The following is a 56,218-nucleotide window of genomic DNA, read 5'->3' on the forward strand; positions in this document are numbered from 1 at the left end:
CACCTTCGCCGTCACCAAGCTCGGCGGCAAATCCGTCGTCGCCCGCCTGCGCGCCGATGCCGGCATCGCTCCGGGACAGACAACTCGCCTTGCCTTCAATCTCGACAAGGCCGTGTTCTTCGATCCGAACAGCCAGGTGCGGATTATATGACGGCCAGGCGCTGATATGAACAGTTCACCAGACATCGTCATCATCGGTTCAGGCGTCGGCGGCTCCACCGTCGCCGCCGGCCTGGCTGCGACCGGCGCGCGGATATTGATCCTCGAAGCCGGCGATCACATCGCCGATCTTCCTGTCAATCGCGACCAGCGCGCCATCTTCCAGCGGGGACATTTCCGGCCGAAGGAAACCTGGTACGAGGCAAACGGCAAAGGCTTCAATCCCGGCAACTATTACAATGTCGGTGGCAATTCGAAATTCTATGGCGCCGTTTTGTCGCGCTATCGCAAAGAGGATTTCGGCGTGATCGAGCATCGGGAAGGCGTGTCGCCGGCCTGGCCGTTTGCTTATGAGGAGTTGGAGCCGTGGTACGCTAAGGCGGAAAGGATGTACCAGGTTCGCGGCAACCTCGGCGAAGACCCTACCGAGCCTTATCACTCGACTGCCTACGGCTACCCACCCGTGCCGGACGAGGCGCCGATCGCCGATGTCAGGGCGCGCCTCAAGGAAAAGGGCCTGCACCCGTTTTCCCTGCCGCTCGGCCTGGACCTCGACGCCTGGCTTTCCAAGGCACGCACGCCCTGGGATGCGCATCCGAATGCACGGGACGGCAAGATGGATGCCGAGACAGCAGCGCTTGCGGTAGCGTTAAGCCATGAGAACGTGCGGCTCGAAATCAATGCGCGCGTGACGAGGCTCGATACCGCAGCGGGGAGCCGGATCGACCGGGTCACCTATGTCAGGAACGGCGAGACGCTGACGGTTTCGCCGAAGATCCTGATCCTTTCGGCCGGTGCGGTTCAGTCGTCGGTGCTTCTGCTTCGCTCGAAAAACGACCGCTTCCCAGGAGGCCTGGCGAACTCCTCCGACCAGGTGGGGCGCAATTTCATGAACCACAACGCCTCCGCCGTCATCGGCGTCTCGCCACGGTTCCGGAACACCTCCGTCTACCAGAAGACCTTTGCCTTCAACGACTTCTATCTCTCGGACGGGAAGGGTGGACCGCCGCTCGGCAACGTGCAGCTCCTCGGCCGGATCTCCGAAAAGGTTCTGAAGGGTTCGCTGCCAAGGGCGCCGGAATGGGTCCTGCGTTTCATCACCAGCCATGCCATCGATTTCTACGCGATGAGCGAGGACGTTCCCAATCCCGAAAGTCGCGTCATGGTCGATGGAGATCGGATCATTCTCCAGTGGCAACGAACCAACTGGGATGCGCATCTGGCACTTGTCGCCAGGCTGAAGGCGATCCTGAAGTCGATCGGATTTCCGATCGTGCTGTCGAGACCCTTCGACAAGCGCACGCCTTCCCATCAGTGCGGAACGGTCCGCATCGGAAACGATCCCGCGACGGCGCCGCTGGATCCTTACTGCCGTTCTTATGATCACGAAAACCTCTTCGTCGTCGACGCCGGTTTCCTGCCGACGTCGGCTGCCGTCAATCCCGCGCTCACCGTCGCCAGCCAGGCGCTGAGAGTTGCAGATCACATCGCATCGACGGACTTGCAGGCATGAGCAGATCCATTGGCGTCAGCCGGGTTCAAACAGGACAGTAAAAATGGGATTCGACTACATCATCACCGGTGCCGGTCCTGCAGGATGCGTGCTTGCGAGCCGGCTGAGCGAAGATCCGGATATCAGCGTCCTCCTGCTCGAAGCGGGGGGAGGCGACTGGAATCCTCTTTTTCACATGCCGGCCGGCTTCGCCAAGATGACCAAAGGTGTGGCCAGCTGGGGCTGGGAAACCGTTCCTCAGAAACACATGAAGGGCCGGGTGCTACGCTATACGCAGGCAAAGGTCATCGGTGGCGGCTCATCGATCAACGCACAGCTCTATACGCGCGGAAACGCTGCAGATTATGATCTTTGGGCGAGTGAAGACGGCTGCGAGGGCTGGGACTATCGCTCGATCCTTCCCTATTTCAAACGTGCGGAGGACAATCAGCGCTTCGCCGACGACTACCACGCCTATGGCGGTCCGCTTGGTGTTTCGATGCCGGCGGCGCCGTTGCCGATCTGCGACGCCTATATTCGCGCCGGGCAGGAGCTCGGTATTCCCTATAATTATGACTTCAACGGCCGCCAGCAGGCGGGCGTCGGATTTTACCAACTCACCCAGCGCGATCGCCGCCGGTCCTCCGCTTCGCTTGCTTACCTCTCGCCGATCAAGGATCGGAAGAACCTGACGGTTCGGACGGGCGCCCGCGTCGCGCGGATTATCGTCGAGGGAGCGCGTGCGACAGGCGTCGAGATCGCCACCGCGCGCGGCTCGGAAATCGTCCGCGCCGAGCGTGAAGTGCTGATCTCCTCCGGCGCGATCGGATCGCCGAAGCTGCTTTTGCAGTCCGGCATAGGACCGGCCGATCACCTAAGGTCTGCGGGCGTCAAGGTGCTCCACGATCTGCCCGGCGTCGGCGGCAATCTTCAGGATCACCTTGACCTTTTCGTCATCGCCGAGTGCACCGGCGATCATACCTATGACGGCGTCGCAAAGCTTCACCGCACGCTTTGGGCCGGTCTTCAATATGCCCTGTTCCGCAGCGGTCCGGTTGCCTCGTCGCTCTTCGAGACCGGCGGCTTCTGGTATGCCGATCCCGACGCTCGGTCTCCTGATATCCAGTTCCACCTCGGTTTGGGTTCGGGTATCGAAGCGGGCGTCGAGCGGCTCAAGAACGCCGGCGTGACGCTCAATTCCGCCTATCTGCATCCGCGCTCGCGCGGGACGGTGCGTCTGTCATCCTCCGATCCGGCTGCTGCTCCCCTGATCGATCCCAACTACTGGTCCGATCCTCACGACAGGGCGATGTCCCTGGAGGGGCTCAAGCTCGCCCGAGAGATCATGCAGCAGGCGGCGCTGAAGCCCTTTGTCATGGCCGAAAGGCTTCCCGGGCCGAAAGTCATGACCGACGAGCAGCTCTTCGACTACGGCTGCGCCAACGCCAAGACCGACCATCATCCCGTGGGCACCTGCAAGATGGGAACGGGGCCGGATGCGGTCGTCGGGCTCGATCTCAAGGTCCATGGTCTTGAAGGTCTCCGCGTCTGCGATTCCTCGGTCATGCCGCGCGTGCCGTCCTGCAATACCAATGCACCGACAATCATGGTCGGGGAAAAAGGATCGGACCTCATCCGGGGCCTGTCAGCGCTGCCGTCGGCGATCTTCGCCTACGAACGCAACGACACTAGACCTCGGGCCCGCGCCGAAATCCGCTAAGGAGTAATGACAATGGTCGAAGTGAGAGTTGCAGTGCTTGGCGCCTCGGGCTGGATGGGAAAGATCCACACGATGGCCTATCAGACCTTTGCGCATTTCTTCGGCGTCTCGGACGGGACGGCGCGGATCGTGGCGCTTGTCGATCGCAATCCTGACGCAGTCGAGGATCTCGGCAGCAGGGCGCCGGGTGCGCGGATCTATCAAGACTGGAAACTGGCGATCGCCGATCCTGAAGTCGATCTGATCGATATCTGCCTGCCTGACCACCTTCATTATCCTGTGGCCAAGGCGGCCCTGCTGGCCGGCAAGCATGTCTACTGCGAAAAGCCACTGGCAAACACCGCCGACGAGGCTCGGGAACTGGCAGACATCGCCAGGGAGAAGGGTGTCATTACCCGTGTCGGGCACGCCTTTCCCAGAAACCCCGTCCATGATCTGGCGAAAGACATCATTCAATCCGGCGAAATCGGCGAGATCAAGCTGTTCCGCGGCTGCCAGCACGTCGACATGTTTGGCGATCCGAACGCCCCCTTCATGTGGCGCGCCGATGGAAAGCTGGCGCCAACCGGGATCGTCGGCGACACCGGCTCGCACATTTTCAGCTTCATGGATTTCCTGGTCGGCCGCGTCAGTTCCCTGATCGCTGACAATTTCATCGTGACGCCGCGCCGGCCCGTCGTCGAGGACCTTGCCTACGGCGAGCAGGTGAAGCTCATCGGCAACGAGGCCTGGGCTGATATTACCAACCCCGACGCGACCAACCTGCTGTGCCGGTTTGCCAACGGCGCCGGCGGGATCGTCGATTTCAGCCGTGTCGCGACCGGCCGCAAGTTCATGCAGACCTACGAGGTCTACGGAACGAAAGGCAGCATCGCCTATACCTATGACGAGATAAACCGGCTGCGCTTCTATTCCAACGACGACCGGACGGCGCGGCGCGGCTTCCGGGAGATCGACGTCGGGCCGGAAAATCCCACCTTCAAGGCTTTCCTTCCTCTGCCGAATTTCGGCATCGGCTACAATGAAAGCAAGATCATCGAGGTGGCCGAGGTCATCCGTTCGATCGTTGCAAACAAGCCGATGTGGCCGACATTCGATACGGGCCACCACATCTGCCAGATCGTCGATGCATGCATGGAGTCCTCCCGGCAGAAGCGCTGGGTCGACATCCCGTTGGGCTGAATGCCAATGACCAGAGCTGTTCCGCAGGAAATTCTTGACGCACTGACCGATGTCGACATGCCGCGCCTTCCACCCGAGGCTTCCTCATCGGAAGCGGTCCTGCTCGCCGGCGTCGAGCTGCCGGTCTACCGAGCCGGCTGCGTCGTCGTCGGATCCGGTGCTGCAGGTCTGCGCGCCGCGGTGGAAATGAAGCGGCGCGGCGATGACGTCGTCATCGTCAGCCAGAGCGCCTGGGGCGGAACCTCGGCCTGTTCGGGATCGGACAAGCAGACCCTTCACACGGCAAACACGGCGGATCAGGGCGACAATTACAAGGCGATGGCCCGTGCCGTCCGCAGCGGCGGCGCAATGGACGAGGATACGGCCTATGTCGAGGCTGTCGGCTCATCCCGGATGATGGCGTCGCTGCAGTTCCTCGGCCTGCCGCTGCCGCAGGATCCGCTCGGCGGAACTTTGAGATACCAGACTGACCACGACGACGTCGGCCGCGCCACCAGCTGCGGTCCGCGCACCTCGCGCTTGATGGTCAAGGTGCTGGCTGAAGAGGCGATCCGGCTCGACGTGCCGTTCTATAACCAGACCACCGCCGTCAAAATCCTCACCGAAGGCGAAGGGGCGGACCGCCACGTCGTCGGCATACTGGCCATGCGCGCCAGTGACCGCACAGGGCAGAACCCGCTCGGCATTGCGTTGTTCGTCAGTGGAGTGATCGTGCTGGCGGCTGGCGGGCCTGGAGAACTCTATCGCGACAGCGTTTATCCCAACGGCTGTTTCGGTTCCCTCGGACTGGCGCTCGAGGCAGGTGTCGAACTCGTCAACCTCACAGAGAGCCAGTTCGGCATCGGAACGCGCCGGGAAGGTTTTCCGTGGAATCTGTCGGGCAGTTACGTCCAGGCGATCCCGCATATCTACTCGGTCGATGCGGAAGGCACCGAGCACCACTTCCTGGCGCAATATTACCGCACGACGCAAGAGCTGGCGTCGAATGTCTTCCGCAAGGGCTACCAGTGGCCATTTCATGCGACGCGCATGCTGGACTTCGGCTCGAGCCTGGTGGATCTCGCGATATCAAGCGAAACCGCCGCCGGGCGGCGTGTCTTCATGGACTTCAATCGCAATCCCCTGCCGGTACCAGGCGACCTGCCGTTCAGCCTCGAAAGGCTGGACGACGACGTCCGCCTCTATCTCGGCAAGGCCGGCGCTGGCCAAGACGTGCCGATCGATCGCTTGAAGCACATGAACCCGCTCGCAATCGAGCTCTACCGCCGCTACAAGATCGACATCGCCGCCGAGCCGCTGGAATTTGCCGTCAACAACCAGCACATGAACGGCGGCATCATGGTCGACACCTGGGGCCGCAGCAATCTTGCCGGCTGTTATGCTGTCGGAGAAGCGGCGGGCACCCACGGGGTGACGAGGCCGGGAGGAGCGGCGCTCAATGCCGGGCAAGTCTTCGGCACCCGGGTGGCCGAGCACATCGGCGCGAGCGGTAGAGCGAAGCGGCCCGCCACAGGGGATAAATCAGGTATCGCCGAGGCAGGTGTTGCCGATCTGCTTTCCGCCCTTCGGACTGAAAGCCCGCTCACCGTCAAATCGATTCGCTCAGCAGTGCAGTCGCGAATGAGCGAGAAGGCCGGCATCATCTGCGATGAGCAGAGCGTCGGCAAGGCCTTGATCGAGGCTCGGAAGCTGAGTGCTGAAATTCGCGCTGATGGCGTCGCCTACGGTCGCGCAGCCGAGGCGGTCCGAGGCGTGCAATGGCGGCATATGGCGCTCGCCTCCGAAGCGGTGCTCAGCGCGCTTGATTTCTTCATCCGAAGGGGAGGCGGCAGCCGCGGCGCGCGAGCGATATGTGATCCGCAAGGCGAATCCATTCCGCATGCGAGCGCAGGTCTGTTAGAACAATATCGCTTCCGTAGGGAACGCGAAGCGCATCGGGATGAGCAGATCGTCGTTCGGCTCGAGGGCGATGAGATCAAGCTTTCGACGCGCCCGAACCGCGCTGTGGATGAAAACGCCAAGTCCTTCTTCGAGCGAGACTGGCCAGCCTGGCTGACTGGCCGCATTTATGATCTGGGCGCGAATGAATGAGTTGACGATGATCGGAACCGCCTCCCGGCGGGCGATCAATCGGGATTGGCGACCGGGGGCGGAACCCGCACGCGCCCGGTGTCGTCAGAGCCTTCGGCGACCGCTTCCTCGCTTTTGCGCACGTGCCTTGGCGGATCCTTTCCTTCGATCGGCTTCGGCGACAGCTGGTCGTCAGCCTGGATCTCGTCGGAGTTCAGGTAATTCTTGCTTTCTGCCATAGCAGTCACTTCCGATTGGAGAACTGCGGGGCAGGGATGCGATCCTTCGGACTAGCGCGGCCTGTCTCTGGGTCGGCGTCGGTGACACCGTCGCCCGCCTCGCGGCTGCTGCCTATATTGATGGGAGGCTTTCGCTGTTCGTCGATATTGGTTTCCGGCAGTTCGTCCTGGGTATCCTCGTTCAACGGCTTCGGCGGAAGCTTTGCGGAATTGGGGATGGAATTCGTGGGCATAGGTCAATCTCCTTTGCGAGCTAACTCCAGCCGGCATCGTAGGTTCCTTGCTGCGCCTGCGATCGACGGCATCTCGGCTCACACGGCTTCGGCGGCGGGAACAACGAGCTCGATCATGACGGGTGCGTGATCGCTGGTATGCTCCCAGCCTCGCGGGTTTTTCCGGACGGTCGCCGATCGCAGCCATGGCGCGACGGCCGGGCTGAGCAGGAAGTGGTCGATCCGCAGCCCCGCATCGCGTTCGAAGCTGTTCCGCCAGTATTTCCAGAAGGTGTAGATGCGCTCTTCCGGATGCAGATGCCGGACGGCGTCGGTCCAGCCCTGGGCGACGAGATTGGCATAGGCCTTGCGGACTTCGGGCCTGAATAGGGCGTCGTCCAGCCAGCGTTCGGGTTTGTAGACGTCGATCTCCGTCGGCATGACGTTGAAGTCGCCGGCGAGGATCGAAGGCACTTCGAGTTCGAGGAGTTCGGCGGCGTATTCGCGCAGGCGGCGGAACCAGCGGAGTTTATAATCGAACTTGACGCTGGGGAAGGGATTGCCGTTCGGCAGATACAGGCATCCGATCACGACGCCGTCGATGACGGCTTCGATATAGCGGCTGTGTGTGTCATCGGGGTCGCCGGGAAGTCCGCGCCGGGTCAGGATCGGTGTCTTGCCCTTCGCCAGGATGGCAACGCCGTTCCAGGATTTTTGTCCGTGCCAGACGGCGCCGTAGCCGGATCGTTCGATTTCCTTTCGCGGAAACCTGGCGTCGTCTGTCTTAAGCTCCTGGAGGCAGACGACATCAGGGGCGTCCTCCTTCAGCCAGCGCAACAGGATCGGCAGCCGTCCATTGATTCCGTTGACATTGTAGGTTGCGATTTTCACAAGACTTCCGGGAAGCTAATGCATGTCGCCCAGAAGGGCGCAGCGGTTCCGGGATAACGACATGCATAAAAACAAAGGACTAAAGCGCGCCGCATGAATCAAATTTGATGCGACGCGCTTTAGGCTGGCTCCTCAACGCGTCGCACCGAAGACGAAGGCTATGCCGGCGACGATCGCCACTGCGGTCAGCGGCTGCCGGCGTATCCGATTCTCGATCTCGTGGACGAAGCTGCTCGCTTCCGCCTTCGCCAGGCGCGCTGTTCCTGAAGCCAGTTCCGAAGCGGTTTCCGCCACTCGACTTGCGTCTTTCTGAAGCGTCCGCATTTCCCCTCGATCGGCATCGACGCCTGCGGAAGAGCCGCCGGTTTCGCCGGTCGAGCGCAGGGCCTGATCGACGAACGGAAATGCCTCGTCGAGCCTGGTGGGATCGGGCTCTCGTTTCACCCGCTCAGCCGCCTCGACGTCGCTGCGGCCGGCAGGAATTGAGGTATGGGTAGCAGACACTGGGTCGGAGGCCGGAAAGGTGCCCTCGATACCTCTGTCGAGCTCGCCTTTTTGGGCCTGCTTCCGCTGCTCTGCCTGTTCTTTTCGCATGGACTGGACTGCGGGGGATTCGTTCGGGTTTGCCATCACTGTTTCCTCTGTTGCTCTTCGACAATCAAATCGGCGGCGCGGAAAGAAGTTCCAGAAAAATGCATTCTCCCTCATGCGGCAATACATCAACGAGGCGGCGAAGGTCACGAATGGCGCGCGGCGCAGTCTATCTCTCGCAATGATCGTTCGGAATTCCTTGCTCGTGGACTTGGCTATGGGTAAGCCGGACTAAAGTCCTGCTCTTTCTAGTACCTTAGGTCCGGTTGCATTTGATCTTCGGAACAGCGAAAATTGTCATGCGCCTATTCCGCGTAGGAAACGGCGGAGAACGGACGAACGAGGCTATATAGGATGACTCTCTCGAAACGCGATTTTCTGAGGTGGGGCGGCAGCACGGCCGCAGCCCTCGTCGCTGTTGCATCGCCGGTGACATTGAACCTTGGCGGCTCCCTTCCCGTTCTGGCGGTCGAAAGCGCGCAGGCTAAGGACGGCAACAACGGGAATGGCGGCGGCAATGGCAACGGCAACGGGGGAGGGAATGGCAACGGGGGAGGAAACGGTAACGGCGGCGGCAACGGGAACGGCAACGGGGGAGGGAGCGGCAACGGGAACGGGAACGGCGGTTCCGGGAATAGTGCCGGTGGAAGCTCCAGCAATAGTGCCGGATCCTCTTCCTCTGCCAAAGGGACCTCACAAGAATCGGGGGCGAGAGCGATCGAAGCTTCCGATGGTTCGATCGACGTCCGCCATGCAAACGGCATTACCGAAACCCTGCGGCGTGGCCGTTACGTCATGAAGGACGGAAAAGGCAGAACGATCATAAGCCGGCAAGCGACTGCAAATGATGCCAGCCGGTTAGGCCGCTACCTTCGCTAAGGAGCCGCAAAGTGGGTGGTGCGGGCAGCGCCTGTTCTGTTGCTGAGTCAGGACATGAGGTCGTCGGAAAACCCGCTCACCCTTTTCGGCAGCATGCTCTAGCGCCGTTCGCGCCATTGGAGAGCCGCTTCAGTCCTGTTCGTGACGCCGAGCTTGCTCAGAATCTGTGTCATATGGTGCTTCACCGTCTTTTCCTGAAGGTTGAGACGCAAGCCGATATGTTTGTTTGACAGGCCTTGAGAGACCAGATCCATCACCTCGCGTTCTCGTGGCGTCAGACTGTTCTTATCGGGTGCGCTGCCATGCAGCGAATTCTCCATGACCTTCGTCGACATTGTCGGCGAGATATACCGTGAGCCACTCAGCACCGTCTGGATGGCTTCGACGAGACCACGCGATCCGACACCTTTGAGAACATAGCCCATCGCGCCCTGTTGAAGGGCTGCCAGCAGCGTGTCCACCTCCTCCGATACCGTCAGCATCAGCACTTTCGTTGTCGGGCTACGCGTCAGCACATCGCCGATCGCCGACAGTCCGCCACCGGGCATCGAGACATCGAGAAGCATGATGTCGGGATGGCTGGTGGCAGCGATCATCACTGCATCATTGCTGCTGGCACCTTCGCCAACGACGGCAAAGTTGCTGATCTCCGAGAGGCTGCGCGTAACGCCCTCGCGAAAAAGCGGATGGTCGTCCACGACGCCGATAGTGATTGATGTCATCCCTAGTCTCCCATTTCCATAGGCTCGAAGGTCATGGTCACCGTCGTGCCTCCTTCGCCTGTCTTGACGTCGAAGGATCCTCCGAGGCTGTCGATGCGTTCGCGAAGTCCGACAAGGCCGAGGCTCGTAGGCCTCACCTCGGTCGGATCGAAGCCATCGCCGCGGTCGCTGACCTCGACGTGAACATCACCATTGCGCGAGACGGCTCTTACGGCCTGCTGTACGCCGCCGCCATGGCGATACGCATTGTTCAACGCTTCCTGAACGAAGCGATAGATGCAGATCTTTACGGCAGGAGCGGGTTCGGGTCCATTGTCGTCGATGATTGTTTCGACATGGGTTTCGGTCTTGCGCTGGTGTGCTTCGACCACCCGCGCGACGATCTCGGCGATCGAGGATTTCTCGATTTGCGGTAGCACCAGGCCGCTGCAAATATTGCGGATCTCGGTCATCGCCTCTGCAAGGCTCGAGCGTATCCAGGCGAGTTCCTTTTCACGCGTTTCGGGCTGGGTCGACGCATTGATCAACAGATCGCTGTCCAGCCGCAGTGAGGCATAAGCAATGTGCTGGGCCGGCCCGTCGTGCAGATCGGCACCGATGCTGCGTAGATAGGTTTCGTTGAGCGCCGCCGCCCGCTGGGAGGCGCGCTGCAGCCGCCGCTGGAGCCCGCGATTCTCCTCCAAAAGTGCCGACAGTTCATTGACCCGTTCTTTGAGATCCTTGCGTTGCGCCTCTATCGTGCGGCTGCCCCGAAAGACCAGAACGGAGAGAACAAGGAAAAAGACTGCTGTCAGGGCGGCGACGGCGCCCCAACTGCGGAGCCTGGCATGCGCCAGACTGTCGCCTAATCCTTCTGCCGTCTCGTAGAACTCGATGACGGCGACCGCCTGTCCGGACCATGGCTGGAGCACAGGATTGTAGATTTCCATGAGCGGCCTGCCGAGCGCGCGCTCCTTGTCGCTTTCCGGATCGCTTGCGACCTCGTAGCGGGCGACGAGAGACCCTGCGAACGCGTTTCGAAGCTTGCCGTTTACCGCAAACTTCTTGCCCACCAGCTCCTTCTCATTCGAATAGAGGATAGTTCCGTCGCTTCGCCACAGCTTGAACGAAACAAGACGCCTGCCGAGCGCGCCCTGACCAAGCGTCTCGTCCAGAGCCTGAGCGCTGCCTTCGTCGAGCGGTATTGCTTTTTGCATGTCGGGAAGCAGCGGCGCGACCACGCTGTCCACGTAGAGCGCCGTCGCAGCACCGGAGTTGTGGATGACCGCCTCCTCTATGAGGTGGGTGACGAGAATGCCAACCAGGAACATGGCGGCGATCGATATGAGCCCACCCGCGATGAAGAACTGGGAGGCGAGTGAGCGGGCATTCCAGCGGCGAAGCCAAATCATTTTGATACCGGTAAGAGACTTGCCGACTAACCTATCGCTTCCTCAAAATTTTTCCAGACAGCGTCAGGGTAGATCCCTGGTATCGAAGATTTCGGCGCCCCTTATGCTTTTGGTCAACTGGAGCGAGTCTCCAGACATGGCGGCGCCAAAGACGTAGAGAAGCGCAGCGAGAACGACGACAAGGGCGATGACGGACACATTGCAGGCGTCATTGACGCGGGATCTGTTACTCTGGGCCATATCTGGATCTCCTTCACCTCTTCGAAACGGCGCGGTCCTGTCCGCGTTCCACCCCCGGGACTTCGGTCTGACAGACCTGGGACCTAGGTCCTGCCCCCGTGGACGTCAGTAGATTCAGTCATATTTCAGCACTGAATGGTCCGGGTTTTGGAGATCTGCGAGTGACAATTTCTGCCGACATCGAAAACGGCGCCCGCGCCGCATTTGCCAGTTCTCCCGCACCATTCGATGAAGGTGTGGCCGAGCTTTACCAGACCCTCCTTGTGCCGATTCTTTTCGAGCCCTATGCGGCGGAGATGGCGATCGCCGCCGACCGGTCGAAACCTGGCAGCGTTCTCGAGCTCGCGGCGGGGACGGGCGCCTTGACACGCGCGCTGCGCATGACGCTTGATCCGCCAACGGAAATCGTTGCCACCGACCTCAACCAGGCAATGATGGACATCGGCGCACCATCGGTGACGATGTCGCGGACCCACTGGATGCACGCCGATGCCCAAAACCTCCCCTTCGCGCCCGAGATGTTCGATCTCGTCATCTGCCAGTTCGGCGCGATGTTCTTTCCCGATAAGGTGAAGGCCTATGGCGAGGCGGAAAGAGTGTTGCGCAGCAAAGGCCGTTTTCTGTTCTCGACGTGGGATGCACTTTCGGCCAACGACTTCGCCAGATCCGTGGATGAATGCCTGGCAAGCCTATTCCCATCCGATCCGCCGGATTTTCTCAGGCGCTTGCCATACTCCTACTTCGACCCCGGCTCTATCAAGGCGCAGATGTCCTCCGCCGGCTTTGAGGCGATTACCTGCGATCGGCTCGAATTGACATCCGTCGCGGCCAGCGCGCACGACGTCGCAGCCGCCTTCTGCCAGGGCACGCTGCTCCGGGGAGAGATTGAATGGCGGGCGCCGGAGCGGATATCCGAGATCGTCGACGAGGTGGCTGAGCGAGTGGAAGCACGGCACGGAGCCTGTCCTAGCGGCGGCATGAGCGCGTTGGTCGTCGCCGGCCGCGCTCGGTAGCGCCCTCGGCCCAGGCTGGCGCGCCAATCACCCGGATCGTCCAAGCGGGACCGCCAAACGCCTTCGAGCTATGACGGCTCTCCGGCCTTCTGCGCGGTCGTATAGGGAGCTTCGTGCATGGCGCTGATGACGTGGCGCTCAATCTCGACGCAGACCTCATCATACTCCCGCACTCGGTGGGAGTTGAACCCTCGTCTGCGAACGGCATCGCGCGCTTCGACAGCCATCTGGTAGGCCTCGAAGAGTTCGAGCTGCAGCGGGTCGCGGGCTTCCATGATCAGCTTCCGCATCTCCGGCAGGCGCATTGCCAGGCGCCTGCGTCCCGCCTCCCTGCGGTTGGATCGTGCCATCTCCTTCAGTCTCCTGCCTATGCCCGGAAATACGGGGCCCTTCGATCTGCAAGTAGCGCCGGCAACGGACATTGACATGGATTTGGGACCAAAGGCCGGGATCGATCAGACTGAGGTCCGGGGTGGGGAACGACCCCGCCTCCAGCTAGTTGGTTTGGCAGCGGTCATTAAGATCGCTTCAAAACAGAAGGAGGAAAATATGCTCTCCAAGCTTATCGTCTGTGCGGCAACTGCCGCGACCCTCATGTCCGGCGTCGCATTCGCCCAGTCCTCGACCGTCAATGGTGCGGCCGGCGGCGCAGTCACCGGAGCGATTGTCGGTGGTCCCGTTGGCGCTGCTGTCGGCGGTGTTACCGGCGCCATCGTTGGCACCGCGATCGATCCGCCGCCGCAAAAGGTCGTCACCTACGTTCGCGAGGCTCCGGCACCGTCGGCGCGCGTAGTCGTAAAGGAGAAGGTTGTCGTCGGACAGCCGCTGCCGGAAACGGTCGTCGTGACGCCTATTCCGGATGATCCGACCTATGCCTACGCCGTGGTCAATGATGAACGTGTCATCGTCGAACCGTCCTCCCGCAAGGTGATCCAGGTCATCAAGTGACCTGATCCTCCACGCGGCCGCTACCGCGTCTTAACTTCGGAAATCATCGTTTAGATCAGCCGCACGGTCGACGGCAGCGTCGTCGTGCGGCCGAAAAAGCAAAGAGAATTATTATGAAGAGCAAGACACTCGCCGTCCTGATGACGGCACTCGCGATCGGCGTTTCGCCGGTTGGCATCATTTCCGCCTCGGCGCAGGATGCGCCGATTCTTCCCAAGAAGGGTGCGACCCAAAACGGCCAGTCCAGCGACGGTGCGACCAAGCGGCCGGATGCGGGCGGTGCCGCCTCTGGTGGCGCAGGTGGTTCCACTGGCCAAGGCACGCAGCAGCCTTCGGGCTCCGACGGAAGCTCATCGGGGGCATCCTCGGGAACCACCACCGATGGATCCTCCGGCCAGACGGCAACCGAGCCCGGCACCAAGACGCAGTCCGGAAGCTCCGATAGCTCGACGACGCCCAAGTCGGGACAGTCTTCGACCGAAAGCCAGAAGCCGGCCGGCAGCCAAGATACCGGGACATCGACCGGCACCTCGACCGGCTCCGGCGAAACTCAAAAACCCGGCGATGCCGCGAAGTCTTCCGGCGGTTCGGCCGAGACCCAGTCCAACAGCAAGATGAACGTCGGCAACAACAACACGTCGGTCGACAGCAACACCAAAAACACCACCAAGATCGAGACGAACAACACGACCAACGTCAACATCTCGGTCGAGCAGCAGACGGAAATCCGTACTGTTGTGAAGGAAGTTCATGTCGAGCCGGTTCGTGAGACGGATTTCACGGTCTCGGTCGGTACGACCATCCCGAAGAAGATCAGGCTCGAGCCGCTGCCGCCGCGCATAATCGAGATCGTGCCGCAGTATAAGGCCTACCGTTTCTTCCTCCTCGCCGATGGCCGGATCGTCATCGTCGACCCTTCTGCATTCACGATCGTCTACATCATCTCGACATAGAGCGCCGCGCGTCTAATAGCACGCGCTAAGGACGCTCTATCACTTTCAATCTGCGCATAGTCCTTTCCGAAAATCGGTTCCGATTGCGGGGTTGTGCGTGACAGCCGGTGCCCGGCGGCGAGCGCCGCCGCCGGGCCGAGGAGAGGAACATGATCTATTCCGAAGAGAAATCCGCAGGTCTGGCCCTGCCGCTGATAGCGATCCTGCTGGCGATCGCCGGCATCCTCGCCATGCTTGTCGTCACCGGCGGACGACATGGCAGCACTGCCGGCCGCGTCTGGGTTCCGCAGGCGCAACAGCAGGGGGTGGGCCAATGAACGCGCTGGCATCTGTCGCCTTTGGAATCGTCAGCTCCGTCGGGGCCTGCATAGCCGCCGCATCCGTTGCCTCCCACGTCGTGGCGGATTCCGAGCCTCATGCCTTCCAGGATCTTGCGGCGCCCGATCTCTGGACGACGCAACCGGTGAAAGTGGACCCTCGACTGCAGCGTTATGAACGGATTGCGCCTCTCTATTCCAGCTATGTCACCGAGGCGCCGGCCATCATGACGGCAACGACGAAGCCGGAATCCGCTGGCCCGTCAACTGAGCGCCTGGCACAGCTGCCAAAATTTTCGGCCGAGCACCTCGCCTGGTGCGCGCAACGTTACCGCTCCTTCGATCCTGCGACCAACACCTATCGATCCTATAGCGGTGAGATCCGCGCCTGCTCTTCGTCGTACCAGCCTGATATCGCCGAGGCCGATCAAGGTGCGGGCACCAAAGTGAATGCGAAGACGGCTTGGTGCTCCGCTCGCTACAGGTCGTATCGACCGGAAGACAATACATATCAACCATGGGACGGCCCGCGGCGCACCTGCGACGCGCCGGTCCTCGTGGCGACGAGTAATTGATCATCACGGTGTCGAGCCGCAGTAGGACCAAAGTCCGTGTTGCAAACGCTACGGTTGTGATATCGGTTGTGTTGAGGGTCGGGGAGCAGGGGATGGCGACGACGCTGATAACGGAAATTCAGAGGGCGCAGATAAGGCTGCGGTCCTTGAGCAGGGCGGACCGGGGAGCCCTTATCATCCGCATTCTGCGGGAGCTGAAGACGCATCGGCAGGAGGTTCTCGGCAACGTGCCGGCCGACCGTTGCGTCTGGATCGACACGCTCATCGCCTCGGTTTCGTCGACCATATCGGAAATCACGGGCATGCCGGACGGCGAGTTCAATCGTGTCTTGAGCGAGTTCGAAAAGCTTATGGCAACGCTGCATGATATTTCGCATGCGGACCAGCGATTGAAGACAATTCACTGAGGGGGAATTGCCCGCGTCCGTGTCGAGCAGTCGTCGTTCTTGTTGATTGAAAATTGAGGGGTTGGTGTCGCCCCCGGGAAACCGATCCCTTGGCGCAAACGTTCTCCTTCCATGACCGAAACGAAATCCCCGGCTGATCGTGACGACGCGCCGTCCGGCGATGACGACCCCAAGCCCGGCGCTGACGTTTCCTTTCCTTACGACAGGATGACCGTCGAGCAATTTCGACGACGCTTCCCCCGTGCCCGCTGGAGCGACGCCCGCAAGGCCTGGTTCGTTCCCGGCCGGACTGCCTCCCGTCGCATCGGACGATGGCTTGCCGAGCAGGAGGCCGAAGCCGACGCCCATGCGGATGCGAAGGGACGCGATGCCTTCGCCTTCGATCCGATCGATAGTCCATACCTCGAGCTTGGCAAGGCAGGCTTTCGAATCCGCACGCCATACTCGAAGACCGCCGTCGACGAGTTGCGCGAAGTGCCCTTCTCCCGGTGGGACGGCGATCTCAAGATATGGCACGTTCCCTGCCGATCCTATGAGGAACTCAGGCGCAGATGGCCGGATATCGAAGCGGCGGCCCGAAGAAACGAGCCGGAGGAGAGACGACGTCGAGCCGAGGAGCGGAAGGGGACCGCGCTGGATCTCCGCAGCAGGCTCCGCTCCGCGGAACGTAAGCGCCGTCGTTACCCGCTTCCCGGCGACGACCTGCCGCCGATCGGGAGACCCGTCGCGATCTCGTATGGGATCGTCGTCTTTACGGAGGTCACCGGCGAACTCGCCGACCCGGCTGTCGTGGCGGACCTCTATCCCCGCGGAACCGACGATCAGGTCTGGGGATATTGGCGGGTGCCCACACTCGAAGAACTCGTCCGCACCTGGCCCGCGAAAATGCCGCCGCTTCAGGACGCTAAGTGGTGGCTGCCGACGATCGAGGAACTCAGGCCCGCCCGTCACGCGGCAAGATCGCGCGAAGCCAAGAGCCGTGCGAAGACGCTGTGATCTGGAGAAGGACTTGAAGCGACTAAGCCTAAAGTCCGAGTAGCTTTGCTCGATGGAACAAGTTTCGGCGATGGTCATTTGTCGTTTATGAAAACAGCCCTGCCGATATCGCTGCTCGCTTTGGTCATCTCCGTTGGCGATGCCGCCGCGGGGGAACTCAAGCCCGATGCAATCAACGCCGCTTCGATTGCTTCCATCAAAGCAGACAAACGCTCGTCCGAAGATCCGGACCCGGCGATCATCCGCCTTCAGGTCCTGCTCGACCGCGCCGGCGCGTCTCCTGGCGTCATCGACGGGCTCGCCGGCGAGAACGTCAACAAGGCGGTCGCCGGTTTCGAGGCGATGAACGGCCTTCCTGTCGATGGCAGGCCGGATGCAGAGGTCGTTTCCCGCTTGGAAGGCGTTGCCCCGATCGTCGAGAGCTATGTCGTCTCGCCAGAGGATGCCAAGGGTCTCGTTGACCGGATCCCCGAGGATTACGGCGAGAAGGCAAAGATGCAGAGCTTGGGATATACCAGCGTTGCGGAGAAGCTATCCGAGCGGTTTCATATGGGTATCGATCTTGTGAACGCGCTCAACCCGGCTTCGCAGTTCGCTCCTGGCGACACGGTGTGGGTCGTGAATCCTGGTCCCCCAAGGGAAGGCAAGGTCAAGAGGATTGAAGCTGACAGGAAGACCGGGCAGGTACTGGCCTATGCCGAGGACGGAGCACTGCTTGCAGTCTACCCGGCGACGATTGGAAGCGAAGACAATCCGGCGCCGTCGGGCAAGCACAAGGTCAAGGGCGTCGCGAGGATGCCGGTCTACCGCTATGACCCGAAGCTGAACTTCAAGCAGGGAAAGAACGACAAGGTCCTGACCATTCCGAAAGGGCCGAACGGCCCGGTCGGAACCGTCTGGATCGACCTGACGGAGCCGACCTATGGAATACACGGGACACCTGAGCCGAAGCTCATCGACAAGGTTGGCTCGCATGGTTGCGTTCGGCTGACGAACTGGGACGTCGAAGAGCTGGCCGCCATGGTCAAGCCGGGTGTCCTGGTCGACTTCGTCAATCGAAGTTCAGCCGCTCCGAAGTGACACGCAGCATGCTGCGATCCCACGCTCTTCCCCACCGCTTCAGCGCTTACGAAGCCTTGGCCTCGAAAGCGGGGGCGAAATCACCGAGCGATTTCGCCTTGAGGATCGTAGCCTCGATATCCTGCTCTATGATCGCCTCCAGATCGGCGAAGCTGTCGATGACGTAGTAGATCGGCTGGAGGATATCGATACGGTAGGGGGTTCTCAGCACGCTCAGCAGATCGAACGGCCGAAATTCGCAGGCCATACCCTCCGTTGCCGCCTTCGCCTCGCTTGGCGATGAGACGATGCCTGCGCCGAAGCAGCGGCGGCCTTGCGGCGTGTTAATCAGGCCGAATTCGACCGTGAACCAGAAGATCCGGAACAGATGCCAGGAATAACCTTTGCCGAGGCGGACGGCGGTTTCGCCGAAATGCCGGACGAAATTGGCATAACTCTGGTTGGTCAGCAGCGGGCAGTGACCAAAGACCTCGTGGAACAGGTCCGGTTCCTCGATATAGTCGATATGCTCGCGACGGCGCAGGAAGGTTGCGAGCGGGAATTTGCCTTGCGACAGAAGCTCGTAAAAGCGCGAGGGCGGAATGAGCGCCGGCACGCCTTCGACCCCGAAGCCGGTGGTGTCGTTCAGGCGTCGGCTCACATCGAGAAGCTGCGGCACCTTCTCCGGCTTGAGGCCCAGCAGTTTGACGCCGTCGAGATATTCCTGGCAGGCGGTATCGGCCAGCATTTTCATCTGGCGCCGGTAGAGTTCGCCCCAGATCGCATCTTCCTCGGCTGTGTAGTCATAGAGGCCGTCCGGGCCTGGCAGTTTGGCGGTGTAGCTGCTTTCCTTGGTCATAGGCTGATCCTCCCGGAGCATGACGATATTCCTGCCATTATCCTCCAGCTTTGGCGGATTTTCTTTTCTTTCATCTTGGCTCTTGCCATAATGGTGGCAGATTTTCCCGAGTGTTGGGCAGAAAATGAAAGAAACTGGGAACTTTCGCCGCACCCTTCTGCAGCTCATCCAGGCCGACGGCAGCCTGTCGCTGGCAGATCTGGCTGAGAAGGCCGGCATGTCGCAGAGCTCGGCCTGGCGGAAGATCCAGGAACTGGAAGCCGACGGCGTCATCCGCAAGCGCGTGACGCTGCTCGATCCCGGCAAACTTGATCTCAAACTCTGCGTGATCGCCCATGTCACCCTGGAGGATCATCACGAAGAGGCGGTGGCCTCTTTCGCTTCGGTGGTGCTGGAGCGGCCGGAGATCATGGAGTGTTACGCCTTGTCAGGCGCTTTCGATTACATGCTGAAGATCCGGGCGAGGGACGTGGAAAGCTACGAAGCTTTCATGACCCGCTACCTCATGCGCAACCCGCATGTGCGCACGGTGGTCTCGAGCTTCGTGCTGCGCGAGCTGAAATTCTCGACCGAACTGCCGCTTTGACGCTTATCGCCAAATAAGTCGTTGATCGGTGACAATGGGAGATCATCGCGCGCTGTCGCCGTGCCAGCTGCCGGGCATGCGCACCGGAAAGCCCTCGAAGGTCTTCAGCGTATCGAGCACGATCGAGGTCTTCACGTGCTGCACAGACTCGTGCGGCAACAGAACGTCGTTGACGAATTTGGAGAGGTCGGCGAGCCCGCGGGTCGCGACCTTCAGGTGATAGTCCATCTCCCCGGTCAGTGCATAGGCTTCGAGAACCTCCGGCAGCCCGTTGATCAGCTGGGAAAATCGCTGGGCATTGTCTCTGTTGTGGGTGGCAAGCGTCACGGAAATGACCACCAGCATATCCAGCCCCAGTTTTTCCCGGTCAAGGTAAGCCCGATAGCTGCGAATATAGCCCTCGGCCTCCAGTCTCGTCCGCCGGCGCGAGCATTGCGACGGGGAAAGCGCGATGCGATCGCCGAGCTCGTTGTTCGTCAGCCTGCCGTCCTTTTGCAGTTCCTGCAGTAGGCGCAAATCCAGTTTGTCGAGCTGTTCATCCATTGCGTAAAATCTCCAAAACGCTCACGAACCGTGCATAATATCTTCTCATGGCATGAAGAATGCAAGGATTTTGCACGCGTTTTGGGCCACACTTTGCGCAGTCAAACTCCCATCTAATCAGGAGGAGAAAATGGGTCCTTTCCCGCATGATGCGCCGCCGTCCGAAATCACCGCCGACAATCCGGCCGGCACCGACGGCTTCGAATTCGTCGAGTTCGCGCATCCCGAACCCGAGAAGCTCAGCGAGCTCTTCACACGCATGGGCTATGTCGCCGTCGCCAGGCACAAGACCAAGGACATCACCGTCTGGCGCCAGGGCGACATCAACTATGTCGTCAATGCCGAGCCCGGCAGCCATGCCGCCCGCTTTGTCGAGCAACATGGTCCCTGCGCCGCATCGATGGCCTGGCGTGTCGTCGACGCCAAACACGCTTTCGACCACGCGTTGTCGAAAGGCGCCGTTCCCTATGAAGGTGATGACAAGCTACTCGACGTCCCGGCCATTACAGGCATTGGCGGCTCGCTGCTCTATTTCGTCGAAACCTATGGCGCCAAGGGATCGGCTTACGATGCTGAATTCGATTGGCTGGGCGAGCGCAACCCGCGCCCCGAGGGGATCGGTTTCTATTATCTCGACCACCTGACCCACAACGTCTTCCGCGGCAACATGGACAAATGGTGGGATTTCTACCGCGAACTGTTCAACTTCAAGCAGATCCACTTCTTCGATATTGACGGCCGCATCACCGGTCTGGTGAGCCGCGCCATCACCTCGCCCTGCGGCAAGATCCGCATTCCGCTGAACGAATCGAAGGACGACACCAGCCAGATCGAGGAATATCTGAAGAAGTACCGGGGCGAGGGCATCCAGCACATCGCCGTCGGCACCGAAGATATTTACGGCGCCACCGACCGGCTTGCCGACAACGGGTTGCGCTTCATGCCGGGTCCTCCGGAGACCTATTACGACATGTCCTATGAACGCGTGAACGGCCACAGCGAACCCATCGAACGCATGAAGAAACACGGCATCCTCATCGATGGCGAAGGCGTGGTGAATGGCGGCATGACGAAAATCCTGCTGCAGATTTTCTCCAAAACCGTCATCGGCCCGATCTTCTTCGAATTTATCCAACGCAAGGGCGACGAAGGTTTCGGCGAAGGTAATTTCCGGGCTCTTTTCGAGTCGATCGAGGCCGATCAGATCAGGCGTGGTGTCATCGGGACTGCAGCGGAGTAAGCTCTCTCGCGCGTCTGAAAAGACGCGCGGCGCAGCGAGAGTTATGGGAGGAGTTGAGCATGGACCAGACATCGATCCAGACGGTCGACGGTGAAGCGGCCGCCGCGGACAGGCTGAAATACATGCCGGGCTTCGGCAACGACTTCGAAACCGAGTCGCTTCCCGGCGCCTTGCCGCAGGGACAGAACAGCCCGCAAAAATGCAATTACGGTCTGTATGCCGAGCAGCTTTCCGGCTCACCATTCACCGCGCCGCGCGGGACGAACGAGAGGTCCTGGCTCTATCGCATTCGCCCGAGCGTGCGTCACACCCGGCGCTTCTCGAACGCCACCTATCCGCTCTGGAAAACCGCGCCTTGCCTCGACGAACATTCGCTGCCGCTGGGCCAGCTTCGGTGGGATCCGATCCCCGCACCAACGGAGAAACTGAACTTTCTGGAAGGGGTGCGGACGATCACGACGGCAGGCGATGCCGTGACCCAGGTCGGCATGTCAGCCCATGCCTATGTCTTCAACGAGGACATGGTCGACGATTACTTCTTCAATGCCGATGGCGAACTGCTGGTCGTACCGCAGCTCGGCGCCATCCAAATATTCACCGAAATGGGCATCATGGATGTCGAGCCCCTGGAAATATGTCTCATCCCCCGCGGCATGATGTTCAAGGTAGCCAGGACCGGCGAACAGACGGTCTGGCGTGGTTATATATGCGAGAACTACGGCGCCAAATTCACGCTGCCCGACCGCGGGCCGATCGGCGCCAACTGCCTGGCAAACCCGCGCGACTTCAAGACACCTGTCGCCGCCTTCGAGGACAAGGAAACGCCTTGCCGCGTCCATGTGAAGTGGTGCGGAAAATTCTATGTCACGGAGATCGGCCATTCGCCGCTGGATGTCGTGGCCTGGCACGGCAACTACGCGCCGTTCAAATATGACCTCAGGACATTTTCTCCGGTCGGCGCCATCCGCTTCGATCACCCCGATCCGTCGATTTTTTCGGTGCTGACGGCGCCGACCGAAGATGCAGGCACCGCGAATGTCGATTTCGTGATCTTTCCGCCGCGCTGGCAGGTCGCCGAGCACACCTTTCGTCCGCCCTGGTACCACCGCAACATCATGAGCGAATTCATGGGCCTGATCCATGGCCAGTATGACGCCAAGGAGGAGGGTTTCGTGCCCGGCGGCATGAGCCTGCACAACATGATGCTGCCCCACGGGCCGGATGCGCTCGCCTTCGAAAAGGCAGCCAATGCCGAGCTCAAACCGGTGAAGCTCGATCACACCATGGCCTTCATGTTCGAGACCCGATACCCGCAGCAACTGACGAAATACGCAGCCGAGCTGGAAACGCTGCAGGACGATTACCTCGAATGCTGGGACGGCCTGGAACGCAAGTTCGACGGAACCCCCGGTATCAAGTGATAGCATCGGAATTGGAACATGAAACTTGCGACCTTGAAGGATTCCACCAGAGACGGCCGCCTCGTCGTCGTGTCCCGCGACCTGACCCGCTGCTCCGAAGTCGGCCATATCGCCCGCACGCTGCAGGCAGCACTCGACGACTGGGAGCATGTGGCGCCGAGACTTGCGCTGATTGCCGAAGGCATTGAGACAGGCGCCCAGCCGACGCTCCGGTTTCACGAGCATGACGCAACGTCACCTTTGCCGCGGGCCTATCAATGGGCCGACGGTTCCGCTTACGTCAACCATGTCGAACTGGTGCGCAAGGCGCGCGGCGCCGAGATGCCGGCAAGCTTCTGGACCGATCCACTGATGTATCAAGGAGGCTCGGATAGTTTCCTCGCGCCGCGCGAGCCGATCCTGGTGGCTGACGAGGCCTATGGGATCGACATGGAAGGCGAGGTCGCCGTCGTCACCGGCGACGTTGCCATGGAGGCAAGCCCGGAAGCGGCACGCGACGCCATCCGCCTCGTGATGCTGGTCAACGACGTGTCGCTGCGCGGTCTGATCCCCCACGAACTGGCCAAGGGATTTGGTTTCTTCCAATCCAAGCCGGCTTCGGCATTTTCGCCTGTCACTGTGACGCCGGACGAGCTCGGGGACGCCTGGGATGGCGGCAAGCTGCATCTGCCGTTACTGGTCAGCCTGAATGGCAAGTCCTTCGGCAAGGCCAATGCCGGCATCGATATGACGTTCGATTTCGGCCAGCTGATCGCCCATGCCGCCAAAACCCGAAATCTGACGGCCGGAACGATCATCGGCTCGGGAACTGTTTCCAACAAGCTCGACGGCGGTGCGGGCAGGCCGGTCGCAGACGGCGGCGACGGCTACTCCTGCATCGCCGAGATCCGGATAATCGAGACGATCGAAACCGGCTCGCCGAAGACGCCCTTCATGCGGTTCGGCGATCAGGTCCGCATCGAGATGAAGGACCGTGCCGGCCACTCGATCTTCGGGGCAATTGAGCAGACCGTCGAACGAAATGGGGGAATGAAGCCGTTATGAGCGAAGTCGTTCTTTACGACTATTGGAGATCGTCCGCGAGTTATCGCGTCCGCATCGCGCTCAACCTGCTGGAGATCGACTATCGGACGGTGCCGATCAATCTGCTGGAGGGAGCGCACAGGAAGCCGGACTATCTCACGCTCAACCCGCAGGGGCTGGTGCCGACCCTGGTGATCGAGGGACAAGTTCTGACCCAGTCGTTGGCCATTATCGAATATCTGGCCGAGCTACGGCCGGAATACGGATTGCTGCCATCGGACGGCGCCGACCGCCAGCATGTCCGCGCGCTTGCCTATGCGGTCGCCATGGACATCCATCCGATCTGCAATATGCATGTCGTAACGCATCTCCTGACCATGACCGACAAGGCTGACGCCCGGGAGGAATGGATGAAGCATTTCATCGCCGACGGATTGCGCAAGCTGGAGGCGATGATTGGCGAAGTCGATGGAGCCTTCAGCTTTGGCGATCGGCTGACAATGGCGGACTTCTGCCTTATCCCACAAGTCTACAATGCCCGCCGTTGGGGCGTTGATGTCACCAATTTCAAGCGTATCGTCGATATCGACGCCCGGTGCGCCGAACTGCCGGCCTTCCAGGCGGCGCATCCTGACCGCGTGAGGCCGTGATTTCACCGCCGGCGGGGCAGATCCGGCGGTAGCCGACTATTCGTCCCGCCATGATGGGAATATCGCAGCCTGGCCCAGCCGCTTCCCGGTCTCATCGATCAGTTGCCAGACGGTCACATTCTCGATCCAGAAACGGCGCCCCGATTTCGCGATCCTGACGCCGCGGCCATTCTCGACAAAACCATCGCGGGTCACGCTATCCAGCAGCCGCTGACGCTCGGCGCGGTCAGGCTGCTCGGTCGAAAGCCGCGACGGCAGCGAGATGAATTCATCCCAGCTATATTCGAAGCAGGTCAGCGCCGTGCGGTTCGCGTAGATGAAGCGTGGGTCGGGCTCGCTATTGTGCGCGAGGACCACGAAAGGCGCATCGTGGTAAAGCCAGTCAGGCCCCTGCCCATCCTGGACAAGGCGACGGCCGACGATGCGCATGTGGCTTCCGGTGAGCAGGGAAAAGAAATCGGGATCGCTCGTCAGGTCGAGGGCATGATTGTCATGGGTAGAAGTCACGAAGTGCCTCGCTGGTCAAATGCTTCGGTGCAGGCGACATAGCCGATATTCATTGCGCAGGTCGATGCCTTGTGAACTGCGATCCTCACGCTGGCGTTTACCTTCTCTCAACACTTCTGATTGTGCCGCTTGCCAGAAGATCGCCCTTGTGCATTGATCGGATACTGCTGGGGTAGGTATCTACTTTCTCTGCGAAGCTGTTGTTCTTCAGGCCGTAATCGGCGCCGTTTGGTCGCCGATAAGGCAAGGCTCAATCCGGCTATACCCCTGCGCAAGTTATGCTGCGAATGACCACAGGAGAAATACAGGTGCTCGAGGGCTGGGGAAGAATGCGCAAATCCGTCTCGTTGATATCGATGCTGCTCGCGTTCGTCGCCATGGCCGGAGAGGGGCATGCGGCAATTTCCTACCAACGTCTGGACGGCGCCCCGGGAGAGCGTGGTCTGGTGATAAAGGGCGTGTTTGAATTCTCCGACGATCCGATGAAGCTTGTCGACGAATACAGGCAGTATCAAGCGGACTATATCAGCTTTGACTCGCCCGGCGGAAACGTGGTCACCGCGATCAGCTTCGGCCGCGCCATCCGCGCGCTGAATGCAAGAACGCTCCAGATCAGAGCCATGGAATGTGCATCGGCTTGCGCCTTCGCCTTCGCCGGCGGCGTTGAAAGGTTTGCCGAGCCGGGCTCCATCGGCGTGCATCGGGTTTCCCTGTCCGACGATGTCCCCATGGACAACAAATTGGCAGTCTCGTCCGTTCAATCGCTGACCGGCGACATCATCGGATATCTCACCGACATGGGGGTAAGCCCCAATCTGCTGCAGCTCAGCCTGTCGATCGACAGCACCGATATAAGGTATCTCACCGCTGCGGAGATGCGGGACTGGAATATCAACACGCCCGAGAACATGCCCTCGCCACAGGAAAGCGGGTCGCCACCTGCGGACGCGGCGCCTCAGGTGAGCGCAAAACCCGCCGACATGCCGTCGGCGGACCCAAGCGCGCCCGAGGAGGGTGCTGCATCCCCACCCGGCGACCTGACCACGGAAGCGATTGATTTCGCCAACCGATACAATGACGAATGGTCGAAAGACAGCGCCTCGGCGCTGGCCTTCATGAAAAGCGTCTATGCCGACGAGGTCTCCTTCTTCGGGACCTCGGTCGACAAAGACGTCGTCCTAAAGGACAAGGCGGCCTTCGCCCAACACTGGCCGGAGCGCATATACAGCGTCAAGCCCGGCTCCTTGACTGCCAGTTGCGCCGGAAAATGCGAAATGTCAGGAGTTGTCGAGTGGTTTGCCCGCAACCGGGATACGGGTAGGACTTCCTCCGGGATGGCGGAATTCTCTTTCGTGTGGAACACGGCCTCCCTGCAGATCGAGTCCGAGACCGGAAAGGTGCTGGCCACGGACAAGGGTGCCAAGGCGCCGGATCGGTTGATTGACCAGTGGATAGGGCTGGACGACATCTGCCGCGGTAGCCTCGACCGCGAGGGCGTCAAGACACTGCAGGCGTGCAAACGGCGCGACGAGCTCGGTCCGCTGCTCGATCGCCTCGACTGGTGTTATGGCCGTGAGGGTGAAGCCGGAATGGACTGGGAATGGCACAAATGCGATGCCAACTCCCGGAGGTATGCAGAGTAGATATCGCCGGTCCGCAGCCAGCGACCGCAGGGGCCGCAGTCCGCCCGAGGGAACGAGCGGCCGGTTACTGCTTCAAAGCGGAGGTATCTGGCTAGCAACCATCAAGCACCTTGATCCTCAAGACCAGTGTTTTGCCAAACACATAGGTGGTCTGGACATCGGCGCGGCCCTTACAGCGACGACCGTCATTGGTGACGTATTTGTAGGAAACCCTGACCTCATCGTCGCCGCGCAACGCCGTGCCTGTGAGTTTTAGCGGCTGCGACATCGCGCCGAAGAAGGCGTGGATCGAAGCTTCGTTGAAGGGCCCCTGGCCGCGCTTTTCCGGAACGACGAGCGCCGAGGCGGTTTCACCATCGGCTGCAGCGAGCGCGGAGTAAAAGGCCGTCACCGCGCCCATCGGATCGTGTGGAAACGTCTTGCCCGCCTCGGACGCCGGATCAGGTCCGTCCTCGTCGATCGCGTCGTAGGTGATGCCCACGGCCTGCGCCTTGGCGGCCGTCAGCCACGCGATGCCTTCAGGTGGTGCCGACGTCACGTAGGCGATGGCGGTATCGGACAATCCCAACTGGTTGAGGTAGGCGCCGACCAGCGCATTGGCGACGCCGCTCTCGCTGGCCTTGCCGTCCACCACGCGATAGGCGGCATGGAAGCCGATATTGGATTCAGGCTGAAGAAACCGGGGCGACCCGGCAAGCCAGGTGAGGGCGCAAGCTGACGCGCACAAGGTCCCCGGCGGGGTGGCCGTGGCAAAGCCTCGAAGGCGGATGGCACGCCCGATCTCGATCCCGGCTTTGAGATCCCCGCCCTCGCTGTTCAGGAAAACAAGGGCCTTGCTGGAGGCCGCGGCCAGGTTTCTGAAGACGATTTCGTCACCGTCGTTCAAGACGCCCGTGACGGAGATCAGATCGGTATCATTCTCCAACGGCTGTCGCGTGATCTCTGCCGCAGACAGAGGAAATGCGCATAGAAACAACAGCCCAGCCGCGATGTAACGCATCGATTCGCCCCGCCTTTACGATCATTATTGAACATTGCGAGGAATTTTTTGCAAGTCCGATCGGGGCGGCCCACCGAGGCAGGCTTCGGTCAATCCGCGGAGTGGCGGATCGAAGTGAAAGATGGGCTGGATCGCCATCTCTGCGCAAATCCACTAGGACATTCCTACGCGCCGATCTTGATCTGGTATACATCGGATGTCGGCATTCTGTTAACGCGACACGATAAAGCATGTCAGAACACGAGCATCCCGAGGAAGACAGCGTCTTGTCTGGATCCGGCGAACCCGAGAAACCCGCGGAGCGCTATCAACTTGGCCTTTGCCTTTCGGGCGGCGGCTATCGGGCCATGCTGTTCCACGCGGGATCGCTGGCGAGGCTGAACGAGGCCGGTCTTCTGGCGAAGCTCGACATGATCTCGTCGGTATCGGGCGGATCCATCGCCTCCGGTCTGCTGGCCTATGTGTGGCCGCGGCTGGTCTTTAAGAATGAGGTCGCCGTCAACTTCAAGACGGAATATGTCGATCGCATTCTGGCCTTCAGCCAGGTCTTCGCCGATGGGCCGAGCTTTCTGAAGGGCGTGTTCAATCCCTTCTCGAGCGCGGCGGAGGAGGCGGCAAAACTCTATGAGCGACATCTGTTCGATGGAAAGTCACCAAGCCTGAGAGATCTTCCGGGATCGCCCTGGTTCGTATTCTGCTCCAGCAATCTCAGCACCGGTTCGCTCTTCCGCATGTCTAACCGCTATATCGCGGACTACAGGATCGGCCTGTCGTTTCATCCGGCACTTTCGCTCGCGACCGCGGTTGCCGCTTCGGCTGCATTCCCGCCCGTACTGTCACCGCTGCGATTGGACCTGTCGCAGTTTTCCTGGAAGAGGGAAAAACTCGATGACACGGTTGGCGAACCCGTTGCTCCGGACAGGGCGATATTGAGCGACGGTGGCGTTTACGACAATCACGGCATCGAGCCGGCGCTGAAACGCTGCGACTGCCTGCTCGTCAGCGACGCAGGAGCGCCTTGGCGCTCCTCCACCACCCGCGGATACTGGAACTATCTCTCCCAGCTCAAGCGTGTTCTCGATACCACCGACAATCAGGTGAGGTCGTTGAGGCGGCGAGACCTGGTCGCCGCCTTCAAGGCTGCAAAACTGGCGGATATGCTTGGCCTCGACGATCCCTCGAAATCGGCTCTGCGCGCAAGAACGCGTGGCGTCTATTGGTCGATCGACAGCAAGAACGCCGAACTCGAGCCATATGCATCTTACACGCTGCCGCCGTCCCCGGTCGTTCCCTCCGACGTCGGCACCTACGTTCATTTCTTGGGCGCTGAGGAGACGGAGCACCTGACGAATTGGGGGCATTACGTGTGCGACGCCATGCTCAACCGGTTTTATCAATCGCAGCTGGTTCCATCATTTGGGCCGCCATTAATTGCCGGCGCCGTGAAGCCATCTTGGACGGCGAGGGCCAGCAAGCGCCTATTCGACTTCCTGCTGTGAGCAGAGGGGCGACGAGGTTGAATACGGACAAAGATTGTTCCCGCGAGTGCGTCGGCGTCTGACGCTTGTAATATTCAGATCGTCGTCTGTAGGCCAAGTTCGACAACTCGGCCGGTTGGAAGTCCGAAATAGTCTGTCGCATTGCCGGCATTCTGCGCAAGCGTAATGAAGAGACGATCCTGCCAGAACGGCATGCCGCCTTTCTTGGAAGGCAGGATCGTCCGCCGTGACAGGAAGAAGGACGTGGACATGATGTCGAATTTCAGCCCCAGCTTACGTACCAGGACGAGGGCGCGGGGAATGTTCGGCGTCTCCATGAAGCCGAAGGTGACGACCAGCCGGCTGAACAGCGGATTGAAACTCTCCAGGAAAATCTTCTCGTCGTCGGGGACAAAAGGCGTCGTCGCGGTCACGACGCTCAGGATGATGTTTTGCTCGTGAAGTACCTTGTAATGCTTGAGGCTATGCAGAAGCGCAGTCGGTGCCCCTTCGACGTCGCTGGTGAGGAAGATGGCCGTGCCCGGCACAGTCGGTGGTTTCTTTTGCGCGAGCCTGTTGATGATCGACGCCAGCGGGATTTCGTCCATCTTCGTGCGGGCGGCGAGCAGACGACGACCGGACATCCAGGTCTGCATGATGAGACCCATCGTGCAGGCGACCGCGACTGGCACCCAGCCGCCGTCGGCGAACTTGGCGACGTTGGCGGTGAAGAAGCCCGCGTCGATCAGGAAGAGCGGCGCCACGGCCGCCGCGGCGCTTACCGGTTTCCAGTTCCAAACGCGTAGCATGACGACGAAGAGAAGCACCGAAGTGATCAACATCTCTCCAGTCACGGCGATGCCGTAGGCGGCGGACAGCCCACGCGAGCTACGGAAGTAGAGAACCAGCGCGACCACGAAGATGAAGAGGAAGGAGTTCACCTGCGGCATGAATATCTGCCCGGAATGGGCCTCGGAGGTATGCAGGATCTGCAGGCGCGGCAGCAAGTTGAGGTGCATGGCCTGACGGACAAGCGAGTAGGCGCCTGAAATGACCGCCTGACTGGCGATGACGGTCGCCGCCGTCGCCAGGCAGACCATCGGAATTTTCGCCCAGTCGGGATGCATGCCGAAGAAGGGGTGTTCGGCCATCTCCGGATTTGAGAGCACGAAGGCGCCCTGACCGAAGTAGTTGAGCAGGAGGCAGGGAAAGACGAGCAGGAACCAGGCCATCACGATCGGACGCCGGCCGAAATGGCCGAGGTCGACGTAGAGGGCCTCCGCACCTGTAACCGCGAGAAAGACGGCGCCCAGCACCGTCACTGTGATGCCGACGTTGTTTGTCGCATAGCGGAGCGCATGGAGCGGATTGACGGCCGAAAAGACAGCTGGATCGTCGAGGATATGGATCGCCCCGCTGAGCCCGAGCACCACGAACCACAGCGCCATGACCGGTCCGAACACTGCTGCCACGCCGGCCGTGCCGAAGCGCTGAACGAAGAAAAGCACAGCAATGATCGTGAGAGTTATCGGGACGATCCACGTCGACAAAGCCGGGGCAACCACCTGGATCCCTTCAACAGCCGACAATACCGATATGGCCGGAGTGATGATGGCGTCGCCAAGGAAGAGCGATGCGCCCGCAACGCCGAGCACGAGGACCCAGGCCGGCCTGCCGGAGAGACTTTCCCGAGCCAGCGTCATGAGGGAAAGTGTACCGCCTTCGCCACGGTTGTCGGCCTTGAGCACGAACGTGACATACTTCACGGTCACGACGATCGTCAGGGCCCAGACGATCAGAGAAAGGATTCCAAGCACGTTCTCACGATGCGATCCGCTTCCCGCGGTCGCATGGAGCGCTTCCCTGAAGGCGTAGAGCGGGCTGGTGCCGATGTCGCCGTAGACGACGCCGAGCGCCGCCAGGACCAACGCAGGCAAGCCGCTTTGCGTTTCATGTTCGAGTTCGGGATCCCGGGATCGGAGCTGCGGATAGGCCAAGGGCGGACTCGTGGTTTGGAGAAGCTCGGCGTCCGGATACGCCAGCAGGAGGGACGCTGTTAAATATGCAAGGCCATGCCGACCTCGTCAAACGAGTTGGGGGCTCAGGGGTTCCATGTACGACCTCGTCGAGCCTTTCCGGCCGAAGCCCCTGTCATTCCGGGCGACATCTTCGCGCCCTCGCTTGCAGTCGGCGCCCGCTTCGGCAGCACGGTCGGTTCGTTGCTCGGCACCAGCATCGCCCTTGCCACTATTCTCGGCATGGCCGGCTATTTCGCGGGCGTCGTGCAGGCCCCGACCCGATGACGGCTTTTGTCATCATCCTGGAAATCACCGGTGATCACTAAGCCATCATCCCGATCATGGCGATGTCGATGATCAGCTACGTGACATCGCGCATCCTGTGAGCCTCTCTATCACGGTCTGTCACGGGTGTGCGTCGCAGCCGCCATCCGGGCGCATCGTGCGATCGACAAAGAGTGTCCCTGAGCGACCGACGGGATGCTTCAGGATCGACGTCCAACACGCCCGAGCGGATTCTCTCGAAACGATGGGGCAGGATTCTCTGCCGAGGCTGCTGTCTCAACGCCCTTCGGCGTCCGGAAACGACGGCGAGAGTGCACTGCCCAAGCCTCGCACAATCAACAGGGATATCTCGAACGGGTTCGTCTCGCCCAAAGTTTTCGGCTTGGGGCGAGACGTATTCTGCGTTTCAGTGGCTGCCCGTCAAAATGAATGGCTGCCTATACATCCGCGCATTACTCAGCTGCACCCGCTCGTAGCCCCACACGTGTCGCACTTCTCGCAAGTCCCATTCCGCACCATCGTGAAGTTTTGGCACTCCGAGCAAATATTGCCCGTATAGCCCTGCATGATCGAGCGCTGGCGGCGTTCGGCTTCGAGCTTCTTGGCTTCGGATTTCGCCGTTGCCGCGTCGGCTGCCGCCTTGTCGGAGAAGAGGGCGGTGGCGTCGCTGGTGATTTCCTCCGTCACCTCTTCGGCGATCTCTTCGGCCAATTCCTTGGCGCGCTCCTCGTAGTCGCGCTTGAAGGCGACGATTTCGGAGGTGGAGATGGCAACCGTCGGCTCCAGCTTGCGGGCAGCGCTGCCGGCAAAGACGGTGACGGTGCCGGTCGAGGTGGCGCGGGCAGGGGCTGAGGTGGCAGAACCCTTGGGTTCGCCCGCCTGGCGTTCGCCGCCGGTGCCTGAAACCAGCGTCGGCTTGTAGCCGCGGGTCCAGCCGGTCGACAGCAGGTTGGTCTTGCCTTCCTGGATGCCCTTGCCGAGAGCGGTGTTCGAGAAATCAGACGTGTCGACATGCGCCAGGTCATGGCGGCCGAGATAGGAAACGGCCAGTTCGCGGAAGACATAGTCGAGGATCGAGGTGGCGTTCTTGATCGCGTCATTGCCGATGACCATGCCGGCCGGCTCGAACTTGGTGAAGGTGAAGGCCTCGACATATTCCTCCAGCGGCACGCCATATTGAAGGCCGAGCGAGATGGCGATGGCGAAATTGTTCATCATCGCCCGGAAGGCAGCGCCTTCCTTGTGCATGTCGATGAAGATCTCGCCGATGCGGCCGTCGCCGAATTCGCCGGTGCGGAGATAGACCTTGTGTCCGCCGACGGCGGCCTTCTGGGTATAGCCCTGGCGGCGGTTCGGCAGTTTTTCGCGTTCGCGGGAAACACGCTCGACCACCCGCTCGATGATTTTCTCGGTGATGGTGACGGCCTGGGCGGCGAGGGGCGCTTGCAGCAGTTCCTCCAGCGCATCCTCGTCGTCCTCGTCTTCGATCAGCGAGGCATTGAGCGGCTGCGACAGCTTCGAGCCGTCACGATAAAGCGCATTGGCCTTGAGGCCGAGCTTCCAGGACAAGAGGTAGGCGTTCTTGCAATCCTCGACGGTTGCGTCGTTCGGCATGTTGATCGTCTTGGAAATCGCGCCCGAGATGAAGGGTTGGGCCGCCGCCATCATGCGGATATGGCTTTCCACAGAGAGGTAGCGCTTGCCGATCTTGCCGCAGGGATTGGCGCAATCGAACACCGGCAGGTGCTCGGCCTTCAGGAAGGGTGCGCCTTCCAGCGTCATCGCGCCGCAGACATGGATGTTGGCGGCTTCGATGTCCTTCCTCGAGAAGCCGATATGGTCGAGCAGGCTGAAGCTCATGTCGGCCAGCTGTTCGTCGGAAACCTTCAGCGTCTCCTTCAGGAAGTCGGCGCCGAGCGTCCACTGGTTGAAGACGAACTTGATGTCGAAGGCGCTCTTCAGCGCGGCATTGACGGCTTCCACCTTCTCGTCGGTGAAGCCCTTGGTCTTCAGCGTCGATGGATTGATTGCCGGCGCCTGGTTCAGGTTGCCGTGGCCGACGGCATAGGCCTCGATCTCGGCGATCTGGCTTTCCGAATAGCCGAGCGTGCGCAGCGCGTCGGGCACGGCCCGGTTGATGATCTTGAAGTAGCCGCCGCCGGCGAGTTTCTTGAACTTGACGAGGGCGAAGTCTGGCTCGATGCCGGTGGTGTCGCAATCCATGACGAGGCCGATCGTGCCTGTGGGAGCGATGACCGAGACCTGGGCATTGCGGTAGCCATGCTGTTCGCCAAGCGCGAGCGCCTTGTCCCAGGCCGATTTGGCATGGGCGACGAGATCCTGGTCCGGGTTTTCCGAATGGATCAGCGCGACAGGATCGATCGACAGGGCCTCATAGCCTGAAATCTCGCCATAGGCGGCGCGGCGATGGTTGCGGATGACCCGCAGCATGCTCTCGCGGTTCGGCGCGAAGTTCGGAAAGGCCCCGAGTTCGCCCGCCATTTCGGCCGAGGTCGCATAGCAGACGCCGGTCATGATCGCCGTCAGCGAACCGGCGATGGCGCGGGCTTCGATGGAGTCGTAGGGAATGCCCGACGACATCAGCAGGCCGCCGATATTGGCATAGCCGAGGCCGAGCGTGCGGTATTCATAGGAGAGTTCGGCAATGCGCTTCGACGGGAACTGCGCCATCATCACCGAGACTTCGAGCACGACGGTCCACAGGCGAACGGCGTGTTCGTAGTCGGCGATGTTGATGCGCTTGGTGGCCTTGTCCTTGAACTGCAAGAGGTTCAGCGAGGCAAGGTTGCAGGCCGTGTCGTCGAGGAACATGTATTCCGAGCACGGGTTCGAGCCACGGATCGGGCCGCCGGCGGGCGAGGTGTGCCAGTCGTTCATCGTCGTGTTGAAATGGATGCCCGGATCGGCCGAGGCCCAGGCGGCGTAGGAAATCGTTTCCCAGAGATCGCGCGCCTTCAGCGTCTTCATCACCCTGCCGTCCTTGCGGGCGGTCAGGTTCCATTCGCCGTCAGTCTCGACGGCGCGCAGGAAGTCGTCCTTGATCGAGACGGAGTTGTTGGAGTTCTGGCCCGATACAGTGAGGTAGGCTTCCGAGTCCCAATCCGTGTCGTAGGTCTTGAATTCGAGATCCTTGTAGCCCTGGCGAGCGAACTGGATGACACGCTGGACGTAATTCTCGGGAACCTGATCCTTCTTGGCGGCGCGGATTTCGCGCTTCAGGGCAGGGTTCTTAGTGGGGTCGTAGCAATCGCCATTGTCGCCGCCTTCGCAATTGAAGCAGGCTTTCATGATCGACTTCAGGTGCCTTGCGACGATCTTCGAGCCGGTGACGAGGGCCGCGACCTTCTGCTCTTCCTTGACCTTCCAGTTGATGTATTCCTCGATATCGGGATGGTCGATATCGACGACCACCATCTTGGCGGCGCGGCGCGTCGTGCCGCCCGATTTGATGGCGCCGGCGGCGCGGTCGCCGATCTTCAGGAAGCTCATCAGGCCGGAGGAGCGGCCGCCGCCGGAAAGTTTTTCGCCTTCGCCGCGCAGCATCGAGAAGTTGGAGCCGGTGCCGGAGCCGTATTTGAACAGGCGCGCCTCACGCACCCAAAGGTCCATGATGCCGCCTTCGTTGACGAGATCGTCCTCGACCGACTGAATGAAGCAGGCATGCGGCTGCGGGTGTTCGTAGGCCGACTTGGACTTGGTCAGCTTGCCGGTGAAGGGGTCGACGTAGAAATGGCCCTGGCCGGGGCCGTCGATGCCATAGGCCCAGTGCAGGCCGGTGTTGAACCACTGCGGCGAGTTCGGGGCAACGCGCTGGGTGGCGAGCATATAGGCAAGCTCGTCCTGGAAGGCCGAAGCATCTTCCTCAGAAGAGAAGTAGCCGCCCTTCCAGCCCCAATAGGTCCAGGTGCCGGCAAGACGGTCGAAAACCTGGCGCGCATCGATTTCGGAGCCGGTCTGCTCATCCTTGGACAGGGTCTTCAGCGCCGCATCGTCGGGAACGGAGCGCCACAGGAAGGAAGGAACGTCGTTTTCCTCGACCTTCTTCAGCCGGGTGGGAACGCCGGCCTTGCGAAAATACTTCTGCGCCAGAACGTCGGTCGCGACCTGGGAGAACTGCGCGGGAACGTCGATATTCTCGAGGCGGAACACGATCGAACCATCAGGGTTCTTGATCTCGCTCGTCGCCTTGCGGAATTCGATATCCGCATAGGCGCCGTGTCCGGCCTTGGTGAAACGACGTTCGATGCGCATGGTCTTAACCTCGTGTTGGCGCCCGATCCCCGCGACCAGGGCGCAAAATTCCTATCCGGCGGCACTTTTGTCGTCGTGCAGCCAGTCTCGTTTCCGTATTGTCACAGGGGTGTCATCCGGAGATGCCCTTCCTGTATCTTGTGGTGATGGTGGCTGCAAACACTAAATATAGTATTAACAGCTTATTATCGCCAGTCCCAATGTCACTTTTTTGGAGGCTGAAAACCGCGCAGAAATCCTGTCAGGCCTGAACCGTTCCCGGCACATTACCCTGATTCCGCGTCTAATTTTCAAAAGGGAACCGGGCTCGTTACCTCCGGTCCTGTCGCCGCCGCAACATCAGAGACAGTAAGTTTGAAACAGGTGATTCCGTCAAGGGCTGGCTCTTAATAGATTGCTAACCACAACATCTTGTGGATGCGCCTGTGGAGATTGGGGAAAGCCGGGGAGCCCTGAAATTACAATGGCTTGCACGCGTCGCCGGCTAAGGAAAGTGCTGGAACGGCAAAAAAACGTCCCGCGGCAAATCTTGTGATGGCATTTCCGGCGCAAATGCGCATGCCGATTCGGCGAGGAAATTCGCACTCTTCAGAGCGCATCGATGGCGATGGTGACGGTGGCGACGCCGATCGGCCTGTCCTCTTCGTCCATGACGACGAAGCTCGCCTGCGTTTCGAGCATCTGGGTGGATTCGTTGCGTTCCGCCCGGTCGATGAAAATCTCGCGGGAGCCGTTGGCGAAAGTTCTGAGGTATTTTTCCTCGTCGCCCTGCCAATAGTCGGCGGTGATGGTGCTTTGCCCTACGTTCAGCCCATGACTGTCGGTGACGAAAAATTCGACGATCGCCCCCTGCGAGGCGTCCTGCCTGGTTTTCAGGTAATGCGACACGGATTTGTCGAGCAGCAGCTTGACCATCTGCAGGTGGTGCTGATCGACCTCCGACCGGTAGATCTCGTCGAGCACCCGCATATCCATTTCGCTGACATTGCCGAACTGCGCATTCTGCTCGGCGATGGCTTTCAGCACCAGCGGCGTTTCCACCATTGGCCGGATCCGCGTCTCGACATAGTCGCGCACCAGGGGAATATAAGCAGGCTCGGCGCGGGCAAGCGTCGGCGGAAACAGAAAGGACGCCAACCCAAGGGTTACAGCCGCTCCTATATGCACCCACCGCGCCATCTTGCTTCCCTGTACCGTATCGTCGCTGCACGCTTTAAGCGCAACTTGAAACGATTCGCACCCCGCTTAGTATATGAGCATAAGGTAAAATAGATGTGCAGATCCCGATAGCGGATTCACGAGGCCGGGTTGACAAAATCTGGAACAATTTCAAGTGGTAAATATTAGGATCGCGCGCTCTGATCGGCGATCAGCGCGGACCCTTGGCAATCGGCTCCTGGTAGGTGAAGCCCATGTCCCAAGGGAAGTAGATCCAGGTATCCTGGCTCACCTCGGTGATGAACGTATCGACGGTGGGAACGCCCTTCGGCTTGGCATAGACGCAGGCGAAATGTGCCCTCGGCATCATGGTGCGTACCTGGACAGCGGTCTTGCCGGTATCCGTCAGATCGTCGACGACGAGCACGCCTTCGCCGCCATTTTCCTGCAGTTCGGGCGCTATTCCCTTGAGCAGCGTCATGTCGCCCTGGTTGACATAATCATGATAGGAGGCGACGCAGACGGTCTCGATCAGCCGGATGTTCAATTCGCGCGAGATGATCGCGGCCGGGACGAGGCCGCCACGGGTGATGCAGACGATCGCCTTGAACGTCTGGTCGAGGCCGGCAAGCCGCCAGGCAAGCGCGCGCGCATCGCGGTGGAACTGATCCCAGGAAACGGGAAAGGCTTTATCGGGAAGGGACATCGGGCTGCTCCGCGGCATGAAAAAACAACACGCCGTTTGCCGGCGACCGGACGAGCTTGAGGCGGCAATCGGCCAAACCAGAAATCGCGCGAGTTGCAACTGCGCGAGATCGCGAGTTGCAACGCGCGAGTTCGCGAGCTGCACTGCGCGAGTTGTGGCCGAGGCTCGAAGCGTCATCGGTCGCCGCAATTAACGGAATTTGCCGGTAAAAGGCAAGAGCGCCGATGATGGCGGCAACCATCAACGCGACAACAGAGTCAGCGCCGTCATCGATTGCAGCAAGGTCTTCGTCGTACCGCCGAAAATCATCTGCCAGAGCCAGGAATGCGTATAGGCGCCCATGACGAGAAGATCGATGCTGTCGTCCGAAAGCCGGTTCTCGATGACATGCGAGGTGTTTTTGTCGACGCTTCGGGCCGTCGCAAGCGTAGTCTTCACGCCGTGGCGGGCGAGTGTCGCGGCGATCTCGGCGCCTGGCGTCAGCGGCGATTGCAGCGCCGTGTCGGCCGGATCGACCGAAAAAATCTCCACCTCGTCGGCGGCCTTGAGGATCGGCAGCGCGTCGAAGGTGGCGCGCGCCACCTCTTTCGAGCCGTTCCAGGCGATCAGCACGCGCTTGATCGGCTTTGGCTGGCGGATGATGTAGGGGATAATCAGCACCGGCCGGCCCGTTTCGAACAGGAAACTGTCGACGTCGACATGGCTGTCGGAGGGTTTGGCCGGGTCGGCCTGCGAGGCGATCAGCAGATCGGCGCTGCGCGCGCTTTCGATCAGCGGTGCGGAGCCGTAGCCGGTTGATGTTGCAAAGCTGCGCCATTCGGAGGAGCCGCCCGATGCTTCCGCTTTAGTGCGAAAGATCCGCTCGACCGCGATCGTTTCGCCATGCGCCATATCCTGCAGCGCCTGCACGGCGACAGGATCGGGGATTTCCATCGGCGCCACCAGCGGCACGGCGGAGATGGTTTCGGCATGCAGGCCGATCACATGAGCACCGCTTTCGGCGGCGAAGGCAAAGGCGAAATCGGCAACCGCGCTGCTATTGTCCGTTGTATCGAGAATGGCGAGAATGGTTTTGTAAGACATATCAATTCTCCTTGCGCTGAAATGGCGTGCGCGAGGGAAGGAATGCACCGGACCGTTCTTCCGTTCCTTGACGGGGATCAAGCTCGGTCGCCGGCTCCGGCATTGTCCTCAAGCCTCGGCGGAATGGTTTTCGGCGATGTCCTTTCGCTGGCGGATGGCCTCGATCATGGCGTGCACCTCGGCGCCGGCCGCATCGATCGCCGCCTGCGAGCGACCGCGCACGACGATCTCTGTCGAGAATTTCTGGCCGATATATCGGGGATAGGAACCGATGCTGGTTTCCGGATGGGCTTTCTGGATCGCGGTCAGCGGCGTGCCGATCTCGCCTTCGCCGTAAGGGCAGGCGATGGCGAGCGAGAGCACCGGCGTGCCGGTTCGAAGCGTCGGCAGCACATTGTCGACCATTGCCTGGAAGACCTGCGGCACGCCGGCCATCACATGGACATTGCCGATGATGAAGCCCGGCGCCGTCGACACCGGATTGGCGATATGGACAGCTCCGCGCGGCATGCGCGCCATGCGCTGGCGCGCCTCGGTGAATTCCATCTCACGGCGACGGTACATATCGGCCAGCAGCGTCATCGCCTCTTCGTCATATTCGCAGGGCACGCCGAACGCCTTGGAAATGGCATCGGCGGTGATGTCGTCATGCGTCGGCCCGATGCCGCCTGAGGTGAAGACGTAATCATATTTGCTGCGAAGCGCGTTCAGCGCCTCGACGATCGCCTCCTCGTCGTCGGCGACGATGCGCACCTCCTTGAGGTCGATGCCGGAAAGGGTGAGCAGATCGGCGAGGTGGCCGATATTCTTGTCCTTGGTGCGGCCGGAAAGAAGTTCGTCGCCGATGGCGAGCATGGCGGCGGTGACGACGATGGCAGGGCTCATGGGATGTTCCGTGAAGTGGGGCTGGTGAATAGGTAGCGTCCTTCGGCCCCTTTGCAAACAGCTATCAGGCGCGTTCATTCCCGCTGGAATGAGAAGCGCAAGTGAATTTTCGTCCACGGGCGTTGAACACTGAGTTCTTCAAGGCGGGACTGTGTTCGGAAATCCGCGCATGATAAAGATCCTCTCGATCACGACATTCAACCCACTGCGTGAAGGAAGACAGAAGATGGCGAAGGTTCTCGTCCTTTATTATTCGGCTTATGGCCATATCGAAACCATGGCCTATGCGGTTGCCGAAGGCGCCAAGTCGGCTGGTGCCGACGTCACCGTCAAGCGCGTTCCGGAACTGGTTCCGGAAGAGGTCGCCAAGGCTTCCTACTATAAGGTCGACCAGGCCGCTCCGATCGCCACCGTCGACGAACTGGCGGACTATGACGCGATCATCGTCGGTGCCGGCACCCGCTTCGGCACGGTCGCCTCGCAGATGCGCAATTTCTGGGATCAGACCGGCGGCCTCTGGTTTGCCGGCAAGCTCGTCGGCAAGCTCGGTTCGGTCTTCACCTCGTCGGCGACCCAGCACGGCGGCCAGGAATCGACCATCCTCGGCTTCATCCCGACCTTCCTGCATCAGGGCATGGTCGTCGCCGGCCTGCCTTATGCCTTCCAGGGCCAGATGGGTACCGAGGAAGTCAAGGGCGGCTCGCCCTACGGCGCCTCCACCATCACCAACGGCGACGGCTCGCGCCAGCCTTCCGAGATCGAGCTCGAAGGCGCGAAATACCAGGGCGCCCATGTCGCCAAGCTTGCTGCCAAGCTCGCCTGATCTTTGACGAGAAATAAAAAGGCGCGGCGAGCGTAAGCTTGCGGCGCCTTTCCGTTTGATGGGAAATACTTGCCTGATCATTCGCCGGTGCCACCGGCAAAGCGGGGCATGACTGTTTGTTGGTGGTGCGGACGGCGGGGGTCGAACCCGCAAAGCCTAGGCCGAGGGATTTTCTTACCAGCTACGACTTTCGCCGCCGCCTTCCGGCGTTTGTGGTCTGGACTATACCTTCACCCTAGCGTCTGCCTTAGGTGCTGCCCGTCTAGTCTCTACACCTTCCCCTTGCGGGGCTTGGCTCGGGATTGCCATCTGACAGGTTTCCCCGACTTTGAGCAGTTCTACATCAGGCGTTTCCGCCAGTGCACTCAATTTTGTCTAAGTCCCTTGTGTCTACCAATTCCACCACGTCCGCGTGGTTCTTCCTGCTAACAAAGAGAGACGGTTTTCTCAACCGATATTCAGGGGTGGGCATGCGATTCCGTTTCAAAGTCTGGAGGCCGCAATCACCCTCCACAATTTTATATCGGCTTTGAGAGATGAGGTCGGATATTGGGCACTGGGGATATGGCGTTCCAAAACGCTGGTCGCTTCGAATGTCCAGCTGAATTCGGCAGTAAAGCGAAGATCTTGCCTGCTGATTAGAGCTTTGAAAAGCAACGATACGGCACGAATTTTCCGATTTATCTTGCCGATATGCGAGGGCGCGACGGTCGACTGCGAACATTATGCGAGTCAGCGTAGAAAACTTGGCACAACCCCTGCGACACAAGCTTGTTGAATTTCGCAGGACATTGGGACAAAGTACTGGCAGGGGTAGTGTTTGCGATTTCTACTGTTGCAATACGTGCACTTCACTTTTCATTGTGAATGCCGGGACATGTGGTGACTAAACGGCAAAATGGCTTTTGTTCTGAAGACCTTCGGGACGTTGCAGCTCGTTGACGGAGATGGGAACGCTGTTGCGTTTCCCGAGAAAGGCCTGCTGCTTCTCGCCTATTTGTTCACAACCGATCAAGGTTCGGCAGATCGAACGACCTTGGCTCGCTTACTATGGGGCGAGGCCGACAGGGACGTTGCACTTTCGACTTTACGCAAGGTGATTTCGCGCATTAAGGCCCGCCAAATCGATCTCGGGGTAAACATCCTTTCATCAAAGGGCAACATACTCACCCTTGAACGGGCGTCTCTGTCTTCCGACATTCTGCTATCGAACCAGGAGGACGAGGTTGAGCCGTTTGCCCGACTGAGACAGCTGGTGAAACTGATGAACCAGCCTTTTCTGGGGGCGGTTCACAGCCATAGCCGTCAGTTTCAGCGGTGGCTTGCCGAACGGGAAAACTACCATATCGAGTTTCTCGCAAATACATTGAGAACGGCGTCCCGATTGGCCGAGTCGGGAAAGGAATCCGAACTCCTGAGGAAGGCAGCGGTTATCCTGTTTCGGACGGAGCCGAGGGATCCGGAAACGCTGCAATTGCTCATCCGGATATTCAACGCGGAAGAGGAAGTTGAATCCCTCCGGAACTATTTCGAACAGCGGCGTAGTGCGACTTCGAAAGGCATCGCCCCGCGCACCGGATCCGATGACGGTGATGCAAAACCTCTCCGTCCGACATCCATGTCGTCAAAGGCGAAACTCGACGCGGCGCTTCCCCTTGAGCCCGAAGATATCAGCATTGCCATTCCCCGCTTGGTGCTGCTTCCGCCCAGGAACCAATCCGTTCGGCCTCAAGCTGGTTTTCTAGCCGCATCGTTGGTGGAGGATATCACGATCGGATTTTGCGTCTTCAACAGCCTGGAGGTCATAGCCCCGTATTCGGCGGTTCAGATCGGCCACCAGGTGGAGACGCAGAAAGCCTTCTTTGAACGGCATCGCGTCAACTATATCCTCGACACCCGGATCAGCAATTCCGGCGATGAAGTGACCCTGTTCGCCCAGCTGATCTTTTTCGATCAGAATCAAATAGTTTGGGCCGAAAGGTTCAGCCTCGATCGTATGGATCTCGCCAGAGACAGGAGAGTTGTTGCCCGGCAGATCGCTCTCTCCGTGTCCAGCGAAATCGAGCGCCATGAGGCGTTGCGCGAAGATCTGAACCCGATCGCTTACCATCGATATCTTGTCGGCAGGCGGCACCTGGCGCGGCTGACACTTCCGAACCTGCGGCGCGCCCGCAAGGAAATGAAGGCCGCGCTCAGCGAAAGCCCCGATTTCGCGCCGGCGCAGAGTTCTATGGCGCGCACCTACTCCAAGGAATGGTTGTTGACGGCCCGAGGTGATATCGATCTTTTGCAATTGGCTGAGACTTTCGCAAAGCAGGCCACCGAGATGCGTTCGGACTTTGCCGATGGCTATCGCGAGCTCGGTGTTGCCAAACTATTGCAGGGCGCGTTTGATGAAAGCGCCGAAGCAATGGAAATTGCAGAAAGCCTTGCGCCACACTATGCCGACGTGATTGCCGACTACGCGGACACGTTGGTTCATTGTTCGCTCCCCGCCATGGCCTTGCGAAAGATCGAGCGGGCAATCGAGCTGAACCCCCTCGGTCCCGATACCTATTTCTGGACTGCTGCGGGAGCAAACTATGCCCTCGGCGAATTCGAAGCTTCGCTGGACTATATCGGGCAGATGGCCGACCCCAATTTAGCGGACAGGTTGTCCGCCGCAAGTTGGGCCATGTTGGGTCATCAGGACAAGGCGCGGGTCTTTGTACGAAGGTTTCGTGAAGGCAACCCGGACTTCGATGTGGACAAGTGGTTGTCTGCAGTTCCAAGTAAAGAGCAATGGCATAAAGATCTTTATCGTGAAGGCCTGAAGAAAGCTGGATTTTAAACATCAATCGTTAGAGGGCAAAAACATGGCTACAGTTGTTGTTATTAGTGTTGAAGGTCAAGACGGGCTCTGGGTCGCTGATCTGGACGCCGGCACAGTACTGCCGCTCCCGGCCCCAAAGGCGGGTGGCTTGAAAGTGGTGACCGATCTTCGCGCCACCGGCGCGACGGTCACAAAGGGCGTGAATTTGGCAGTCACCGTCAAGTCGGCAGAGGCGGCGTTCTCCGGCCATTATGACGGCTAGTGGAGTGCTATAGCGCGGTTACGTCAGACGCGAAATAGACCTGCAACACTCTGAATTTCGCATGATTTTATTCGGCTTCCGACGAAAGAATTATGTGGAAACGCGCGAGACGGCGGCGAGCGGAAATTGACTTGCTCGCCGTCGAGCACTAGGCATGCACTGTCAAAGTCGTTTTCGATGCCGATCAAGTGTACCGGGTTTCAGCGACAATCTATCGGCCTCGGTCATACGGGTTCGATTCCAGTCGCCCCGGACCAGCTTCACAATATCGTTTGAATATGCATGTATATTGTGGATATATGCGTTCTATTGCTTGACGGGGGCATTTTCGGTGCAAGGATTGCGCCGCGGCGGTTGAGTAAGTGTTGTCTTCTGGGAGTAAGACGATGGTTTACGATTGGAGTGGGGCTAGGGTTCGGCGCGTCCGGATCTTCAAGACCAGTGTCGCGCTTGTTCTGGGAACTGCGATCGCTGCAATACCACTGTTTTTCTGGGCCGTGCAGCTGCGCGGGTTCTAGTCCGGGATAATCAGCTTTCTGCGAGAGGAAGCGTATCTGGCGCTTTGGTCGCGCGCCACCTGTTGATCACCCAGCCGGCGAGCAGCCCCAAGGCGGCGCCCATTGCCTTGATGCCGGCATCATGCAGGCGCGGATGGCGCGTCGGCGAAAGGTACTGCAGATATTCGATGGCGACGGAACCAGCGATCAGCAGCACGGCCACCAATTTCCACTGTTTCGGATAGGCGAGCGCAAAGGCGAGGCCGAGAAGAACATAAGCGCCTGCGCGGTCGGTGTCGACCGTCGTAACGGTCTCCGGCCTCAGCCCGATCGGCGAAACCGTGACGAAGAGGATGACGGCGAGCAGCAGCCAGGCGAGTGGTTTTGCGAAGTTGAACGTGATCATGGCTTTATATTAGTGGCTGGCGTTTTCATTGACAGTTAAAATCAGTTCATGTGCCGCCAATTTTGCGGTGGGCTTAAGAAAGGCTTTCGCAAACAGGGCTGGCGGCGAACCGCAAATGGCCGAAACGGGCTTTCTTTTGCCGGTCGGCCTATGCCATAGCGGCGCTGTAATTATGAGAATGGACCACGCCCGTGACGAGACTTGATGTCGAAAGCGCCGAAGAAGCAATGCGCAGCCTTTTTCCGGCAACACCGCTGCAACTCAACGATCATCTGTCGGCGCGCTACGGGGCCGATATCTGGCTGAAGCGCGAGGATCTGTCGCCGGTGCGCTCCTATAAGATCCGCGGCGCCTTCAATTTCTTCCGCAAGGCGATCGGGCAGGGAGCGGTCGGCAAGACCTTCGTCTGCGCCTCGGCCGGCAATCACGCCCAGGGCTTCGCCTTCGTCTGCCGCCATTTCGGCGTGCCGGGCGTCGTCTTCATGCCGGTGACGACACCGCAGCAGAAGATCGACAAGACGCGCATGTTCGGCGCCGAATTCATCACCATCCGATTGTTCGGAGACTTCTTCGACCAATGCTACCACGCCGCGCGCGACCATGTCGAGGCAATCGGCGGCGTCATGGTGCCGCCCTTCGACCATGCCGACATCATCGAGGGACAGGCGACCGTCGCCGCTGAAATCATGCAGCAACTGCCTGAGGGAACGGTGCCTGATATGGTCGTCCTGCCGGTCGGCGGCGGCGGCCTTGCAGCCGGCATTACCGGTTATCTCCACGGCACCGTGCCGAAATCGGCTTTCGTCTTCATCGAGCCCGCCGGCGCGCCGAGCCTGAGGCGCAGTATCGAGGCCGGCAAGGTGACGACGCTTGCCAAGGTCGATAATTTCGTCGACGGCGCCGCCGTTGCCCGGATCGGCGACCTGAATTTCGCCGCTCTTTGCGATTTCCCGGCAAGCCAAGTGCAGTTGATGCCGGAGAACGCCATCTGCGTCACCATTCAGGAGATGCTGAATGTCGAGGGCGTCGTGCTGGAGCCGGCCGGCGCATTGTCGCTGACGGCGATCGCCGCGATGGACCGCCAAGCGATCCGCGGCAAGACCATCGTCGCCGTCGTCTCTGGCGGCAATTTCGATTTCGAGCGTCTGCCTGACGTAAAGGAAAGAGCCATGCGTTACGCAGGGCTGAAGAAATACTTCATCCTGCGGCTTGCCCAGCGCCCCGGGGCGCTCAGGGATTTCCTCAATCTGCTCGGCCCCGACGACGATATCGCCCGTTTCGAATATCTGAAGAAATCAGCGCGCAATTTCGGCTCGATCCTGATCGGCATCGAAACCAAGGCGCCGGAGAATTTCGCCAGGCTGATCGGAAATTTCGAAGCCGCCGGCATGGGTTACGAGGATATCACCGAAAACGAGATCCTCGCCAATCTGATCATTTAACTTGGCGACGACGATATCGCCGTGCTAAAGGCGCAGCATGGCTTCGTTCATTTCAAATATTTTTTCGATGTTCTCCGGCGGCAGCAAACCCGCCTCGGAGGCGGCCGGCCCTTCCGGCGAGCCGCAGCTTTACAATGATTGCACGATCTACGCGGAGCCGCGTAGGGAAGGCAGCCAATATCGTCTTGCCGGCCGCATCGAAAAGAAGGTCGGCGACGAGGTGCTGGTACGCAATTTCATCCGCGCCGATCTGTTTAGCTCTTCCGATGATGCGCTCGAATGCACTGTGCGCAAGGCGCAGCAGATCATTGATCAGCATGGTTCGTCGCTCTTTGGTGACGGCGAGAAGCTTCGTCAGGTCTGAAATCGGGATCTGCCGGATCGGCCGGATGTCGGCCGCAATTATTCTTGTTTTTCAATCCTGTGAGCCGGATGCTTCTCCGGCGCGCGCAATCGTGCTCACGCATTCTTAAAGGATTGCGGTCAAAGGTATCGCCTGCAGCATGTGCAGGGCCGCCCTCGTGTTTGACTTTTTCGGACGATCGACCAAAGGATCCGCTGTCGCGATCGCCGCGTCCGCGCGCCGCCGACCGCGCCGGCTTGAAGCTGGGGAGAGGTGATGGAGACGTTCAACCTCGCGCTCTTCGCTGTCGAAGCCGTCGCCTATTTCTCGCTGATGGTCACGCTTCTGCACTTCCGTCATCGGCTCGGTCTGGGCGTCTTCCTGACGGCGCTCGGGGTCATGCATTTCATGGAAACCTATCTGGCGGCGGTCTTCTACGTCTCGTTGCCGTTCGGCGATGTGTCGCCGGGTTCATCGGTCTTCTTCTCCGGCAAGCTGATGATGATCCTGATGCTTTACCGGCAGGAGGATGCCGCCACGGTGCGTCAGCCGATCTACGGCCTGTTCCTCGGCAACCTGCTGACCGTCGGCATCGCCTGGGTGCTGCAGCTGCACCTGCCGCTGCAAATGTCGCCCAACCACACGCCCGATGTCGATTTCCTCAAAGAGATGGGCTGGCTGATGGTCTGGGGCACGGCGTTGCTCTATGTCGATTCACTCGGCATCATCCTGCTTTACGAGAAACTCGGCGATTTCTTCCGCCGGCGCGTCGTGCTGCGCTTCCTGATTTCCGGATTTGTGCTGCTGACCTTCGACCAGATCGGCTTCTTTGCCGCGTTGAATTATTTCCTGGATGTGCCGATCGCTGCATTCTGGGCCGGATGGAAGGCGAAAATGCTGGCCGTCTGCCTTTATGCGGCGATGTTTGCGATCTACGAATATCGTATTCGCCGGGGCGGGGCCAGCGTGTCGGCACGTTCGATCAGCGACGTGTTCGGCGACCTGACATTCCGCGAGCGCTACAACGACCTTCTGGAGCGCACCGGCCGCGATATGCTCACCGGCGTCTACGATCGCACGCGCATGGAAGTTGAAGCACCGCTGATGGTGCGCGAGGCATTGAGGCAGGGGCTATTCGCCACCGTCCTCATTCTCGACGCCGATCACTTCAAGGATGTCAATGACGGCTACGGCCATCTCCAGGGCGATGAGGTGCTGAAGGCGATCGCCGCCCGATTGGGCACGACGTTGCGCTCGAGCGACCGCGTCTTCCGCTTCGGCGGCGAGGAATTCGTTGCCATCTGCCCGGGCACCGACCACGAGGAAGGTCTGCTCCTTGCCGAGCGCCTGCGCTGGACGATCGCCACCAGCGTCAAGACGCCGGATGACCGGCCGGTCACGGTCAGTATCGGCGTTGCGACCGCCGACGAGGACGGTGTCGATTTTACCGCCGTGCTGGCGGCCGCCGATGGCCGGCTTTATGCTGCCAAGAAGAGCGGCCGCAACTGCGTCGTCGGCCGTTCCGGGGTGGTGAAACTCGCTTAAGCCGCGCGGAAGATCTTGGCGCCGGACGGGGCGCTCGTCATGCCGCCATCGACGGTGATCTCGATGCCGGTGATATTGGCCGCGTCATCCGAGGCCAGATAGAGTGCTGCCTTGGCGATTTCGTCAGCTTCGCTCATGCGGCCGAGCGGGCTCATCCCGCCGATGCGGGCTTCCAGCGCCGACATCGCGTCTTCCGTCGGTGCCATCGGCGACCAGATCGGCGTCTTCGTGCCGCCTGGTGTCACCTGGTTGACGCGGATGCCGCGGGGCGCGAGCTCGGAGGCCATATTCCGCGTCAACGCCCGGACCGCAGCCTTGGTCGCCGCATAGGCCGACCAGCCGGGGGCGCCGAGCACGGCATGCACCGAACCGTTGAGGATGACAGAAGCGCCGTCGTTGAAATGCGGCAGGGCCGCCTGCACGGTGAAGAAAACCGCCGTCAGATTGGTGCTGATGATCTGGTTGAACTGCGCGGGCGACGTCTCGCCGAGCGGCGTCGCGCCGCCAATGCCGGCATTGGCGAAGACGATGTCGAATTTGCCGACCTTTGCCGCGGCTTCCGCAAAGGCCTTCTCGGTGGCAGCGGCATCGGTGACGTCGACCTTCAGTGCCAGCACGCCGGCCCCAAGCGCCTTTTCGGCCGCGGCCAGCGTTTCCGGATTGCGGCCGGTGATCACCACCCTGGCGCCCTCATCGATGAAGATCCTGGCGGTGGCGAGACCGATACCGCTGTTTCCGCCGGTGATCAGCGCGACCTTGTTTCTTAGACGCATGATTCATGCTCCTCTTGGAATTGCTAACGATCTGGATTATGATCGTTATCTATAAGGATTATGACTGTAATCCATGCGAGTCAAGGAGCATGATGCCGAAAAGTGTAAGCGGTTTTCGGCCGACATCATGCTCATTCGAATTTAGTGCCGGGAGATTCCGATGGGGCGTTCGCAGCTGGAGAAACAGAAGACGCACGAGAAGATCGTCGAGACCGCGTCGAAGCGGCTGCGCGAGGAAGGGCTCGAAGGTATCGGCGTCGCCGACCTGATGAAGGAGGCCGGGCTGACCGTCGGCGGCTTCTACAAGCACTTCGCCTCCCGCGACGATCTCGTCGCCGAGGCGATTCAGTCCGCTTTCGATTCGTGGGGACGCAGGCTGGCGGCCGAGGGTGTGGATCCGGCGGCGATGAAGCCCGCCGATATCGCCGATCGTTACGTCAGTGTCTATCATCGCGACAACCCCGGCGACGGTTGCCCATTTGCGGCGTTGACCTCCGATATAGCCCGCAGCGGCGAGAAGGCGCGGGCGATCGCCACCGATGGGCTCAGGCGCAATTTTGAGGCTTTGGCGAGCAAGGCTGCGGGAGCGGACGAGGGAGAACGGCGACGCAAGGCGATCATGGCCTTCGCGATGATGGCCGGCGGCGTCGGCCTTTCCAGGATTTCCTCCGATGAGCAACTCTCGACCGAAATCCTGGAGACGGTCCGGGATTTTGTCGCCGGTATCGACCAATGACAAACGGCCGGCAATTGCCGGCCGTTCCATGCGAGCATTAGAAGCCGATCAGGCGGCCAGCGCGATTTCCTGGACGCGCGACTTGGCGGCGTCGATGGCCTTTTCGGCAGCTTCGGGACCGAAGGCCAGGCCTTCGACATAGATGGTCTCGATATCGCTGATGCCGAGGAAGCCGAGCACCGACTTCAAGTAGGGCACGGCGTGGTTCAAGGCGGATGCCGGTCCTTGCGAGTAGACGCCACCCGAGGCGAGCACCACATAAACCTTCTTGCCGGTCGCGAGGCCAACCGGGCCGCTTTCCGTGTACTTGAAGGTCAGGCCGGCGCGGGCGACGTTGTCGATCCAGGTCTTCAGCGACGAATAGATGTTGAAGTTGATGAGACCGGTGCTGATGACGATCGTGTCGGCGGCAAGCAGCTCGTTGACAAGTTCGTCGGAAGTTTTGACGGCGGCTGCCTCCTCAGCAGTGCGGGCTTCGGCCGGCTTGCGGATTGCGCCGGTGAAGAGGTCATCGATATGCGGCAACGGATTGGCGGCAAGGTCGCGGCGAACGACAACACTACCTGGGTTCTGGCTCTTCAGCTTTTCAGCGAGGTCGACGGCGATCGGCGTCGAGAGCGAGTCGGCGCGCGGGCTGGACGTCAGAAGAAGGATGGACGACATGGTGCATTTCCTTTCGAATTGGATTTGACGGCCCGTTGCTGGGAGGTGAGCCGCAGTGTCGACGAGGAAAATAGGTCTGGCCTGCTATCGAAAAAACGGTGATAATGTCGATCGAAACTATCGATGGAATGGATGGATATGCTTCCGAACCCGACCCTGGACCAATTGCAGGTGTTTTTGACCGTTGCCGAGACCGGCAGCTTTTCGGCCGCCTCGCGGGCGCTGAACCGTGCGCAGTCGGTCGTCAGCTATACGATTGCCAATCTGGAGGCGCAGCTCGAGGTGGCGCTTTTCGAGCGCTCCGGCGCCCGCCAGCCGAAGCTGACGGAGGCGGGCAAGGCGATGCTGGAGGATGCGCGGCGCATACTCGGCGACCTGCAGGTGATGCGAGCGCGCGTCAAGAGCTTGCGGGAAGGGCTTGAAGCGGAGGTGTCCGTCGCCATCAGCGTCATGGTGCCTTCCCGGGCCGTGGTCGATGTCCTGCACGAATTTCGCGAAAGGTTTCCGTCCGTTTTGTTAAACCTCAATGTCGGTGAGCTCGGCGTGGTCATGGACCTCGTCCTCAGCGGCAAGGCGACCATCGGCATTGGCGGCGCAGTCCTAAAACAGGATGATTCGGTCGTCACCGAGCGGATCGGCCACTCCTTCATGTTGCCGGTTGCCGCACCCAATCACCCGCTTGCTGGGATCGACCGGCCGTTGACGCTCGGCGACGTGCGCGAGGAAGTGCAGCTCGTCGTCACCGATGCGTCGGGCCGGACGAAGGGGCGCGATTTCAACGTTCTGTCCTACAAGACATGGCGCGTCAGCGACATTGCCACGAAGCATCAGCTCATCAAGGCCGGCCTTGGCTGGGGCGGTCTTCCTGCCTCAGTGATGCATGACGATCTTCGCAGCGGCGCGCTCGTCCATCTCGATCTGGACGCCTACGAACAGGGCGAGTATGCCATCTATTCGATGCGCCAGCTCGCCAATCCGCCGGGACCTGCGGCTGCCTGGATGATCGACGCGTTCCGCACGCGGCTTTCGGCTTGCCCGAGCCAAGCCGATTTCCATGCTGAGATCGCAGAATTGCGTGAACCCGAAACGCCGCTCGCTGCCGAATGACGAAGGCGCGAGCGCGCCTTCGCCGGCATCTCTTTCCACTTAAAGCACCAGCCTGAACTTCGAGAAACCGTCGGCGCCGTCGCCGGCATCCTCGATCTTGACGCTCTTGACCGCCGCGAGGAACTGCTTCGCCTTTGGGCCGCTCTCGAAGGTCGCCGTCGTGCCCGGCAGCGGCTTGAAGGTCCAGTTCGCATCGGCCGTCGGATTGATCGTGCCCTGGTCGTGGATGTAGCGGACGATGACGTCGCGGTTGGTATCCGGCGCCTGGAAGATCACCTTGTCCGCGGCAATATCCGGGAAATTGCCACCGCCGCCGGCGCGGTAGTTGTTGGAGACGACGACGAATTTCTGGGCGGGATCGATCGGCTTGCCGTCGAAGGCGAGATTCTGGATGCGGTTGGCATCCGGATTGATCGCCTTGCCGGACGAATCATATTTCGGCGGCTGCGACAGGTCGATCTGATAGGTCACGCCGTCGATGACGTCGAAATTGTAGGACGGGAAGTCGTTGTTGAGCAGCGGTGCGTCCTTCGAGCCGGCCTCGATGTGATTGAACATGCCGGCCGACATTTCGAGCCAGTTCTTTACCTGTGCGCCGGTGATGGCAACGGCCTGCACCGTGTTCGGGTAGAGATAGAGGTCGGCGACGTTCTTGATGGCGATATCGCCGGCCGGAACGTCGGTGTAGTAGTCGGCGCCGCCGCGTCCGCCAGCCTTGAAGGGGGCCGCCGCCGAAAGCACCGGCAGATCCTTGAACTTGGTGTCGGCCAGCATCTGCTTGATGTACCAGGTCTGGGCCTGGGAGACGACCTGCACCGAGGGATCGTCGGCGACCAGCGCGAAGTAGGAATAGAGCGGCGCCGACGTCTTGCCGACGGGGGTACGCACATAGGCAAGCGTTGCCTCGTGCTCGGCCTTGGCGGCGTCGACCACGTCCTTCTTGTCGGCGTAATCGGCAACCACCTTCTTTTTGTCGTCGCGATGATAGATCGGCCGGGCTTCCGCGGTGAAGTCGACGATCTTCCAGCTGTTGCCGTCTTTTTCCAACAGCAGGTCGATCAGGCCGAGATGCGAACCCCAGAAGCCTGCCATCACCGCGGGCTTGCCGTGCAGCGTGCCCTTGACGGGGTCGGCATTGGCGATGCCATCCCAGCTCTTCGGGCCGGGGAAGACGAGATGCTGGTGGCCGGTGAAGATCGCGTCGATCCCATCGACGGCGGCCAGATGCAGCGAGGCGTTTTCCATCTTTTCGGACGGCGCGGCTCCGTCGATGCCGGAATGGGAAAGCGCGATGACGATATCGGCGCCGGCTTCCTTCATGGCGGGAACCCAGGCCTTGGCGGCCTCGACGATGTCACGCGTCTGCGCTTTGCCTTCGAGATTCTTGATATCCCAGAGCATGATCTGCGGCGGTACGAAGCCGATGAAGCCGATCTTGACCGGGCTCTCCTTGCCGGCGCCGTCCTTGATTTGTTTTTCGACGATAAGGTAGGGCTTGAAGAAGAGATCGTCCTGCCTCGGGTCCGAGGCGAGCTGGCCCTTGGTCAGGTTGGCGCAGACGAAGGGGAAGTTTGCACCTGATAGGACCTTGAACATGAAGTCGAGCCCGTAATTGAACTCGTGATTCCCGAGCGTGCCCACCGTATAGCCGAGCGTGTTCATCGCCTTGATCACGGGATGGACGTCGCCGTCCTTCATGCCGTGCTGATAGGCCATGTAGTCGCCCATCGGATTGCCCTGCAGCACGTCCCCATTGTCGATCAGCAGCGAATTGACGGCTTCCGCGCGGATGCCGTCAATGATCGTTCCGGTGCGAGACAGGCCCATCGTGTCGTTCGGCTTGTCGGCATAATAGTCATAGGGGAAGACGTTGACGTGAATATCCGTCGTTTCCATCAGCCGGAGATGCGCCTGGTTGGCGCTGGCGCGTGCGCTGAAGGGATGCAGCAGCACCAGGGCGGAAGTGGCGGCAAGCCCGCCAAGCAGGGAACGGCGGCTCATGACGCCAACGTCGAAAATGGAAGACATCGAACTCTCCTTCAAAGATCATGCATCGTCCGGCCCGTCAGAATTAGGACGAATTGACAAGGAGTACACTGCGAAAATGACAGGACGGCAAAACAATCGCGGAGAAAGGCGACCCGATTCCAACGCGCGCTCGGCACCAGTGCCAAGCGCAGCGACTGACGCGATCTCGGCCGCCCTGCGGCGCAGAAGCGCTGCAGCCTTACGATTTCAGAGTCAACGTCGCCAAATGAGGTGGGCGATCGCCGTTGGTATGGGTTCTAAGTTGGCGTACCGCCAGCACCGGCCGTATTTCCTTATGGAAAAAGCGGAAATAGGAGGAGACCTGCGCCCGCGCATTCGAATTCACGTCGAACTGGATGCCGACACGGCCATTGTGCTTCCAGCGGATGATGCCTTCGAGCATCCCAAGGTTTTCAGCCTCGATACGGACCTTGCTGCCGGATGCGGCATGGAGCGGCGTCTTCATCTCCAATGCGGCACCGGTCGCCGACAGGTTGAGGATACGGGCATCCACCTCGCTGTTCAGATATTTGACGCTGCCGAAGACGCGGCAGTTTTTCCGGTCGGCCTTACGGGCCGTGATTTTCAAGTTGCGGGTCATATGTTCTCCCCTGATACAGCCAGGGAGCATAGCGCCCGAAAATTGAAATGGTTTTAGGGGCTTGGCTAAAATTGCAGTGAAACGTCAGTTGGCTGTGGCCGTCCTGCGCCCCACCACATGCTCGCGCCAGATGGTGAAGATCCCGGCGGAAACGACGATGATCGAGCCGATGATCGTGTTGATACTGAGCGTTTCGTCATAGATCGTCACACCGATGATCGAGGCGTAGACCAGTGACAGATAGGTCAGCGGCTGAACCGCGGCGGCATCGAGGAGATCGTAGGCGCGGATCAAGAAATAGTGGCTGGAAATGCTGGTCATGCAGACCAGCGCCATCCAGCCCCAGTCTCCAGGCGACATAGAGCTCCAGTAGAACGGGCCAATGATGCTCATCGTGATGCCGCCGATGACGCCGGTATAAAAGAAGCTCGTCATCGACGAGTCGTCGCGGCTGACGAGACGCGTGGCGATGACGTAGAAGGCGAAGTTGAAGCAGGAAATAATGGCCAGCAGCAGTTTCACATCGAAAAACTCGCCTTCCGGCTTCAGGATCAGCAAAACCCCGAAAAGCCCGACGCCAATTGCAATCCATCGTCGCCAGCCAACCCGCTCGCCGAGGATCGGCATCGACAGCAGTGCGATCAGGATCGGCGTCGCGGAAAAGATCGCTTGTGAGCGGGCAAGGCCGATCACGGCAAAACAAGTGATGGCCAAAACCACCTGAACGGCAAGCAGCACGCCGCGCGTCACCTGAAGCATGGGGCGTTTGGTACGGGCCGTCGCCCTGATGCCGCCGCGCATCTTCGAGGCGAGGATGATCGTGAACAGCGCGAAAGCCCAATAGCGGATCATCGTCACGAAGATCGGCGGATAGGTCGCTGCCAGATGTTTCGAGATGGCGTCCTGCAGCGAAAAGATGGTGATCGCCAGCAGGACGAAAATATAGCCTTGGGTCTTCGATGTCATCAGATGCCAATGAACGGGAAACGCCCGCGCGCACCGAAAGTCTGGGCAGGCTTTCCGTGGATATGCAAGGGCTCAAAGCCCGACATTCGGCTTGTCGATGATTTCTCTGAGCGCGAAGCTCGAATTGATCTTGACGACATGGGGCAGGGCCGACAGCCAATCGCGGTGGATGCGCTCATAATCCTCGAGATCGCGGGCGGCGACCCTGAGGATATAGTCGTATTCGCCCGACATCAGGTAACAGACGAGCACGTTCGGGCAGAGTTTCACCGCTGCCTCGAATTCGGCCAACGTCTTGGCGAACTGGCCGGACAGCGAGATATGCACGATGGCGATCATCTTGTAGTCGAGCGCCTTATGCGAAAGCCGCGCATGGTAGCCGCCGATGACACCGCTTCGCTCTAAGATGTCGAGCCGGCGCGAACAGGCCGAAGGCGACAGGCCGATCCTTTCGGCAAGCTCGGCATTGGTGATGCGGGCATTGGCCTGCAGCACCTTAAGAATCGCAAGATCGATGGTATCCAGATCGGCCATTCGAAGAACCTTCGAAAAAATATAGAGCGTACGCAATAATCACCGAAAAATCGCCTCTTCGCAAATCGTCTTTGCAAGGACATTTCACGCCCTTGGTGGTTGGATTCAGTGTCCGAGGAAATCCGCGACTGCGGATGACATGAGAGGAACGCAAATGCGTGTCGGTTGCCCGAAGGAAATCAAGAACCATGAATACCGTGTCGGCCTGACGCCGGCTTCGGTGCGTGAATATGTTGCCCATGGCCATGAGGTCTGGGTTGAAACCAAGGCGGGCGCCGGCATCGGCGCCGATGACGGCGCCTATGCTGCGGCTGGCGCGAAGATCGCCGCCTCCGCCAAGGATATCTTTGAAAAATGCGATATGATCGTCAAGGTGAAGGAGCCGCAGCCCTCCGAATGGGCGCAGCTCCGCGACGGTCAGCTTCTCTACACCTATCTGCATCTGGCCCCCGATCCCGATCAGACCAAGGGTCTGATCGCCTCCGGCGTCACCGCGATCGCCTATGAGACGGTGACCGACGAACGCGGCGGCCTGCCGCTGCTGGCGCCGATGTCGGAGGTTGCCGGTCGCCTGTCGATCCAGGCGGGCGCCACCGCCCTGCAGAAGGCCAATGGCGGCCTCGGCATCCTGCTCGGCGGCGTGCCCGGCGTTCTGCCGGCCAAGGTCGCGGTCATCGGCGGCGGTGTCGTCGGACTGCATGCCGCCAGGATGGCCGCCGGCCTCGGCGCCGATGTCAGCATCCTCGACCGGTCGCTGCCGCGCCTGCGCCAGCTCGACGATATCTTCGCAGGCCGCATCCACACGCGTTATTCCAGCATCCAGGCTTTGGAGGAGGAAGTCTTCACGGCCGATCTCATTATCGGCGCCGTGCTGATCCCAGGTGCCGCCGCGCCGAAGCTCGTCACCCGCGAAATGCTATCCGGCATGAAGAAAGGCTCGGTCATCGTCGATGTCGCCATCGACCAGGGCGGCTGCTTCGAGACCTCGCATGCGACGACCCATTCCGATCCGACCTATGAGGTCGACGGCGTCGTTCATTATTGCGTCGCCAACATGCCGGGCGCGGTACCGGTCACCTCGGCGCATGCCCTGAACAATGCCACGCTGGTCCACGGCCTGGCGCTTGCCGATCGCGGCCTGCGCGCCATCGCCGAAGACAAACATCTGCGGAACGGCCTCAACGTGCACAAGGGCCGCATCACCAACAAGCCGGTCGCCGAGGCGCTCGGCTACGAGGCTTTCGCGCCGGAAAGCGTGCTGAACGTA

Annotated in this window: 54 protein-coding genes and 2 pseudogenes (1 of these 56 cut by a window edge); 31 read left to right on the forward strand and 25 right to left on the reverse strand. The window is 60.4% G+C overall.

The features are described 5' to 3' along the window. The 5 genes and pseudogenes from HJB82_RS03170 to HJB82_RS03190 form a co-directional block, all read left to right on the forward strand. Positions 1 to 151: pseudogene (locus HJB82_RS03170) on the forward strand (sugar ABC transporter ATP-binding protein); the annotation flags it as partial. A gap of 15 nt (positions 152 to 166) precedes the next feature. Further along, positions 167 to 1,672, forward strand: a complete 1,506-nt coding sequence (locus HJB82_RS03175; RefSeq protein WP_207583869.1) for a GMC oxidoreductase — start codon at positions 167 to 169, stop codon at positions 1,670 to 1,672. A gap of 43 nt (positions 1,673 to 1,715) precedes the next feature. Continuing rightward, on the forward strand, positions 1,716 to 3,371 hold the full coding sequence (locus HJB82_RS03180; RefSeq protein ID WP_207583870.1) for a GMC family oxidoreductase: 1,656 nt from the start codon (positions 1,716 to 1,718) through the stop codon (positions 3,369 to 3,371). A 12-nt stretch (positions 3,372 to 3,383) separates the two neighbouring features. After that, positions 3,384 to 4,553 carry a Gfo/Idh/MocA family protein gene (locus tag HJB82_RS03185; protein ID WP_207583871.1) on the forward strand — a complete coding sequence of 390 codons (1,170 nt, stop codon included), beginning with the start codon at positions 3,384 to 3,386 and terminating at the stop codon, positions 4,551 to 4,553. A gap of 6 nt (positions 4,554 to 4,559) precedes the next feature. Continuing rightward, positions 4,560 to 6,644, forward strand: coding sequence for an FAD-binding protein (locus HJB82_RS03190; protein ID WP_221139572.1), 2,085 nt, complete (start codon positions 4,560 to 4,562; stop codon positions 6,642 to 6,644). Positions 6,645 to 6,679: 35 nt separating this feature from the next. Here HJB82_RS03190 and HJB82_RS03195 read toward each other — a convergent pair whose 3' ends face one another. The 4 genes from HJB82_RS03195 to HJB82_RS03210 form a co-directional block, all read right to left on the reverse strand. Further along, positions 6,680 to 6,862, reverse strand: coding sequence for a hypothetical protein (locus tag HJB82_RS03195; protein ID WP_221116282.1), 183 nt, complete (start codon positions 6,860 to 6,862; stop codon positions 6,680 to 6,682). Positions 6,863 to 6,867: 5 nt separating this feature from the next. Further along, positions 6,868 to 7,095: a hypothetical protein gene (locus tag HJB82_RS03200; RefSeq protein WP_221132690.1), complete on the reverse strand. Its 228-nt coding sequence runs from the start codon at positions 7,093 to 7,095 to the stop codon at positions 6,868 to 6,870. Positions 7,096 to 7,173: 78 nt separating this feature from the next. Next, a complete protein-coding gene (xth, locus tag HJB82_RS03205) occupies positions 7,174 to 7,965 on the reverse strand; it encodes an exodeoxyribonuclease III (RefSeq protein ID WP_207583874.1) in 792 nt (263 codons plus the stop codon). Between the two features lie 132 nt (positions 7,966 to 8,097). Further along, entirely contained in the window at positions 8,098 to 8,595 is a 498-nt protein-coding gene (locus HJB82_RS03210; RefSeq protein ID WP_207584294.1) for a hypothetical protein, read from the reverse strand. A gap of 315 nt (positions 8,596 to 8,910) precedes the next feature. On the opposite strand from HJB82_RS03210, the gene HJB82_RS03215 reads away from it, so the two are divergent. Next, a complete protein-coding gene (locus HJB82_RS03215; protein ID WP_207583875.1) occupies positions 8,911 to 9,435 on the forward strand; it encodes a hypothetical protein in 525 nt (174 codons plus the stop codon). 98 nt (positions 9,436 to 9,533) lie between these two features. Here HJB82_RS03215 and HJB82_RS03220 read toward each other — a convergent pair whose 3' ends face one another. From HJB82_RS03220 to HJB82_RS03230, 3 genes are all read right to left on the reverse strand, one after another. Then, positions 9,534 to 10,157 carry a response regulator transcription factor gene (locus HJB82_RS03220; RefSeq protein ID WP_207583876.1) on the reverse strand — a complete coding sequence of 208 codons (624 nt, stop codon included), beginning with the start codon at positions 10,155 to 10,157 and terminating at the stop codon, positions 9,534 to 9,536. A gap of 2 nt (positions 10,158 to 10,159) precedes the next feature. Continuing rightward, positions 10,160 to 11,548, reverse strand: coding sequence for a sensor histidine kinase (locus HJB82_RS03225; protein WP_207583877.1), 1,389 nt, complete (start codon positions 11,546 to 11,548; stop codon positions 10,160 to 10,162). A gap of 63 nt (positions 11,549 to 11,611) precedes the next feature. Beyond that, the gene (locus HJB82_RS03230) at positions 11,612 to 11,788 is read right to left on the reverse strand and encodes a hypothetical protein (protein WP_207583878.1); all 177 of its coding nucleotides are present in this window, start codon (positions 11,786 to 11,788) and stop codon (positions 11,612 to 11,614) included. A gap of 161 nt (positions 11,789 to 11,949) precedes the next feature. On the opposite strand from HJB82_RS03230, the gene HJB82_RS03235 reads away from it, so the two are divergent. After that, the gene (locus HJB82_RS03235; protein WP_221132689.1) at positions 11,950 to 12,801 is read left to right on the forward strand and encodes a methyltransferase domain-containing protein; all 852 of its coding nucleotides are present in this window, start codon (positions 11,950 to 11,952) and stop codon (positions 12,799 to 12,801) included. A gap of 68 nt (positions 12,802 to 12,869) precedes the next feature. Here HJB82_RS03235 and HJB82_RS03240 read toward each other — a convergent pair whose 3' ends face one another. Further along, positions 12,870 to 13,151 (reverse strand): hypothetical protein, encoded by a 282-nt coding sequence (locus HJB82_RS03240; RefSeq protein ID WP_221139573.1) that lies wholly within the window; start codon positions 13,149 to 13,151, stop codon positions 12,870 to 12,872. Positions 13,152 to 13,350: 199 nt separating this feature from the next. On the opposite strand from HJB82_RS03240, the gene HJB82_RS03245 reads away from it, so the two are divergent. The 7 genes from HJB82_RS03245 (at position 13,351) to HJB82_RS03275 (ending at position 18,077) form a co-directional block, all read left to right on the forward strand. Beyond that, entirely contained in the window at positions 13,351 to 13,749 is a 399-nt protein-coding gene (locus tag HJB82_RS03245; RefSeq protein ID WP_207583881.1) for a DUF1236 domain-containing protein, read from the forward strand. 113 nt (positions 13,750 to 13,862) lie between these two features. Then, on the forward strand, positions 13,863 to 14,702 hold the full coding sequence (locus tag HJB82_RS03250) for a DUF1236 domain-containing protein (protein WP_207583882.1): 840 nt from the start codon (positions 13,863 to 13,865) through the stop codon (positions 14,700 to 14,702). A gap of 149 nt (positions 14,703 to 14,851) precedes the next feature. Next, the gene (locus tag HJB82_RS03255) at positions 14,852 to 15,019 is read left to right on the forward strand and encodes a hypothetical protein (RefSeq protein WP_221139574.1); all 168 of its coding nucleotides are present in this window, start codon (positions 14,852 to 14,854) and stop codon (positions 15,017 to 15,019) included. After that, entirely contained in the window at positions 15,016 to 15,594 is a 579-nt protein-coding gene (locus tag HJB82_RS03260; RefSeq protein ID WP_207583884.1) for a BA14K family protein, read from the forward strand. Before HJB82_RS03255 ends, HJB82_RS03260 begins: the two co-directional genes overlap by 4 nt. 92 nt (positions 15,595 to 15,686) lie before the next feature. Continuing rightward, the gene (locus HJB82_RS03265) at positions 15,687 to 16,001 is read left to right on the forward strand and encodes a hypothetical protein (protein WP_207583885.1); all 315 of its coding nucleotides are present in this window, start codon (positions 15,687 to 15,689) and stop codon (positions 15,999 to 16,001) included. Between the two features lie 111 nt (positions 16,002 to 16,112). Beyond that, positions 16,113 to 16,997, forward strand: coding sequence for a hypothetical protein (locus tag HJB82_RS03270; protein ID WP_207583886.1), 885 nt, complete (start codon positions 16,113 to 16,115; stop codon positions 16,995 to 16,997). A gap of 78 nt (positions 16,998 to 17,075) precedes the next feature. After that, positions 17,076 to 18,077: a L,D-transpeptidase family protein gene (locus HJB82_RS03275; RefSeq protein ID WP_207583887.1), complete on the forward strand. Its 1,002-nt coding sequence runs from the start codon at positions 17,076 to 17,078 to the stop codon at positions 18,075 to 18,077. Positions 18,078 to 18,123: 46 nt separating this feature from the next. Here HJB82_RS03275 and HJB82_RS03280 read toward each other — a convergent pair whose 3' ends face one another. Beyond that, on the reverse strand, positions 18,124 to 18,915 hold the full coding sequence (locus tag HJB82_RS03280; RefSeq protein ID WP_207583888.1) for a phenylalanine 4-monooxygenase: 792 nt from the start codon (positions 18,913 to 18,915) through the stop codon (positions 18,124 to 18,126). 124 nt (positions 18,916 to 19,039) lie between these two features. Here HJB82_RS03280 and HJB82_RS03285 point away from each other — a divergent pair, with 124 nt between their 5' ends. Beyond that, the gene (locus HJB82_RS03285; protein WP_064838158.1) at positions 19,040 to 19,501 is read left to right on the forward strand and encodes an Lrp/AsnC family transcriptional regulator; all 462 of its coding nucleotides are present in this window, start codon (positions 19,040 to 19,042) and stop codon (positions 19,499 to 19,501) included. A gap of 42 nt (positions 19,502 to 19,543) precedes the next feature. Here the strand turns inward: HJB82_RS03285 and HJB82_RS03290 are convergent, their stop codons facing one another. Further along, positions 19,544 to 20,044 (reverse strand): Lrp/AsnC family transcriptional regulator, encoded by a 501-nt coding sequence (locus HJB82_RS03290; protein WP_209885195.1) that lies wholly within the window; start codon positions 20,042 to 20,044, stop codon positions 19,544 to 19,546. A gap of 130 nt (positions 20,045 to 20,174) precedes the next feature. Here HJB82_RS03290 and hppD point away from each other — a divergent pair, with 130 nt between their 5' ends. The 4 genes from hppD to maiA are packed head-to-tail and all read left to right on the forward strand — an operon-like array spanning position 20,175 to position 24,378. Next, a complete protein-coding gene (gene hppD / locus HJB82_RS03295) occupies positions 20,175 to 21,284 on the forward strand; it encodes a 4-hydroxyphenylpyruvate dioxygenase (RefSeq protein ID WP_207583891.1) in 1,110 nt (369 codons plus the stop codon). Positions 21,285 to 21,343: 59 nt separating this feature from the next. After that, entirely contained in the window at positions 21,344 to 22,705 is a 1,362-nt protein-coding gene (gene hmgA / locus HJB82_RS03300) for a homogentisate 1,2-dioxygenase (protein WP_221139575.1), read from the forward strand. Positions 22,706 to 22,723: 18 nt separating this feature from the next. Then, complete coding sequence (locus HJB82_RS03305; protein ID WP_221139576.1) at positions 22,724 to 23,749, forward strand: fumarylacetoacetate hydrolase family protein; 1,026 nt, start codon at positions 22,724 to 22,726, stop codon at positions 23,747 to 23,749. Next, positions 23,746 to 24,378: a maleylacetoacetate isomerase gene (gene maiA / locus HJB82_RS03310; RefSeq protein ID WP_221139577.1), complete on the forward strand. Its 633-nt coding sequence runs from the start codon at positions 23,746 to 23,748 to the stop codon at positions 24,376 to 24,378. The genes HJB82_RS03305 and maiA overlap by 4 nt, the downstream gene beginning before the upstream one ends. Positions 24,379 to 24,414: 36 nt before the next feature. On the opposite strand, the gene HJB82_RS03315 is transcribed toward maiA, so the two are convergent. Next, positions 24,415 to 24,885: an MEKHLA domain-containing protein gene (locus HJB82_RS03315; RefSeq protein WP_221139578.1), complete on the reverse strand. Its 471-nt coding sequence runs from the start codon at positions 24,883 to 24,885 to the stop codon at positions 24,415 to 24,417. A gap of 308 nt (positions 24,886 to 25,193) precedes the next feature. Here HJB82_RS03315 and HJB82_RS03320 point away from each other — a divergent pair, with 308 nt between their 5' ends. After that, complete coding sequence (locus HJB82_RS03320; protein WP_221139579.1) at positions 25,194 to 26,528, forward strand: hypothetical protein; 1,335 nt, start codon at positions 25,194 to 25,196, stop codon at positions 26,526 to 26,528. Between the two features lie 91 nt (positions 26,529 to 26,619). Here the strand turns inward: HJB82_RS03320 and HJB82_RS03325 are convergent, their stop codons facing one another. Beyond that, entirely contained in the window at positions 26,620 to 27,528 is a 909-nt protein-coding gene (locus tag HJB82_RS03325; protein WP_207583897.1) for a hypothetical protein, read from the reverse strand. Between the two features lie 230 nt (positions 27,529 to 27,758). On the opposite strand from HJB82_RS03325, the gene HJB82_RS03330 reads away from it, so the two are divergent. After that, positions 27,759 to 29,027 (forward strand): patatin-like phospholipase family protein, encoded by a 1,269-nt coding sequence (locus HJB82_RS03330; RefSeq protein ID WP_221139580.1) that lies wholly within the window; start codon positions 27,759 to 27,761, stop codon positions 29,025 to 29,027. 74 nt (positions 29,028 to 29,101) lie between these two features. On the opposite strand, the gene HJB82_RS03335 is transcribed toward HJB82_RS03330, so the two are convergent. Next, positions 29,102 to 31,003, reverse strand: a complete 1,902-nt coding sequence (locus tag HJB82_RS03335; RefSeq protein ID WP_207583899.1) for a potassium transporter Kup — start codon at positions 31,001 to 31,003, stop codon at positions 29,102 to 29,104. A 156-nt stretch (positions 31,004 to 31,159) separates the two neighbouring features. Between HJB82_RS03335 and HJB82_RS03340 the strand changes: the two are divergent. Continuing rightward, positions 31,160 to 31,492, forward strand: a pseudogene (locus HJB82_RS03340) (chloride channel protein); the annotation flags it as partial. A gap of 273 nt (positions 31,493 to 31,765) precedes the next feature. Here the strand turns inward: HJB82_RS03340 and HJB82_RS03345 are convergent. The 5 genes from HJB82_RS03345 to HJB82_RS03365 all read right to left on the reverse strand — a co-directional run bounded on the left by HJB82_RS03345 (position 31,766) and on the right by HJB82_RS03365 (position 39,413). Continuing rightward, a complete protein-coding gene (locus tag HJB82_RS03345) occupies positions 31,766 to 35,581 on the reverse strand; it encodes a vitamin B12-dependent ribonucleotide reductase (RefSeq protein WP_221139581.1) in 3,816 nt (1,271 codons plus the stop codon). 588 nt (positions 35,582 to 36,169) lie between these two features. Then, on the reverse strand, positions 36,170 to 36,760 hold the full coding sequence (locus tag HJB82_RS03350; protein ID WP_207583901.1) for a hypothetical protein: 591 nt from the start codon (positions 36,758 to 36,760) through the stop codon (positions 36,170 to 36,172). 190 nt (positions 36,761 to 36,950) lie between these two features. Beyond that, positions 36,951 to 37,445: a xanthine phosphoribosyltransferase gene (gene gpt, locus HJB82_RS03355; RefSeq protein ID WP_164009136.1), complete on the reverse strand. Its 495-nt coding sequence runs from the start codon at positions 37,443 to 37,445 to the stop codon at positions 36,951 to 36,953. Between the two features lie 240 nt (positions 37,446 to 37,685). Next, entirely contained in the window at positions 37,686 to 38,528 is an 843-nt protein-coding gene (locus HJB82_RS03360) for a universal stress protein (protein WP_207583903.1), read from the reverse strand. Between the two features lie 108 nt (positions 38,529 to 38,636). Then, positions 38,637 to 39,413 (reverse strand): competence/damage-inducible protein A, encoded by a 777-nt coding sequence (locus HJB82_RS03365; protein ID WP_207583904.1) that lies wholly within the window; start codon positions 39,411 to 39,413, stop codon positions 38,637 to 38,639. 226 nt (positions 39,414 to 39,639) lie between these two features. On the opposite strand from HJB82_RS03365, the gene wrbA reads away from it, so the two are divergent. The 3 genes from wrbA to HJB82_RS03380 all read left to right on the forward strand — a co-directional run bounded on the left by wrbA (position 39,640) and on the right by HJB82_RS03380 (position 43,310). After that, a complete protein-coding gene (gene wrbA, locus HJB82_RS03370; protein WP_207584295.1) occupies positions 39,640 to 40,236 on the forward strand; it encodes an NAD(P)H:quinone oxidoreductase type IV in 597 nt (198 codons plus the stop codon). A gap of 898 nt (positions 40,237 to 41,134) precedes the next feature. Further along, positions 41,135 to 43,066 carry a hypothetical protein gene (locus HJB82_RS03375; protein ID WP_207583905.1) on the forward strand — a complete coding sequence of 644 codons (1,932 nt, stop codon included), beginning with the start codon at positions 41,135 to 41,137 and terminating at the stop codon, positions 43,064 to 43,066. A 25-nt stretch (positions 43,067 to 43,091) separates the two neighbouring features. Next, positions 43,092 to 43,310 (forward strand): hypothetical protein, encoded by a 219-nt coding sequence (locus HJB82_RS03380; protein ID WP_207583906.1) that lies wholly within the window; start codon positions 43,092 to 43,094, stop codon positions 43,308 to 43,310. 528 nt (positions 43,311 to 43,838) lie between these two features. Here the strand turns inward: HJB82_RS03380 and HJB82_RS03385 are convergent. Continuing rightward, on the reverse strand, positions 43,839 to 44,213 hold the full coding sequence (locus HJB82_RS03385) for a VanZ family protein (protein WP_207583907.1): 375 nt from the start codon (positions 44,211 to 44,213) through the stop codon (positions 43,839 to 43,841). A gap of 191 nt (positions 44,214 to 44,404) precedes the next feature. Between HJB82_RS03385 and ilvA the strand changes: the two genes are divergently transcribed. The 3 genes from ilvA to HJB82_RS03400 all read left to right on the forward strand — a co-directional run bounded on the left by ilvA (position 44,405) and on the right by HJB82_RS03400 (position 47,543). After that, complete coding sequence (gene ilvA, locus HJB82_RS03390) at positions 44,405 to 45,655, forward strand: threonine ammonia-lyase (RefSeq protein ID WP_221139582.1); 1,251 nt, start codon at positions 44,405 to 44,407, stop codon at positions 45,653 to 45,655. 37 nt (positions 45,656 to 45,692) lie between these two features. Next, positions 45,693 to 46,019, forward strand: coding sequence for an HlyU family transcriptional regulator (locus tag HJB82_RS03395; protein WP_164009152.1), 327 nt, complete (start codon positions 45,693 to 45,695; stop codon positions 46,017 to 46,019). 252 nt (positions 46,020 to 46,271) lie between these two features. Continuing rightward, positions 46,272 to 47,543 carry a diguanylate cyclase gene (locus HJB82_RS03400; protein WP_221132682.1) on the forward strand — a complete coding sequence of 424 codons (1,272 nt, stop codon included), beginning with the start codon at positions 46,272 to 46,274 and terminating at the stop codon, positions 47,541 to 47,543. Here the strand turns inward: HJB82_RS03400 and HJB82_RS03405 are convergent. Continuing rightward, positions 47,540 to 48,316 carry an SDR family oxidoreductase gene (locus HJB82_RS03405; protein ID WP_221132681.1) on the reverse strand — a complete coding sequence of 259 codons (777 nt, stop codon included), beginning with the start codon at positions 48,314 to 48,316 and terminating at the stop codon, positions 47,540 to 47,542. The genes HJB82_RS03400 and HJB82_RS03405 overlap by 4 nt on opposite strands. Before the next feature lie 160 nt (positions 48,317 to 48,476). Between HJB82_RS03405 and HJB82_RS03410 the strand changes: the two genes are divergently transcribed. Then, positions 48,477 to 49,052, forward strand: coding sequence for a TetR/AcrR family transcriptional regulator (locus tag HJB82_RS03410; protein WP_207583912.1), 576 nt, complete (start codon positions 48,477 to 48,479; stop codon positions 49,050 to 49,052). 48 nt (positions 49,053 to 49,100) lie between these two features. Here HJB82_RS03410 and HJB82_RS03415 read toward each other — a convergent pair whose 3' ends face one another. Continuing rightward, entirely contained in the window at positions 49,101 to 49,715 is a 615-nt protein-coding gene (locus HJB82_RS03415) for an FMN-dependent NADH-azoreductase (protein ID WP_207583913.1), read from the reverse strand. A 138-nt stretch (positions 49,716 to 49,853) separates the two neighbouring features. Between HJB82_RS03415 and HJB82_RS03420 the strand changes: the two genes are divergently transcribed. Beyond that, complete coding sequence (locus HJB82_RS03420) at positions 49,854 to 50,822, forward strand: LysR family transcriptional regulator (RefSeq protein ID WP_207584296.1); 969 nt, start codon at positions 49,854 to 49,856, stop codon at positions 50,820 to 50,822. Positions 50,823 to 50,861: 39 nt separating this feature from the next. Here the strand turns inward: HJB82_RS03420 and HJB82_RS03425 are convergent, their stop codons facing one another. From HJB82_RS03425 to HJB82_RS03440, 4 genes are all read right to left on the reverse strand, one after another. Next, entirely contained in the window at positions 50,862 to 52,850 is a 1,989-nt protein-coding gene (locus tag HJB82_RS03425) for a bifunctional 2',3'-cyclic-nucleotide 2'-phosphodiesterase/3'-nucleotidase (RefSeq protein ID WP_221139583.1), read from the reverse strand. A gap of 199 nt (positions 52,851 to 53,049) precedes the next feature. After that, positions 53,050 to 53,451 (reverse strand): PilZ domain-containing protein, encoded by a 402-nt coding sequence (locus HJB82_RS03430; RefSeq protein ID WP_221116295.1) that lies wholly within the window; start codon positions 53,449 to 53,451, stop codon positions 53,050 to 53,052. 84 nt (positions 53,452 to 53,535) lie between these two features. Then, the gene (locus tag HJB82_RS03435) at positions 53,536 to 54,417 is read right to left on the reverse strand and encodes a DMT family transporter (RefSeq protein WP_207583916.1); all 882 of its coding nucleotides are present in this window, start codon (positions 54,415 to 54,417) and stop codon (positions 53,536 to 53,538) included. A 72-nt stretch (positions 54,418 to 54,489) separates the two neighbouring features. After that, the gene (locus HJB82_RS03440) at positions 54,490 to 54,951 is read right to left on the reverse strand and encodes an Lrp/AsnC family transcriptional regulator (protein ID WP_207583917.1); all 462 of its coding nucleotides are present in this window, start codon (positions 54,949 to 54,951) and stop codon (positions 54,490 to 54,492) included. 154 nt (positions 54,952 to 55,105) lie between these two features. Here HJB82_RS03440 and ald point away from each other — a divergent pair, with 154 nt between their 5' ends. Next, a protein-coding gene (gene ald / locus HJB82_RS03445) for an alanine dehydrogenase (RefSeq protein WP_207583918.1) crosses the window boundary here: on the forward strand, positions 55,106 to 56,218 show its 5' portion. 6 nt of this gene lie beyond the right edge of the window; 1,113 of the gene's 1,119 nt are visible here — the first part of the coding sequence; it begins with the start codon at positions 55,106 to 55,108; the stop codon falls past the right edge of the window.

This window comes from Rhizobium sp. NZLR10 (assembly GCF_019685125.1).
Taxonomy (GTDB): Bacteria; Pseudomonadota; Alphaproteobacteria; order Rhizobiales; family Rhizobiaceae; genus Rhizobium.

Excerpts from the sequence above, each read along its gene's own strand:
- HJB82_RS03175 (WP_207583869.1), top strand. The coding sequence starts at position 167 with ATGAACAGTTCACCAGACATCGTCATCATCGGTTCAGGCGTCGGCGGC.
- HJB82_RS03180 (WP_207583870.1), top strand. The coding sequence starts at position 1,716 with ATGGGATTCGACTACATCATCACCGGTGCCGGTCCTGCAGGATGCGTG.
- HJB82_RS03185 (WP_207583871.1), top strand. The coding sequence starts at position 3,384 with ATGGTCGAAGTGAGAGTTGCAGTGCTTGGCGCCTCGGGCTGGATGGGA.
- HJB82_RS03190 (WP_221139572.1), top strand. The coding sequence starts at position 4,560 with ATGACCAGAGCTGTTCCGCAGGAAATTCTTGACGCACTGACCGATGTC.
- HJB82_RS03195 (WP_221116282.1), bottom strand. The coding sequence starts at position 6,862 with ATGGCAGAAAGCAAGAATTACCTGAACTCCGACGAGATCCAGGCTGAC.
- HJB82_RS03200 (WP_221132690.1), bottom strand. The coding sequence starts at position 7,095 with ATGCCCACGAATTCCATCCCCAATTCCGCAAAGCTTCCGCCGAAGCCG.
- HJB82_RS03210 (WP_207584294.1), bottom strand. The coding sequence starts at position 8,595 with ATGGCAAACCCGAACGAATCCCCCGCAGTCCAGTCCATGCGAAAAGAA.
- HJB82_RS03215 (WP_207583875.1), top strand. The coding sequence starts at position 8,911 with ATGACTCTCTCGAAACGCGATTTTCTGAGGTGGGGCGGCAGCACGGCC.
- HJB82_RS03220 (WP_207583876.1), bottom strand. The coding sequence starts at position 10,157 with ATGACATCAATCACTATCGGCGTCGTGGACGACCATCCGCTTTTTCGC.
- HJB82_RS03225 (WP_207583877.1), bottom strand. The coding sequence starts at position 11,548 with ATGATTTGGCTTCGCCGCTGGAATGCCCGCTCACTCGCCTCCCAGTTC.
- HJB82_RS03230 (WP_207583878.1), bottom strand. The coding sequence starts at position 11,788 with ATGGCCCAGAGTAACAGATCCCGCGTCAATGACGCCTGCAATGTGTCC.
- HJB82_RS03240 (WP_221139573.1), bottom strand. The coding sequence starts at position 13,151 with ATGGCACGATCCAACCGCAGGGAGGCGGGACGCAGGCGCCTGGCAATG.
- HJB82_RS03245 (WP_207583881.1), top strand. The coding sequence starts at position 13,351 with ATGCTCTCCAAGCTTATCGTCTGTGCGGCAACTGCCGCGACCCTCATG.
- HJB82_RS03250 (WP_207583882.1), top strand. The coding sequence starts at position 13,863 with ATGAAGAGCAAGACACTCGCCGTCCTGATGACGGCACTCGCGATCGGC.
- HJB82_RS03255 (WP_221139574.1), top strand. The coding sequence starts at position 14,852 with ATGATCTATTCCGAAGAGAAATCCGCAGGTCTGGCCCTGCCGCTGATA.
- HJB82_RS03260 (WP_207583884.1), top strand. The coding sequence starts at position 15,016 with ATGAACGCGCTGGCATCTGTCGCCTTTGGAATCGTCAGCTCCGTCGGG.
- HJB82_RS03265 (WP_207583885.1), top strand. The coding sequence starts at position 15,687 with ATGGCGACGACGCTGATAACGGAAATTCAGAGGGCGCAGATAAGGCTG.
- HJB82_RS03270 (WP_207583886.1), top strand. The coding sequence starts at position 16,113 with ATGACCGAAACGAAATCCCCGGCTGATCGTGACGACGCGCCGTCCGGC.
- HJB82_RS03280 (WP_207583888.1), bottom strand. The coding sequence starts at position 18,915 with ATGACCAAGGAAAGCAGCTACACCGCCAAACTGCCAGGCCCGGACGGC.
- HJB82_RS03285 (WP_064838158.1), top strand. The coding sequence starts at position 19,040 with ATGAAAGAAACTGGGAACTTTCGCCGCACCCTTCTGCAGCTCATCCAG.
- HJB82_RS03290 (WP_209885195.1), bottom strand. The coding sequence starts at position 20,044 with ATGGATGAACAGCTCGACAAACTGGATTTGCGCCTACTGCAGGAACTG.
- hppD (WP_207583891.1), top strand. The coding sequence starts at position 20,175 with ATGGGTCCTTTCCCGCATGATGCGCCGCCGTCCGAAATCACCGCCGAC.
- hmgA (WP_221139575.1), top strand. The coding sequence starts at position 21,344 with ATGGACCAGACATCGATCCAGACGGTCGACGGTGAAGCGGCCGCCGCG.
- HJB82_RS03305 (WP_221139576.1), top strand. The coding sequence starts at position 22,724 with ATGAAACTTGCGACCTTGAAGGATTCCACCAGAGACGGCCGCCTCGTC.
- maiA (WP_221139577.1), top strand. The coding sequence starts at position 23,746 with ATGAGCGAAGTCGTTCTTTACGACTATTGGAGATCGTCCGCGAGTTAT.
- HJB82_RS03325 (WP_207583897.1), bottom strand. The coding sequence starts at position 27,528 with ATGCGTTACATCGCGGCTGGGCTGTTGTTTCTATGCGCATTTCCTCTG.
- HJB82_RS03330 (WP_221139580.1), top strand. The coding sequence starts at position 27,759 with ATGTCAGAACACGAGCATCCCGAGGAAGACAGCGTCTTGTCTGGATCC.
- HJB82_RS03345 (WP_221139581.1), bottom strand. The coding sequence starts at position 35,581 with ATGCGCATCGAACGTCGTTTCACCAAGGCCGGACACGGCGCCTATGCG.
- HJB82_RS03350 (WP_207583901.1), bottom strand. The coding sequence starts at position 36,760 with ATGGCGCGGTGGGTGCATATAGGAGCGGCTGTAACCCTTGGGTTGGCG.
- gpt (WP_164009136.1), bottom strand. The coding sequence starts at position 37,445 with ATGTCCCTTCCCGATAAAGCCTTTCCCGTTTCCTGGGATCAGTTCCAC.
- HJB82_RS03360 (WP_207583903.1), bottom strand. The coding sequence starts at position 38,528 with ATGTCTTACAAAACCATTCTCGCCATTCTCGATACAACGGACAATAGC.
- HJB82_RS03365 (WP_207583904.1), bottom strand. The coding sequence starts at position 39,413 with ATGAGCCCTGCCATCGTCGTCACCGCCGCCATGCTCGCCATCGGCGAC.
- wrbA (WP_207584295.1), top strand. The coding sequence starts at position 39,640 with ATGGCGAAGGTTCTCGTCCTTTATTATTCGGCTTATGGCCATATCGAA.
- HJB82_RS03375 (WP_207583905.1), top strand. The coding sequence starts at position 41,135 with ATGGCTTTTGTTCTGAAGACCTTCGGGACGTTGCAGCTCGTTGACGGA.
- HJB82_RS03380 (WP_207583906.1), top strand. The coding sequence starts at position 43,092 with ATGGCTACAGTTGTTGTTATTAGTGTTGAAGGTCAAGACGGGCTCTGG.
- HJB82_RS03385 (WP_207583907.1), bottom strand. The coding sequence starts at position 44,213 with ATGATCACGTTCAACTTCGCAAAACCACTCGCCTGGCTGCTGCTCGCC.
- HJB82_RS03395 (WP_164009152.1), top strand. The coding sequence starts at position 45,693 with ATGGCTTCGTTCATTTCAAATATTTTTTCGATGTTCTCCGGCGGCAGC.
- HJB82_RS03405 (WP_221132681.1), bottom strand. The coding sequence starts at position 48,316 with ATGCGTCTAAGAAACAAGGTCGCGCTGATCACCGGCGGAAACAGCGGT.
- HJB82_RS03410 (WP_207583912.1), top strand. The coding sequence starts at position 48,477 with ATGGGGCGTTCGCAGCTGGAGAAACAGAAGACGCACGAGAAGATCGTC.
- HJB82_RS03415 (WP_207583913.1), bottom strand. The coding sequence starts at position 49,715 with ATGTCGTCCATCCTTCTTCTGACGTCCAGCCCGCGCGCCGACTCGCTC.
- HJB82_RS03420 (WP_207584296.1), top strand. The coding sequence starts at position 49,854 with ATGCTTCCGAACCCGACCCTGGACCAATTGCAGGTGTTTTTGACCGTT.
- HJB82_RS03425 (WP_221139583.1), bottom strand. The coding sequence starts at position 52,850 with ATGTCTTCCATTTTCGACGTTGGCGTCATGAGCCGCCGTTCCCTGCTT.
- HJB82_RS03430 (WP_221116295.1), bottom strand. The coding sequence starts at position 53,451 with ATGACCCGCAACTTGAAAATCACGGCCCGTAAGGCCGACCGGAAAAAC.
- HJB82_RS03435 (WP_207583916.1), bottom strand. The coding sequence starts at position 54,417 with ATGACATCGAAGACCCAAGGCTATATTTTCGTCCTGCTGGCGATCACC.
- HJB82_RS03440 (WP_207583917.1), bottom strand. The coding sequence starts at position 54,951 with ATGGCCGATCTGGATACCATCGATCTTGCGATTCTTAAGGTGCTGCAG.